This window comes from Mesorhizobium sp. C268A, assembly GCF_040324475.1.
Classification (GTDB): domain Bacteria; phylum Pseudomonadota; class Alphaproteobacteria; order Rhizobiales; family Rhizobiaceae; genus Mesorhizobium.
On record NZ_JAMYVX010000003.1, the window covers coordinates 731,671 to 789,093 of the forward strand.

A 57,423-nucleotide genomic window follows, 5' to 3' on the forward strand; every position below is an offset into this window, starting at 1 on the left:
AGAAGTGTCGTTCTCATTGCGATGCTCATGCACGTTCCTCCCTTTTGTCCTCGGTGAGCCGAGGGGTTTCGTCGTTCGCCTGTCGGCAGTGCTTGTCGGCAGTGCTTGGCAATCTGTCAGGCCGGCTCCTCCCACCGGCCCTCGGTCACGCTGGGTTCGGCAGGTAGGTCGCTCCTCCCCGGCATTGCTTGAGGTATTCCAGCCCGCGCACCTGACCTGTGATTTCGAGGTCGCCGCGATAGACCGGGTCATGCCAGCCCTCGATGTCGATGGCGCCCTTGTAACCGGCCAGCCGCAATTCGCTGATCACCCGCGTCCAGTCGCTGTCGCCAAACCCGGGTGTGCGCATCTGCACGAAGGGCAGCTTGCCGAACACGCCGTGCTCGCGGATCACATCCCAGCGCACCGTCGCGTCCTTGCCGTGGACATGGAAGATGCGCGGCGCCCATTTGCGGATCTGCGGCATCGGGTCGATGAGGTAGACAAGCTGATGGCAGGGCTCCCATTCCAGGCCGAGATTGTCGTCGGGCAATTCGTTGAACATCAGCTCCCAGGCGTCCGGATTGTGGGCGATGTTCCAGTCACCGGCGGCCCAGTTGCCGTCCATGGCGCAATTTTCGAAGGCAATGCGCACGCCCTTGTCGGCGGCGCGTTTGGCCAGTGGTCCCCAGACCTCACGGAAGCGCGGCAGGCTGTCGGTCAGCTTCTTGCCGCGAAGGCGGCCGGTGAAGCCGCTGACCGTCGAGGCGCCGAACAGATGCGCATTGTCGATGACGGTTTCCCATGCCGCGAGCACGCCGCGATCGACCTCGCCATCCTCCAGCGGATTGCCGAACACGCCGATCGACGACACGGCGACATCGGCATCGCCGATCGCCTCGCGGATCTCGCCGGCGAGCCGCGCCAAATCCTTGCCGCCCAGCGTCTGCCAGAAGAAGGGCTGGATGCTCTCGAAGCCGAGCGGCAGAATCTCTTTGATGTAGGCGGCCGGGTCTTCGAGATTGGCCCGCACCATGGTGCCGATCCGGATGTCGAGAAGCGGGTTTGGCATCATGATGCTTCCTGTGTGATTGCGACGCGCCGTCCGGTCTCGGCGCTTTCGATGGCGCCAAAAACCATGGCCAGGCTTTTGATGTTGTCGCTGCCACGGGTTTCCGGCTCGCTGCCGGTCTCGATGGCGTGGATGAAATCCTTGATGATGCCGAGATGACCGCCGATGCGGTCGGCGGGATCGAGCGGCGGCACTGTGATGGGTTGGGTCAGGTCGAACAGGCCGTCGCGGACCGACAACACAACCTCGGCCTTCAGCCCGTCCTCGCCATCCCAGACCAGGCTGCCGTGCTCGGCGACGATGCGCCATGTGCTCTCCCAGCTGGTGCGAAAGCCCGCCGCGCACCAGGAACCGGCATAGGTGAAGCGCTTGCCGGCGCCAAGATCGAAGATAGCGCTGGCCGACGATCCCTGCCGGTACCAGGAATTGGCCGGCTCCCATTCCTGGCAAAAGACACCGGCGGGATCGCCTGCGACCATGTAGCGGGCGGCGTCGAATGTGTGGATCGCCATGTCGAGCAAGAGCACATGGGCCATCTCCTCGCGAAAGCCGCCGAAATGCGGCGCGACGAAGAAATCGGCATGGATGCTGGTTGGCTTGCCGATGGCGCCGGAGTCGAGAAAGCGCCTGATGCGCCGGACATTGGCGACGTAGCGGCGGTTCTGCACGACCGCATGGATACGCCCCGCGTCACGTGCCGCATCGACGATGGCGCGCGCATTTTCTGGAGTATCGGCCAGCGGCTTTTCCGTCAGCAGATGGCAATTATGGGCAAAGGCGGCAAAGGCGACATCACGCCGGGCGGCTGGAACCACGACATCGAACACCGCGTCGGGCCTGGTCTGGTCGAGAACCTGATCGAGGCTGGTGCCGATGACGGCGCGATCGAGCCCGTATTCGCGTGCCCTCGCCCGCGCCCGTTCGGCGTCGAGATCGACAAGTCCGACAATGGCCAACCCGCCGATCTGCCTCGCGGCATCGAGCCAGGCCTTGCTCATCGCACCACAGCCGACGAGGACGGCATTCATCATCCGGCATTCCTCCCGTCCGGTCCCTCCAGACCGAATGTCACGGCATTTCCGGCATCACCGTAAACGCTTTTCCGTAAACGTTTACGAGAACACACCCGATGGCGTAGAATGTCAATCGGCTGCCAGCGAGAATCATCCCGAAGCCTTGGCCTGGGCGGCAGCCGGTGCTAGCCAAGACAGGGGGAGAACTGTCCTTGGCGTCCAGCATCCATGACCTCGCGCGTCACCTGAACATTTCGATCGGCACCGTGTCGCGGGCGTTGAACGGCCGCGCCGACGTCAATGCCGACACCCGCCAGCGCGTGCTCGCCGCCGCCAAGCAATTGAACTATTCGCCCAACCAGTCCGGCCGCAGCCTGCGGCAAGGCACCACCCATTCGATCGCCTTCATGCTGCAGCCGCATCCGGGCGACCAGCAATATGGCGAACCGTTCTTCATCCCGTTCCTGATCGGTCTGCAAGGCCGGCTTGCCGAGTATGGCCTGGATTTGATGGTCGTCATGGGTGAGCCCGGTCAATATCAGCAGGACAGGCTGCGCCGCGTGGTTGAGACGCGCCGGGCCGACGCGGTCGTGTTGGCCAACACACGGCGGGAAGACGATCGGATCGACTATCTCAGCAAGGCCGGCTTTCCCTTCGCCACGCTTGGCCGAAGTCAATCCGGCGACGACACCTATCCTTCGCTCGATATCGATTTCGAGAGGGCGGGTGATGAAGCCGTCGACCGGCTGGTCGCGCGCGGCCACCGCCGCATTGCCGCCATCCGCCCTTCGCTTGATCTCAACTTCGGCTACCTGTTCCTCGACGGCTACCGCAAGGCGCTGAAGCGGCATGGTATCGAAGTCGACCCCGGCCTGATCGCCGACGGCTTCATCAACGAGGCCGGAGGCTACCAGGTGACGCCGCGCGTGATGCTCTCCAAGGACCGGCCCACAGCCATCATCTTCAACAATGACGCAATGGCGCTCGGCGGCTGCAAAGCACTGGCCGAGATGGGCATCAGGCCCGGCCACGACATCGCGGTGATCGTCATCGTCGACACGCCGCTCTGCCGTTATTTCTCGCCGGCGCTGACCGCCTTCCGTCCGTCGCTGGAGCCGATGGGCCGGCGGCTGGCCGAAATGTTGCTGGCCTCGCTTCCCGCCTTTGCCGGCCCGGAAGGTCCGCGCATCATCCGCGAAGTCTGGCCGCTGGAGCTGATCGCGCGCGACAGCGATTGATAGTGCGTCTCTCCCTTTTCCCACAAGGGAGAAGGGAGAGGCCCGCTCTGTCACGCAAGTATCATGTTCGCGTCCTAGACCGCTTTGCGAGAGGGCGACATCGTCGATGCGATGCGGTGGCCCCTTTGCGCCGCTCAAGGCTTGTCACAAAGAGGATCTCCATGAAAATCTCGCACCGAACCGTGTCGCTCGGCGCCGCATTGGCGCTGTTTACCGCCCTGACCCCTGCCCTTGCCGACAGCACAGCCACCGTTGGTGGCTTCGTCAACAAGGGCCTGGTCGGCGTCGGCCGCATCCCGGCCGATCAGAAGGACAAGTTCGGCGAGACCTTCGGCTCCGGCTCCGGCATGTCGATCGACGCCGCAAGCTGGACCCGTGGCGCGGACGGCTACAAGGGCTCGCTCTGGTTGCTGCCGGACCGTGGCTACAATGTCGTCGGCACCACCGATTACCGGCCGCGCCTCAACACTATTCGCATCGAGTTCACGCCGGTAGCACTAGGCGCCACGCCCACCTCCGGCCAGGAACAGACAGGCGTCAAGGCGACGCTTGCCGATTCCCTGCTCCTCACCGACGACAAGGGCGCTGACGCCACCGGCCTCGATCCGCTCAACGGCGTGCGCGCGGCCAATGGCGACCTGCCGATCCTGCCCGAGGCCAATGGCAAGCTGGCGCTCGACAATGAGGCGATCGCGCGGCTGCCCGACGGCACCATGTTCATCTCTGACGAATACGGCCCCAACATCTACCGCTTCTCGGCCGACGGCCATCTGTTGTCGGCAACGCAGCCGCCGGCCGCTTTGGTGCCGATGCGCAAGGGCGCGCCGAACTTCGCCTCCGACAATCCAGGCCCCGGTGCAGCCGAACCCGATCCGAAGGATCCCGAAACCGGCCGCCAGAACAACCAGGGTCTCGAAGGCATGGCGCTGACGCCGGACGGCAAGTCGCTGATCGCCGTGCTGCAATCGGCGCCCCGCCAGGATGGCGGCGATTCGCCCGCGACGCGCCAAAACACCCGCGCGCTGGTCTATGACGCCTCCGACCCGGCCCATCTCAAGCTGGTGCATGAATATGCCGTGCCGCTGCCGGTGTTCAAGGACGCCAAGGACAAGACCAAGGTCGCCGCGCAGAGCGAGATCGCGGCGCTGTCCGACAAGACCTTCCTGATGCTGGCGCGCGACAGCGGAAACGGCCAGGGGGTGAAGGGCGATACTTCGCTGCTGCGCCAGATTTTCGTCGTCGACGTCTCTGGCGCCACCGACATTGCCGGCGGCGCCTTCGATGCCGCCGACAAGCCGCTGGCGCCCAAGGGCGTGCTCGACCCCTCGGTGACCCCGGCCAAGCTGACGCCGTTCATCGACATCAACGACAACAAGGAACTCGGCCGTTTCGGCCTGCATGACGGCAAGCCCAACGACAAGAACAATCTGTCGGAGAAGTGGGAAGCAATGTCGGTGGTCAGCGTGCTCGATCCGGCGCTGCCCGACGACTATTTCCTGTTCGTCGGCAACGATAACGACTTTCTCACCCAGGACGGTTTTCAGGTCGGCGCGCCCTACAAGGCCGAAGACGGCGCCGATGTCGACACCATGTTCCTGGTCTATCAGGTCACGCTTCCGGGCCTCGCCAAGAAGTAGTCGTATACAAAAAAGCGGACGCGCCCGGCGCGTCCACCTCTACCGTTTGTCGGCAATCAGCGATGCCGTGACGGCACCTATTTCAAAATCTCCGCATCCCTTGGCACGCCGGCATCGATCGGCTCGGCGGTCCGGCTCGACACAGCCATGATCTTGCCCGCGGCCGACAGGTTCGGGCGCACATAGACCTGGGCTACGCCGTTGACCCGGCTGTAGAGGTCGATGATGTCCTGGTTCATGAAGCGCACGCAGCCTGACGACGCGTTCTTGCCGATGGAATCCCATTCCGGCGTGCCGTGCAGCCGGTACATCGTGTCCTTGCCGTCGCGGAACAGATAGAGCGCGCGCGCACCGAGCGGGCTCTGCGGTCCGGGCGGCATGCCGTCCTTGTATTTCGCCAGTTCCGGCCGGCGCTGGATCATTTCGGGCGGCGGCGTCCACACCGGCCATTTCTTGCGCGCCTGGATCACGGCGCTGCCGGTCCAGCCAAACCCGGCCTTGCCGAGGCTGACGCCATAGCGCATTGCCTTGCCGCCGTCGCGCACCAGATAGAGAAAATGCTCGGATGTATCGACGACGATCGTGCCGGGTTTTTCGCCGGTCGGATCGTCCACGATCTGGCGCACGAATTTCGGATCGAGCTTGGCGACGGGGATTGCCGGCAATGAAAAGCCCTCATCGACGCGCGCCGAATACATGGTGGCGGCATCGCCCAGAGCCGGTTCGGGCGCCGGAGCGGGCGTTGGCGGCACCACGACGTCGGTCGTGGTGCAGGCTGAAAGCGCCATGGAAGCGGCACCCAAAGCGGATATTCCAAGAAACGCGCGCCGGTTCAGGCGCTCGGAAAAAAGCGGATTGTCGGACATGATCCCCCCAGCCTATTCATCATATCCAACAGGATATGCGACCCCACGCGGCGACGACCCATATCCCATTCCGAATGTTTTGAGAACTGATTAGCTTGAAGCCGCCAGGTGGCATGTTCCAATGCCGCATCGACCTTGTCCGTTAAATCGGCGATCATTGCCGGGCGGACTTTGAGATGAACCTTCGCCGAACAGCCCATGGACGAAAAAATACCACCGCGCCGGCGCACCGGCGACCTGACCAGCGGCCCGATTCCGCGCACGCTGCTTTTGTTCGCTCTGCCGGTGCTCGGCTCCAATGTGCTGCAGTCGCTCAACGGTTCGATCAACGCTGTCTGGGTCGGCCGCTTCCTCGGTGAATCGGCGCTGACCGCCACCTCCAACGCCAATCTGGTTCTGTTCCTGATTCTTGGCACCGTATTCGGCATCGGCATGGCCGCGACCATCCTGGTGGCGCAATCGGTCGGCGCCCGCGACCTGCCCGAGGCGCGGCGCATCGTCGGCACCAGCGCCAGCTTCTTCTTCCTCGTCTCGGCTATCTTCGCCGTCTGCGGCTGGATCTGGGTCGACGCCATCCTCAACACACTGGGCACCCCGCCCGATGCGCTGCCGCTGGCGCGCTCCTATCTGCGTATCATCTTCGTCGCCGTGCCGATGATGAATCTTCTGTCCTTCGTCATGACGGTGCTGCGCGGTGCGGGTGATTCGCGCACGCCATTCTTCTTCATGGCGCTCGCCGTCGTGCTCGACATCATCCTCAATCCGCTGCTCATTCGCGGCATCGGCCCCTTCCCCGAACTCGGCATCGCCGGCTCCGCCACCTCGACGCTGATCGGCCAGACAGTGAGCGTGATCGCCATCCTCGTCGTGCTTTATGCCAGAAAGCATCCGCTGCGGCTCGCCGGCGCCAACCTCGCTCTGCTGCGGCCGGATCCGGCGCTGCTCAGGATCGTCGTCTTCAAGGGCGTGCCGATGGGCCTGCAGATGATCGTCATTTCGGCGGCGGCGCTGACCGTCATGGGCATCGTCAACTCCTACGGCTCGCAGGTCGCCGCCGCCTACGGCATCGCGGCGCAGCTGTGGACCTATATCCAGATGCCTGCACTGGCGATCGGAGCCGCAGTCTCGTCGATGGCGGCCCAGAATGTCGGCGCCGGGCGCTGGGACCGCATCGGTCGCATCGCGGCGTCCGGCGTCGGCTTCAACCTGGTGCTCACCGGCGCCCTGGTGGCGCTGCTGTTCCTCTTCGACAGGCCGGTGCTCGGCCTGTTCCTTAGCCGCGACAGCACCGCAATCGACATTGCAGCCCACATCAACAAGGTGGCGTCCTGGTCGTTCATCCTGTTCGGCGTCACCATCGTGCTGTTCGCCACCGTGCGCGCCACCGGTGCCGTGATGCCGCCGCTGATCATTCTGGTGATTTCCGTGCTGGTCGTGCGTACCGGCTTTGCCTACTTCTTCAGGAGCTACATCGGCGAGGAAGCGCTGTGGTGGAGTTTTCCGGCGGGATCGATCACCTCGCTGGTGCTGGCCGCCGCCTATTATCGCTTCGGCCGCTGGCGCACCATGCACATGATCGAGGACCGGCCGGCCGCCGGCGAGCCGCCCGACACCGGCCTCGGCATCCCGCGCGGACGGGCAAACATGGCGCCCGAGACGCCAAACGGGTGAGGCTCAGCGCGCGTATTTGACGCCGAACCCCAGCGCTACGACAGAGAACAGCGTGATCATGCCGGCGAAGGCCAGGCTTGCCGTCGTCGGAGTGGCCCAACTCGACAGCAGCCCAATGCCGATCACCGGCAGCGCATTGCCGCAGAAGCAGCAGATGAAGAACGCCGACACCAATTCGGCGCGACGCTCGGCAGGTGCGATCTGGTTCACCACCTGCAGGCCGCCGCGATAGCCGAGCGCCGCCGCCACGCCGCACACAGCGGTGGCGGCAACCATCAGGGACATCGACGCGAAAAACTGAGCAGCAACCATCAGCCCTACGGCCGGGATCATCAGCGCCAGCGCGGCCAGCATGCCGGCGCGGCTGGACAGTCGGGTCGTGGCCAGAATGGTCGCGGCCGCAACGATCGACAGTTCAAAGAACAGCGCGCCGGCCTCGGCATGGTTGGCCACATGCAGTTGCTGCGCCAGGATGCTCGGCGCCAGGGCTGCATAGAAGCCGACCAGCGCCATGGCGCCGAAACCGGTGACCGCCGGCGCCACGAAGGCAGCGCGGATATCGCTCGGCACCGATAGCCGTGGCCGCAACGAAACGTCGGTCAGCCTGCCCGGCCGGGACACGGTTTCGCGGGTACGCCAGATCAGCAGCGTCACCACCACCAGCAAGGCAAGATAGACCGCAAACGTTAGTCTCAACGGCCAGGGTGCATATTCGGCGAGCAGGCCCGATGCCAGCGCGCCGAGGCCAAGGCCAACGAAGTTGGTGCTGGTGGCGATGATTGCCGCGCGCGATTTGTCCTTGCCTTCGATCAATTCGGCAAGCCAGGCCGTGCCGGTTCCCGCGCCGACGCCGATGCCAAGGCCGCTCAATATGCGGGCGACATCGAGCCATGCGACATTCTCGGCCAGCAGGAACACCACCGCGCTGACCACCGCTATGGCCATCGACGCCAGCGCCGCAGGACGGCGGCCAATGCCGTCGGACAAGCGCCCGAACATCAGCAATGCGCCGAGATTGCCGACGACATAGACGGCGTAGACCAGCGTCAGCGTGATCTGCGAGAAACCGAAGGCCTGCTTGTAGATGACGTAAAGCGGCGTCAGCACCGTGCTGCCGGCGAACAGCGCGGCGATCATGGCGGCAACCGCGGCCATCGCGGGCCGGCCATCGAGTCCGTTGTCGCGCGTCGTGGTCTCGGCATAGCTGGTCATGGCAACCTCCAACCAATCGCCCAACGCCCAATTGCGCCCCAACGTCCATGTAAGGATGGCCGTTCCACGCGCCGAACTTCATCCTGACAACCTTGTCAGGATGGTCTTGCCCGAAGTCCTCGCTTAACGTCTTTCCATCGAGAGGGAGAATTTATGGGAAAAGGTAGAGTCGAGGCATTCACCGATGGGGTGGTCGCCATCATCATCACCATCATGGTGCTGGAGCTGAAAGTGCCGCATGGCGAGGATTTTTCAGCGCTTCTGCCGCTGTGGCCGATCTTTTTCAGCTATGTCTTGTCGTTCATCAATGTCGGCATCTACTGGAACAATCTGCACAACATGTTCCACACCGTCCAAAGGGTCGACGGCCGCGTGCTGTGGGCCAACCTCAACCTTCTGTTCTGGTTGTCGCTGATGCCGGCAACGACGGCCTTCATGGGCGAGAACCATTTCGCGCCGGTCCCCGTCGCCGTCTATGGCATCGACCTGGTGCTGTGCGCGGTCGCCTACACCTTTCTCGCCACCAAGCTGCACCATTTGCACGGCAACGACACCGCCTTCGCCAAGGCGCTGGGCAATGACCGCAAGGGCAAGATCTCGGTGGCCCTCTACGCCGCCGCCGTCCCGCTTGCCTTCGTCAACCAATGGATCGGCGTTGCGATCTTCGTGCTGGTGGCCGCCGTCTGGTTCGTGCCGGACACGCGTTTTTCGCGGGTGCTGGAAAAGTAGCGTAGGACGCCTCTACTTGCGCATCGCCTTCAGCTTTTCGGCAACCGACGCCGCAAGGTCGGCATAGCGCTCCTCCAGCCGCTCGGCCGCCTTGATGATCGAAAAATCATGGCCGAATTTTTCCAGCGCCATGCGCAATTTCTCAACGAACTCGGCCTGTTTTTCGAGTGCCGAAAACAAGGTCTTCACCTGCGCTTCGCTTATGTCCGGATTGGCAAGCATCTGTGGCACCTCGCGGCCCATCTGGTCGCCGGTGGCGGTCTGCTCCTTCAGGATCGCAACCCAGTCGGTCAATCGGCAGTCTCCTGTTCGGCCGCAGCATGCACGGCCGCCGTTGATGCGGTCAACCCGAACACGCGGGACGGCCTTGCACGATGCGCGTCCCGCGCTAAGTTCGGCGCCACCCGAACCCTAGGAAAAAGATCATGAACTCCGACGCCGAAATCCAATCCGCTTTGCCCGCCCTCAGCCGAGGCAACGTCGCCGTCATCACCGGGGGCGCCAGCGGCATCGGGCTTGCCGCTGCCAAAAGGCTGGCGGCTATGGGCATGAGACTGGTGCTGGCCGACATTGGCGGCGCGCGCCTCGATGCGGCCCGCCAGGCAGTCGCCGCGATCACCGGCGAGAATGCCGTGCTTGCCGTCGCCACCGACGTTTCGAAGGCCGACGAACTCGGCCGGCTGGCGGAAAAGACGCATACCGCTTTCGGCGCCGTATCGCTGCTGATGAACAATGCCGGCGTCGGCAACAATCCGGGAAAACCGTGGGAGAACGGCGACGCCTGGAAGCGGCTGATCGACATCAATTTCTGGGGCGTCGTACATGGCGTCGAGGCCTTTGCGCCGGCCATGCTGGCCTCCGGAGAGCCGGGCCTGATCATCAACACCGGCTCCAAGCAAGGCATCACCACGCCACCCGGCAATCTCGCCTACAACGTATCCAAATCGGCATTGAAGACGTTCACCGAAGGCCTGGCGCACGCATTGCGCAACGAGCCGGGCGCGAAGGTCGCGGCGCATCTTCTCATTCCCGGCTTCACCTTCACCGGCCTCACCGAAGGAGCGGTCGAAAAACCCGCTGGCGCCTGGACCGGCGAGCAGGTGGTCGACTTCATGCTGGCTTCGCTGGCGCGCGGGGACTTCTACATCCTGTGCCCCGACAATGAGGTGATGCGGCCGACCGATGAAAAGCGCATGGCCTGGGCGATCGGCGACATCATCGAGAACCGGCCTGCTCTCTCGCGCTGGCACCCCGACCATAAGGACGCTTTCGCGGCCTTTATGGGAAACTGATCGTCGAACTCAGCCAAAGCCGAGACTCAGGCGGGCGCGCGTTTTTTCGCGGTGCGCTTTTGCGCGACGGCCTTCTTGCCCGCCAGTTCGGCGAGCTCGTGGTCATGGCGTTTTGCCGCCCGCTCGCATTTGTCTCTGATCTCCTCGACCTCGGATTCGGTCAGGTGCTCGATGCCGATGAAATGATTGTGGCCCTCGCTGACGCGGATCAGTTCGTCGAGCTTGGCCTGAACCGCGGCGCCGTCGCGGTTCTGGGTGTTCTGAATCAGGAACACCATCAAAAAGGTGATGATCGTCGTTCCCGTGTTGATGACGAGCTGCCACGTATCGGAGAAGCCGAAGAATGGCCCGCTTACCGCCCAGACGATAACGATGGCGCAACAGGCGATGAAAGTCGGCGGCAGGCCCGCCAAGTGCGAAACGGTGTTGGCGATTCTGGTAAACAGCTTTTCGATCATTCACATCCTCAACCGTTCAAAGCGCGACGAGCTGACCAAGGCCGCATTCATCGCTCCAACAATAAACAACCGGCAGCCGCTTCCGGTTCCCTGTCGCAGAGGGCATCGCTGGTGCAATTGTATGCACGCCAAAGGCGCAGCGCCGTGAAAAGCCGCCTTATCGGTTTGTTGCCATTAGTCACCATGCAGGCCAAAACCTGTTCGTTCCGCTTCACGGCGGATTTGTCTCCAAGCCCCTTCCGCTGCGCCACCCCCGCATGGCGGAAGGGGTCCGTTGCGTTGCCGCAGACCGGCGGAACTCTTCCCGACACGTGCCGTTCAGAATTTTGGCGCCAGGATTTCGGCCAGCCAGTCGATGAAACCGCGCACGCGCGGCGAGCTCTCAGGAATGCTCTTGCTCCCAACGATCGAGGAAATCCTCAATCGGCAAGGCCTGCATGTCGGGAACCGCTTTGGCGAGTTTCTCCGGCGGCCAGTCCCACCAGGCAAGGCTTTCGATCCGCGCCGCGATCTCGGAGGGAAAGCGCATGCGCAACGGCTTCGCCGGTACGCCGGCGACGATTGTGTAGGCCGGCACATCCCGCGTCACCACCGAATTGGCGCCGATGATGGCGCCATTGCCGATGCTGATCTCGGGCATGATGACGGCGCCATGGCCGATCCAGACATCATTGCCGATGCCGACCGCCTTGGCCTGCCGCCGCGCGCGGAACGCCACGTCGACGCCAAGCCAGCGGAAATACTCGTTCGGCCGGTAGCTGAGTTTGTGCTGCGTGATCCGCTCAATCGGATGCTCCAAGGCATTGATGCGGCTGTTGGCAGCGATCGAGCAGAATTTTCCGATCGTCGTGTAGATCGCCTCGGCGTGGCGCTCGAAATAGGAGAAATCGCCGACATTGACCTCGCGCAGCACCACCCGTTCGGCGATCGAGGCATAGCGGCCAAGCTTGCACGCTTTCAGCTCCGCGGTCGGATGGATGCGCGGCTCCGGATCTTTCAGGACGAGGTTTTCAGTACGGTCCATGCGGCGGATTTACCCCCGCGCAATTGCAGAAGCAATTGTCGCGTCGCGATCGGACCCGCAGGCGGGTGGATCGTGCGTCGGCTCCGACCGGCTATTTCGGCTTGCCGCCGGTCCACACCACGTTCTGGCCGAACAGCGGCACGGTCGTCACCGACATTTTCGCCGAGCCGTCCTGTACCTGGCGCGAATGCGAGAGATAGATCAGCGTCTCGTTCTTCTTGTCATAGATGCGGTTCACCACCTGCTTCTTCCAGATCAGGCTGATGCCTTGCTTGAATACCTCTTCGCCGCCCTCGCTCATGTCGATGTCGCCGATGGTTATCGGTCCGGTCTGGCGGCAGGAGATCGAGGAATCAGACGGATCCTCGAACCAGTTGCCCTTGTGCAGCCGGTCGATGACGCTGCGTTCGAAATAAGAGACATGGCAGGTCACGCCGTCGATCTTGGGATCCTTGATCGCCTCGACGATGATGTCGTTGCCGACCCAATCGACGCCGACCTTGCCGACCTCCTCTGCCGCGGCGGCACCGGCGCCAAGGGCAATGCATGCGGCCAGCGCGCCGGCGATCAGTTTCTGCCCAATCCGTCTCTGCCCAGTCCGTCTTTGCAAGGGAGCCTCCTCAGGTTCGGTTTGCCGGTCTCAGGTGGGATAAGGGCCATCTGTTTGCAAGGTAGCGCCCAGCCCGGTTGCGGCAACGCGGCATCTTTGCCTTGCCCCCTGCGACCGGCTAAGACTGCCGGCAGAGAGACGCCGATCCGGCGCTCGATGATTTCTGCGGCGGACAATTCCTGATGATGCGTTCAATTCTGGTCGGCATTCTCGTTCTGATGGCGGCGGGCATCGGCTGGCTCACCTTTGACTTCTATCGCGGCCACTATGGTGGCGAACCGTATGGCGCGCCATTCACGCTGGTCGACCAGAAAGGCGCGCCAATCACCGAAGCCGCCTTCCGGGGAAAACCCAGCATCGTCTTCTTCGGCTTCACCCATTGCCCGGAAGTCTGCCCGACCACTTTGTTCGAAATGGCCGGCTGGCTGAAGACGCTGGGCAAGGACGGCAAGAACCTCAACGCCTACTTCGTTACAGTCGATCCAGAGCGCGACACGCCGCCGGTGATGAACACTTACGTCAGCAATTTCTCCGACCGCATCGTCGGCATATCGGGCGATCCCGACAAGGTGCACGCCATGGCGAAGTCCTTCAACATCTATTGGAAGAAGGTCGACACCGGCGACGGCGATTACACGATGGACCACACCGCCTCCGCGCTGCTGCTCAACGCCAAGGGCGAGTTTTCGGGCACCATAGCCTATGGCGAAAGCGCCGATACCGCGATCGCCAAGCTGAAGCGGCTGGCGGCAGGCTAGGCATGATCCCGAAACGTGGATTCCGGTTTTCTCGGACAGAAAAGTGTTGTCCAGAGATCATGCTCAAACAAGAGACCAACTGATGGGTCAGACCAGGCTCCACTTCATCGCTGGGAAGATCGAGGCCGACTGCATCTTTGCCGCGCTCGAACCGGCTTTCGAGGATGAAGGCCTGCCGATCGCCGTGCTCGAAGTCGATGAAGACCGCGACATCTATGAGGTTTCGCTCTACACCGACGGCAATGTCGACGCGGTTGAGGCGCGGCTAAGGGACAGCCTTGCCGGACTGTCCCTGTCGAAGCCGATCGAGCGCGAGGTTCTGCCCGACATCGATTGGGTGGCGCGCTCGCTGGAGGGACTGAAGCCGGTGCGCGCCGGACGTTTCTTCGTCCATGGCGGGCATGACCGCCGGAAGCGCCACAGCGGCGAACTCGCCATCGAGATCGAGGCCGGCCTTGCCTTCGGCACCGGCCATCACGGCACCACTGCCGGCTGCCTCGAAATGCTGGAGCGGGTCGTGCGCCGCGAACGTCCCAGGAATGCCCTCGACCTCGGCACCGGCAGCGCGGTGCTCGCGATCGCGGTCGCCAAGCTGGCGCATATTCCGGTGCTGGCGACCGACATCGATCCGATCGCCGTCAGGGTCGCCGCCGCCAACGCCCGCCTCAACCACGTCAAGGCGCTGGTTGAAACGGTGACGGCGCCCGGCTTCCACCACCCGATCTTCGGCAAGCGGGCGCCTTTCGACCTCATCGTCGCCAACATATTGGCGCGGCCGCTGATGCGGCTGGCGCCTGAGATGGCCAGGCACATCAGCCTCGGCGGCTCGATCGTGCTGTCCGGCATCCTCGAGCGCCAGTGCAACGCGGTGATCTCGGCCTATGTCGGCCAGAATTTTCGCCATGTCAGGACCTTGCATCGCGAAGGCTGGGTAACGATCCACCTGAAGCACTGAGACGCAACGCGCTTTGGACCAATCCGAGCCTGTTGCGATTGGCGAAAATCGATTCCGGTTTTCCGGGTCATGCGCTACGGTCGCGCCCGATACAGGAGGCATACCATGTTCCAGACCTTCGATTCCGCAGGCGACCCGAGCGTCGGCAAGCCGCGCGTGACGTTGCTGCGGCGATGGCTGGCGGATAATGGCCTCGACGGTTTCCTGGTGCCGCGCGCGGACGAGCACCAGGGCGAATATGTCGCCGATCGCTCGGCGAGGCTGAAATGGTTGACCGGCTTCAGCGGCTCGGCCGGCGTAGCACTTGTGCAGCGTGACCGCGCCTTCATGTTCGTCGATGGCCGCTATACCTTGCAAGTGCGCCACGAGGTCGATCTCGACATTTTTGCGATCGAGAGTCTCGTCGACAACCCGCCGGCCTCCTGGATCAAGGACAATCTCGGCAAGGGCGCCACGCTTGGCTTCGACCCCTGGCTGCACACGATTGGCGACATCAAGGCGCTGAAGGCTTCGGCCGAGCAATCCGGCGCGACGCTGGTGCCGCTGGACAATAACCCGATCGACATCATCTGGAAGGATCAGCCCGAGCCGGCGGTGGCGCCGGTCGAGATCCACCCGATCGGCTTTGCCGGCGAACTGGCCAAGGACAAGCTGGCGCGGCTGGCGGCGGCAATCGGCAAGGACGGCGCGACGCACGCCGTGCTCACCGACCCCTCCTCGATCGCCTGGGCCTTCAACATCCGTGGCGGTGACGTGCCGCACACGCCGCTGGCGCTCGGCTTTGCGATCCTCGCCGCCGACGGCAAGCATCAGCTGTTCATGGACAGCCGCAAGTTTTCGCGCACGGTCGCCGCCTATCTCACCCAACTCGCCGATCTGCACGAGCCCGGCGAATTCGAGGCGGCGGTCGCAGCCCTTGCCAAGGGCGGCGCCAAGATCGGGCTCGATCCGGTGCTGGCGGCGGAAAAGCTGAGAATGCTGGTCGAGGACAATGGCGGCGCATTTGTTTCAGCGGCCGATCCCGCCCGCATTCCGCGCGCCACCAAAAACCCAGCGGAAATCGCCGGCAGCCGCGCCGCGCACCGCCGGGACGGCGCAGCGGTGGCGAAACTGCTGTGCTGGCTGGAACGGCAGGAGCCGGGCACGCTCGACGAAATAACCGTTGTCACCAAGCTGGAGGAAACGCGCCGGCAGACCGGCGAGGAAACGCAGATGCCGCTGCGCGATGTCTCCTTCGACACCATTTCCGGCGCCGGGCCGAACGGCGCCATCATGCACTACCGCGTCTCGCGCGCCACCAATCGCAAGCTGGCAAAGGGCGAGCTGTTCCTGCTCGATTCCGGTGCCCAGTATCAGGATGGCACCACCGACATCACCCGCACGGTGCCGATCGGCCAGCCGACCGAGGAGATGCGCGAGCGCTTCACGCTGGTGTTGAAGGGCATGATCGGCATTTCCACGCTGCGCTTTCCCGTCGGCACGCGCGGCTCGGAAATCGACGCGGTGGCGCGCATGGCGCTGTGGAAGCATGGCTGCGACTTTGCCCACGGCACCGGCCATGGTGTCGGCTCCTATCTGGCGGTGCACGAAGGGCCGCAGCGCATCGCCCGCACCGGCACCGGCACCGAAAAGCTGCTGGCCGGCATGATGCTGTCCAACGAGCCCGGCTATTACAAGGAAGGCTCCTACGGCATCCGCATCGAGAACCTGATCCTGGTGACGCCGGCTGAACAGGTGGAGGGCGGCGACATCGCCATGCACGGTTTCGAGACGCTGACGCTGGCGCCGATCGATATCAGGCTGATCCGCACCGACCTGCTGACGCGCGAGGAGTTGCACTGGCTGGATACTTACCATGCCTGGGTGCTGGCCGAGATCGGCCCGATGCTCGACGGCGAGACGCTGGCCTGGCTGGAGAAGGCAACAGCGCCGCTGCCGCACGACGCCAAGATCTGAAATGAGCTTCTTTCTCCCGTCACTATACGGGGAGGTGAGGAGCGGTCCGCGAAGCGGACGAAAAGCCAATTGCTTGGCTTTTCGAGTGACGAACGCCCGGCAGGGCAATGAGGGGCGGCGCCGACCGTTCGAAACTGTTCTGCCCGGCAGGCGCCCTATGCCACAAACTGCCGCGCTAGGATCAGCACCACCGCCCCGGCCAGAAACATCGCCATCAGGCCGCCGCGCAGCGAGACCACAGCGGCGACGACCAGTGCCGCCCATTCCGCCGGTCCGGCGCTGAGTGCGGCGGGCGCCACCAGCGTCGTCAACACCGCCGCCGGCACGGCGTTCAAGCCAGCCTCGACGCGTGGATGGATGTGGTCGAAGCGCGAGATCACCAGATGGCCGCCGACGCGGGTGAGATAGGTGGCGATCGCGCCGGCAATGATGATCCACAAAGTCGCGCTCATCGTTTTGCCTCCACACCGCTATGGTGCGGCGGCAGGATGACGGCCAGCAGCACGCCGGCAGCGGCGCCGATGGAGACGTGCCACGGCGATCCCACCGTCTTGTAGGCAATGATCGAGGCAGCGGCACTGGCAATCACCACCGGCAGCCACAGCGGCCGCTTGCGAAAGCCCATGACCAGGCCAAGGAAATAGATCGGCAGCAGGAAATCGATGCCCAGCGCATGCGTGTCCGGGATCAGCTTGCCGAACACCGCGCCCAGCGCGCTTTCAATCCCCCAGAACACATAGACCGGCAGGCCAAGGCCCATGTACCACGCAAATCCAACGGACTCGCCGGCTTCGGCCCTGCGCTCGGCCACCGCGAACTGCGGATCGGTGAGCACGAAATAGCCCAGCCCCTGCTGGATGACCGGCCAATGCGCGATGCGCCGACCGATGCTGGCGGAGTAAAGCACGTGACGGAAGTTTACCGCGAAGATTGACAGCACGATCAGCCATGGCGCGACATGCTGACCGAACAATTCGATGCCGACCATCTGGCTGGCGCCGCCGAAGATCAGCGCGCTCATCAAAAAAGCTTCGAGAACGGAAAAGCCGTTGTCGACGGCGATGGCGCCGAACAGCAACCCAAACGGCGCCGCCGCAACGACCACTGGCATCGACAGCCGCACGCCGTCCCAGAACTCGCTCTTCGCACTTTTTTCGGAAATTGCTTCCACCGCCATAGACCGCTCCTTCACGAAGCGCGGTATGTAGGTGAGAGCCGGCGGGCTGTCACACCAATTCGCTTGAGCCAAATGATCAGCGGAAATGATCGCCGCCAACCGTACATTAGCTAATGGAGATATTCCGAATATCTTGGGAAAATGTAATTCGCAAAAAGCGCGACAACGATAGCTATAATTACGTCACGCATGAAATAAAGGGGGGTCTTGTTTTGACTAACTCGAAAAGTTTCTTTGCGAGGGATGTGGATCGCGAGATCGCCGGACAATTCGGCATCCGAATCGCTAACACCAGAAAGGGTAATTTCGTTTCCCTTTTTCAAATCAGTAGCCCCCGCCTTTGGCCGCCCAAGCCTACAGTCTTTTTTTACGACACCTTTCCCTACTCTGTATCATCATCTATCGGCTCTGTAACGCTCACTAACTGTGATCGCTTGGCTTATTTAGGCCAAAGATGGCATTGGCTTTACTCACCTCAGCTGACGAAATAACGCCGCCATTCGAAGTCGGTGATGTGCGAGACGTGCGCTTTCCTTGCCTGGCGTCTGGAAGCGAGTCATGAAGGTGGCGAGCAGAAAGAAGCACAGAGGGGTTCGGATGATCGCTTATGATTTCACCGGCAGGCACGCAGTCATCACCGGCGCCGGTGGCGGCATGGGCGAGGCGATCTCGCTGGCGCTGCTCGAGGCCGGCGCCTCGGTCACCGCCATCGACGTCAAGCCGCGTCCGGCGTCGCTTGCCGTCTATGACGACCGGCTCACCTTTGCCCAGGGCGACCTCACCGACGCCGCCTTCGTCGAGCAGACCATCAATGCCGCGGGCCGCGAGCGCGGCGGCATCGATTATCTCGCCAATGTCGCAGGCGTGCTCTGGTTCGGTCGCGACAAATCGGCCCTCGAGATGGACCTCGATGTCTGGGACCAGGTCTTCAACATCAATCTGAAATCCTTCGTCCACACCGCGCGGGCGGTGGTTCCCCATATGCGGGCCGGCGGACGCGGCGGCGCCATGGTGCACTTCTCCACCATCCAGTGGTATCGCGGCGATCCGACCCCGCAGGATGCCTACCAGGCATCGAAGGCCGGCGTCTGTGCGCTGTCGAAGTCGCTCGCCATGCAGTTGGCGGGCGATGGCATCCGCTCCAATTCGATCTGCCCGGGTATGGCGTTGACGCCGCTGCAGGCGCGCTGGGACACCGAGGAGAAACGCGCGGCCGTTGCCAATTATGCGCCGCTCGGCCGCATCGGCACGCCGCAGGACATGGCCAATGCCGCGCTATTCCTGCTTTCCGATGCGGCAAGCTACATCACCGGCATCGAACTGGCAGTCGACGGTGGTCTTTTGATGCGGATGTAGCCGTGCAGTGCGCCGGGCTGATTTAGCTCCGCGGTGCCGTGCCCTGGATCGCCCTGCCCCAGTCGAGCAGCGGCTTGGCGCGCAAGGCGAAATCGACAAGCTCGTCGACCAGCGTCGGCGCGTGAATTCCAGCCGGATCGATCATGTGCTGGACATAGAAGTGCCGGTTGCGGATGGCGTCGACAAGATCGGGTTCGTTGACCTGCTCGAAGCCACGCGGCGTGCGCTTCATGCCGCCCTCGGTTTCAAGTTCGAAGCCGTTTTTCTTCAGCGTTGAGAGCAGTTTTCGGAACTCGGCCGGCCGGGCGACGATCGCCTTGCGCATCGCCAGCAGCAGGGACGGCTCCGGATTCCACCAGGCGACATCGGCAAAGCAGCGGTCGATCCCGACATAGACGAAGAACACGCCCTGCTCCATCTTGGTGCCATCCGGCGACAGCATGGCCGACAAATGCTGGTTGTAGGGCCGCTTGTCCTTGGCGAAGCGCACGTCGCGGTTGATGCGAAACAGTGACTTCTTGCGGTCTCCGCGCAAGCCCAGACCCGCCGCCGCGAAGCGCTCGGTCAGCGTCTCGACCAGATCGCAGAACGGCTCATGCAACTCGCTGTCGTAAAGCGCGCGGTTTTCCTGGAACCATTCGCGGCTCTGGTGGAAGTCGAGCGCCTTGAGGAACGGTATGGCCTTTTGCCCGAACCCTTTGAACGAACCGGCCATCACGCCTTGCCGACCCGTTGCAGCCAGGTGTCCTCGTCGATGACTTCGACGCCGAGTTCGCTGGCCTGCTTCAGTTTGGAGCCGGCGCCCGGCCCGGCCACCAGCAGATCGGTCTTCGTCGACACCGAACCCGCCACCTTGGCGCCGAGCCGTTCGGCCATCGCCTTGGCTTCGGAGCGTGTCATCTTTTCCAGCGTGCCGGTGAAGACGATGGTCTTGCCGGCAACCTCGCTGTTGGTCGACACGGTGACGACATACGGCTTCGGCTTGACCTGTTCGAGCAGTCTGTCGAGCACGTCGTCATTGCGTTCATTGCCGAAGAAATCGCGCAACGCATCGATCACTGTATCGCCAATGCCGTTGATGGAGGGGAAGACGCTGTGCGGATCCTCAGCCGCCGCCGTTTCCTTGCCGACGCGGATCAGCTCCTCGATGGTCGAAAACGTCCGGGCAAGCACGGCCGCCGTCGTTTCGCCGATATGGCGGATGCCGAGTGCGAAGATGAAGCGGTCGAGCTCCGGCTGGCGGCGCGAATCGATGGCCGCGAACAGCTTGTCGAGACCTTCATAATTGCGGTCCTCGACACCGCGCACATTCTTGCGCGCCTTGCCCGATGCCGCCTCGCGCAGCCGCGCCTGCTCCTCGCGCCGCTCGGCCAGCGCCCTGGTGACGGCCGGGCGGCGATCCCTGAGGGTGAAGATATCGGCGGCGGTCTTGACCAGTCCCGAATTGAAGAACAGGTCGATATTCTCGGCGCCCAGCCCCTCGATGTCGAGCGCGCCGCGCGACACGAAATGACGCAGCCGCTCCACGGCCTGCGCGGCGCAGATCAGCTCGCCGGTGCAGCGCCGGCGCGAATCCTCCTTGCCGGTCTTTTCGTTGATTTCGCGCGTCGCCGGCGAGCCGCAGACCGGACAAATGTGCGGGAATTCGTAAGGCACCGCATCAGGCGGCCGCTTGTCGACGACGACGCTGACGATCTGCGGAATGACATCGCCCGCCCGTTGTATGACAACCGTGTCACCGATGCGGACATCGATGCCGTCGCGAATCGGCAGGCCGTTGCTGTCGAAGCCCTTGATGTAGTCCTCATTGTGCAGCGTGACGTTTTCGACCACCACGCCGCCGACCGTGACGGGCGCCAGCCGCGCCACCGGCGCCAGCGTACCGGTACGACCGACCTGGATGTCGATCTTCTGCACCGTCGTCATCGCCTGTTCGGCCGGGAATTTGTGCGCAACGGCCCAGCGCGGCTCGCCGGTGACAAAGCCCCAGCGACGCTGCAATTCCAGCTGGTCGACCTTGTAGACGACACCGTCGATGTCGTAGCCGAGCGACGAACGCAGCTCCTCGATCTTGTGGTAGTGCGCGATCAGCTCCTCGACCGACTTCGCCCGCACCATCAACGGGCTGACCTTGAACCCCCATTCGGCGAATTTCTGCACCGAATCATATTGGGTCGGCGCCGGATCCGCTGTCGTGTAGCCCCAGGCATAGGCAAAAAACTTAAGATTGCGGCTGGCGGTGACGGACGCATCCTTCTGTCGCAAGGAGCCCGCTGCCGTGTTGCGCGGATTGACATAGTCCTGGCCCCCCACCGCCGCCGAGCGGGCCTTCAGTGCCTCGAATTCCGCATAGGTCATGTAGACTTCGCCGCGGATCTCGATGGTCTCGGGCCAGCCCGATCCTTTCAGTTTGGCGGGGATGTCGGCGATGGTCCTGAGATTGGCGGTGATGTCCTCGCCGACAGCGCCGTCGCCGCGCGTAGCACCCTGCACGAACACACCGCGTTCATAGCGCAGCGACGCCGACAGGCCGTCGATCTTCGGCTCGGCCGTAAACGCGATGTCGAGATCCTTGTCGCGGTCGAAGAAGCGCCGGCCACGCTCGATGAAATCGGTGACGTCCTCGTCTGTGTAGGCCTTGGCGAGGCTGAGCATCGGCACCGCATGGCGCACCTTGGCAAAGCCTTCCGCCGGCGCGGCGCCGACCCGCAGCGAGGGCGAATCCTCGCGTACCAGACCGGGAAACCGCTCCTCGATGGCAAGGTTGCGCCGCCGCAACGCGTCATATTCCGCGTCCGTAATCGTCGGGGCGTCCTCGGCATGATAGCGCCGGTCATGACCGGCGATCTCCTCGGCCAGCCGCTGGAGCTCATCCGCGGCTTCGCTTTCGCTCAACGATTCGACTGGTTTTTCAGACATGCAGCGGTCCCTGGACAGTGGCGCGACACCATAAATCAGGATTTCGGAAAAAGCATTCCTGAACAGCGGGATGGAGCCATATCCTGACTCAGTCCGAAAGCCTTGCGACGACTACGCTGCAGCAATATTCTCGCGTAGCAGCCGTTCGGCGGCTGCGCGCGCCTCTTCGGTGATGGTGGCGCCGGCCAGCATGCGCGCAATCTCTTCCTGGCGCGCCGCCCGGTCCATCTCGGCAATGCCGGTGGCAACCTTGTCCGAGCCGCCGGATTTGGAGATCAGGAAATGCGTCGCAGCACGTGCCGCCACTTGCGGAGCATGCGTGACCGACAGCACCTGCACGCGCTTCGACAGCCTGGCCAGCCTTTGGCCGATCGCATCGGCCACGGCGCCGCCGACGCCGGTGTCGATCTCGTCGAAGACCAATGTCGGCGCCGAGCCACGGTCGGCCAGCGCCACCTTGAGCGCCAGCAGGAAGCGCGACAGCTCGCCGCCGGAGGCGACCTTCATCATCGGCCCAGGCCTGGTGCCGGGATTGGTGCGCACCCAGAACTCGACCTGGTCGATGCCTTCTTCCATGCGGTTCTCGCCATCGCTGGCCAGTTCGACGATGAACTCAGCCCGTTCCAGCTTCAGCGCCGGCAATTCGGCCATCACAGCCTTGGTCAGGCCGACCGCGGCCGCATGGCGAAGGGCGGAGAGCTGGGCTGCGGAAATATCGTAGGCTTCGCGCGCCGCTGAGGCCTGCTTTTCCAAGAGATGCAGGCGCCCCTCGCCGGCATCGAGATCGGCGAGATCGGCCAACATGGTGTCGCGCAGTTGCGCCAGATCGTCGACAGCGACACTGTGCTTGCGTGACGCCGCACGCAGCGAAAACAGCCGCTCTTCCGCCTTCTCCAGCCGCTGCGGGTCGTATTCGGTGGCGCGCAATGCCGCCTCGACGCCCGATTGCGCGGCATCCAGCGACAGCATCGCCTCATCCAGCGACTTCACCACATCCTCGAGCAGGCCCGGCGCTTCGCTGGCCTTGCGCTGCAGGCGCCTGAGCAAACTGGCCAGTTGCGGCAGTGGCGAGGACGGGCCTGACAGCACATCCTGCGCATCGTGTATTTCCGAGGCGATCTTTTCGGCCCGCATCATCGTGGCGCGCAATTCGGCCAGTTGCGTCTCTTCGCCGGGCTGCGGATCGAGCTTTGCCAGTTCCGCCACCGAGGCCCTGAGATAATCGGCCTCGCGCGCCGCTGCCTCGACCTTGGCGCGGTGCCTGGCAAACTCCTGCTCGGCGCCGCGCCAGTAGCGCCACGCCTCGCCGGTCGCGCGGGCGGCGCCGAGATGGCCGCCAAAACTGTCCAGCAATTCGCGATGCGCGCCTGGATCGACCAGGGCGCGCTCGTCATGCTGGCCGTGGATCTCGACCAGCGCGTGGCCGATGTCGCGCATCAGCGTGACGCTGGACGGCTGGTCGTTGACGAAGACACGGGTACGGCCATCCGCCGTCTGCAGCCGGCGCAGGATGATGTCGCCGTCATCCTCGATGGCGTTCTCGGCCAGCAGCGCGCGCACCGGGTGGTTGCGCGGCACATCGAAGACGGCAATGACCTGGCCCTGGGCAGCACCGTGCCGCACCAGCGAGGCGTCGCCGCGGGCGCCAAGCGCCAGCGACAGCGCGTCGAGAAGGATGGATTTGCCGGCGCCGGTTTCACCGGTCAGCACGGAAAGGCCGGGCTGGAAGTCGATATCCAGCTTCTCGATCAGGACGATATCGCGGATCGACAGTCTGGAAAGCATCAGAACCCGGACCTCAAGCAATTCCAGGAAAAGTGCGTAGCGGTTTTCCGTCCGGAATTGCGTAGAACAAAAAGTTAGGACGGTTCAGCGCCTCAATCAAACCACTGAACCGCTGTGAAGCGGCATGCGACCGATGGAGTCGCAGCGCCGCACTATCTTTTTGTTTGAGCGTCGGATCAATCCGAAAAGCGCGTTCCGCCTCAGTCGATGCTCGGGCGTCAGGCGCCGGTGATCAGCTTGCCGGCCTTGGATATCCACGATCCGGCATTCTCGCGCGGCTCAAGCCCGTTGCTCTGCAACAGCTTGTAGGTATCCTTGTACCATTGGCTGTCGGGATAATTGGTGCCGAGCACAGCAGCGGCGGTTTGCGCTTCCGAGGTCAAGCCCATCGCGTAGTAGCTTTCGGCCAGACGCGCCAGCGCCTCTTCGACATGGCGGGTGTTGGAATAGTTCTCGACAACGTTGCGGAAGCGCTTGACGGCAGCAATGTATTCGCGCCGCTCGAGATAATAGCGGCCGATCTGCATCTCTTTGCCGGCCAGCTGGTCGTTGGCGAAACGGATCTTTTCCTTGGCGTCGTCGACATATTCCGACGTCGGCCAGCGCGTCACCAGATCCTGCATCGTCTGCACGGTCTGGCGTGCTTCCTTCTGATCCTGGGTGACGTCCTTGATCTGCTTGTAGTAGCTCAGCCCGATAATATACTGGGCGTAAGCCGCGTCGTCGGTCGACGGATAAAGCGTCAGATAGCGCTTTGCCGAGCCGATCGCTTCGTCATAACGGCCGGCGCGGTAGTCGGCGAAGGCGCCCATCACCATCGACTTGCGGGCGAATTCCGAATAGGGGTGCTGGCGGTCGACGGCGTCGAACTTCTTGCTCGCCTCATCCAGGCGGCCGGCATTGAGATTGGCAAGGCCTTGATTGTAAAGGACGTCGGCCGGTTCGGTCTGGTCGACATAGGTCGACAGGTCGACGTCTTTCTCGGACGACATGCAGGCCGAGAGGAACAGCGATGGCACAACCACCGAAAGCGCCAGGAAAACAGCCCGATACGGCGCTTTCGATTGACCAACTCGCTTGAAGAACATGATTAGATTGCGCCCTTTCGGCGTTAGTTCAATGCCTTTCGCATGGCGTTCCCTCAAAACTGATCCCCACTTTTGAGCGACATGCGCCTAACACACGGCAGCAGCCATAAACCATAACTGCCTTGCCCAGCAACGCTATGTCTAGCCAATCGCACATTTTTGTGGCGACTTGGTGTTGGCTCGAACGCTATGCGCTTTCACCCGCCGGTGATGCATTCATGCAACACCAGCCCGCGCTCAGAAAGCCAGAAAATCGTTAAGAATCAGATCACCCAAGGTGCAAAGACAGGGCCGGTGACGGCGCTCATCTCGGCGGTGCGGCCGCGCTCGCGGCGCGTGGTCTCGACGACCTCAAAGGCCGAACGGTCGGACAGAAGCCGCCGCAAAGCGGCCGCATTCATCCGGTGACCGCCGCGATAGGAGCGGAAACAACCAATGAAACGGGCGCCGGCCAGCGCCAGATCGCCCATCGCGTCCATCGTCTTGTGGCGAGCGAACTCATTGGGGTAGCGCAGGCCGCCCATGTTGATCACCCGGTTGTCGTCGCCGATCACCAGCGAGTTCTCCAGCGAGGAGCCCAGCGCATAGCCGGCCGCCCACAGCCGCTCGACATCCTTCATGAAGCCGAAGGTGCGGGCGCGCGCGATATCCTGGCGAAAGATGTCGGGGTTGATGTCGGAGGCGAATAGCTGGCGGCCGATCGCCGGGCTTTCGAAATCGATCTCGACCTCGAAGCGCGTGCCGCTATAGGGCCTGAACTCGGCCCAGGACGCGCCATTCTCGATGCGGACGGGCTTGACCACCCTGATGTAGCGGCGCTTGACCGCCAGCGTCTCGATGCCGGCTTGGTCGATGGCTTCCACGAACGCCACCGCACTGCCATCGAGGATCGGAACCTCATGACCGTCGATCTCGATGACGATGTTGTCGATGCCGAGCCCGAAAAGCGTCGCCATCAGATGTTCGACGGTGGCGATATGCTCGCCTGCCGGATCGCCGAGCATGGTGCAGAGATCGGTCGCGCCGACTTCAGCAACCAGCGCGCGGAACTCGCGGCTCTCGCTTCCGTTCGAAAGGTGGAAGAGCACGCCGGTGTCGGCGTCCGCAGGGAGGAAATTGACGGTGACCGGTTTGCCGCTGTGAACGCCGGTACCGGTCAGCGTTGCACGCGATTTCAGTGTCGTCTGATAGTCTTGCAAGACAAACCCCATAGCCCAAACGCCTAAGTCCGCTTTAACCCAAAAGGCGCGGCTCTTTTTTATCGGCAGGCAGGGCCACTTCCCCGAATCCCAGCACACCGAAAGTGCTGCGGCAAAGATAATGGTCTGTCAGGGAGACTCCAAATCACGGTTTCTTACTCTGTGTAACCGCGACAGACCTTGAGCGTCACATCGTAACGCCTTGTTATTAAACCACTTTAAACGTTAACAGGCAGACAATCTCTCGTCTGCCTGTTAACAAGTGTTACATACCGTTAACGGCTCAGTTGGCCTGGCGGCGCAGGAAAGCCGGTATCTCCAGCTGGTCGTCTTCCTGGGTCGACCTGGTCTGCGGCGTCAACCGGCCCTGATCGTCGAGCTGACCGCGGCGCGGCGCGTAAAGCTGCGGATCCTGGCTGGCAAGGCGGCGCATTTCCGGCGCCGCCTGGCGCAGTTTCGGTTCGCGCGGCTGTGCCGGCTGCAACCGGGCCGGCTCTTCTTCGCGGCGCGTCAGCCCGTTGGTCAGCCGCTTGAGCAGCCCCATCGGCCCGCTGTTTTCATGGTCGGCCGGACGGCCCTTGGCTTCCACCTCGGCCCGCACCACAGGCGGAAAATCCTCCACCCGCGGCATGCGCTGCGGTGCGGCAGCCACCGGCTGCGGCATTTCCCGCATCGGCGCCGGTTGCATCACCTGCTGCACGACAGGCTGCGGCTGGGCAGGCGGGGCCTGGAAGATCTTGCTCTGCGGGCGGAAATCTTCCGCCTGGGCCATCGGCGTCGGACGAGCCATTGCCGCCGCATTGGCCTCGGCAAGTTGGATCGCCTCGGCCACCGGATCGGCCGCGCGCTGCTCATAGGTCTGCTGCTGGACCGGTGCCGGACGGCCTTCCGCCCCCGGAGCCGCTGGGCGGCTGACCGGCTTCTGCTGCGGCGCCACGGCCCGGATCGAGATCGGCGCCGCGGCAATTTCAGCTGCCGATTTGTCGATGCCGGTGGCGACCACCGAGACGCGGATGACGCCTTCGAGTTCCTCGTCGAAGGTGGCGCCGAGGATGATGTTGGCGTCCTGATCGACTTCCTCGCGGATGCGGGTCGCGGCCTCGTCGACTTCGAACAGGGTTAGGTCGCGGCCGCCGGTGATCGAGATCAGCAGGCCCTTGGCGCCCCTCATCGAGGTCTCGTCGAGCAACGGATTGGCGATCGCCGCCTCGGCGGCGGCCATCGCGCGGCCCTCGCCCGAAGCTTCGCCGGTGCCCATCATCGCCTTGCCCATTTCGCGCATCACCGAACGCACGTCGGCGAAGTCGAGATTGATCAGACCTTCCTTGACCATCAGGTCGGTGATGCAGGCAACACCGGAGTAGAGCACCTGGTCGGCCATGGCGAAGGCGTCGGCAAAGGTGGTCTTGTCATTGGCCAGCCGGAACAGGTTCTGGTTGGGGATGACGATCAGGGTATCGACACATTTCTGCAGCTCCTCGATGCCGAGATCCGCCGTCTTCATGCGGCGCTGGCCTTCGAAATGGAACGGCTTGGTGACGACGCCGACGGTGAGGATACCCCGTTCGCGCGCCGCGCGGGCAACCACGGGAGCCGCACCGGTTCCGGTGCCGCCACCCATACCGGCGGTGACGAAGCACATATGGGTGTTGGAGAGATGATCGATGATCTCATCGATGCACTCTTCCGCCGCCGCACGGCCCACTTCAGGCTGCGAGCCGGCGCCGAGCCCCTCGGTTACATGCGCGCCGAGCTGGATCAGCCGCTCGGCCTTCGACATGGTCAGCGCCTGTGCATCGGTGTTGGCCACGACGAACTCGACACCGCGCAAGCCCGCGGTGATCATGTTGTTGACGGCATTGCCGCCGCCGCCGCCGACACCGAATACGGTGATCCGCGGCTTGAGCTCGGTGATGTCCGGCTTTTGCAGATTGATCGTCATTGTCTCCGTCCTTTGCCTTTCCCGCCGCTTCGCCGCCGCGGCCGCCTATGGGGCTGTCCCCGTCAATTAGAAACTGTCTCTCAACCACTGACTCATGCGATGCAGTTTTCCGCCCGTCCCGGTCATCCTGAGACCGGAAATTCCTTTCGCCGGATGGCTCTCGAAGCTCGCCATCTGCGGATAGATCAGCAGCCCGACCGCCGTCGAGAAAGCCGGCCCCTTGGCAGCTTCCGGCAGGCCCGCCACGCCGAGCGGGCGTCCGATGCGCACATTGCGTCCCAGAATGCGGCGCGCCGCCTCGGGGAGACCCGCAAGCTGGCTGGCGCCGCCGGTCAGCACGACGCGTTTTCCCACGGCATTGCCGTAGCCCGACTTGTTCAGCCGGTCGCGCAACAGTTCCAGCGTCTCGTCGATGCGGGCGCGGATGACGCGCGTCATCACCGAGCGCGGGATCTGCAGCGGCATCTCGCCGTCTTCGCCGATCGGCTGGATCGAGACCAGGTCGCGATCGTCGGCACTGCCGGGCAGCGCCGAACCATGCATCACCTTCAGCCGCTCCGCGGCGTCGAGCGAGGTCGACAGGCCCTTGGCCATATCGAGCGTCACATGATTGCCGCCGATGGCAATGGCATCGGCGTGGACGAATTTGCCTTCCGAAAACACCGAGATGGTCGTCGTGCCGCCGCCCATGTCGATGCAGGCCGCACCCATTTCCAGTTCGTCGTCGACCAGGGCCGCAAGCCCGCTGGCATAGGGCGTCGCCACCATGCGCTCGACCGAAAGATGCGAGCGGTTGATGCAGAGCTCCAGATTGCGCAGCGGCGCGGCATCGCCCGTCAGCACATGCATATCGACGCCGAGTTGGTCGCCGACCATGCCGCGCGGATCGCGCACGCCGCGCTCGGCGTCCAGCGAAAAGCCGACGGGCAGCGAATGGATCACGTCGCGTTCGGCCTTGAGCGCCTGCTTGGCGCCGGCGGCAAGCACGCGCTTGATGTCGGCTTCGTCGGCCTGATGGCCACCGAGATTGATGGTGGCCGAATAGGTTTCGCTCTTCAGCCGGCCGGCCGTCATGTTGACGATCAGCGAATCCACGGTCAGTCCCGCCATGCGTTCGGCTGCGTCGACGGACAGGCGAATGGCGTGCTCCGCGCGGTCGAGATCGACGACCACGCCCGACTTCACGCCTTGCGATTTCTGGTGGCCGATGCCGATCACCTGGATGCGGTGCGAGCGGCCGCGCAACAGCTTGCCGTCCTCGCGCGGCTTCAGTTTCGCCACCACGCAGCAAACCTTGCTGGAGCCGACATCCAGCACGGTGAGCGTGCCGGAACGCCGCGAAGAGGCATCGCTGTTGCCGCCAAGCCAGCTCATATCTTCGTCCCCGACTTGCGCTTCAGATTTTGCGGCTTTTCATTGAGCGCGGCCTGGCGCTGCGTCGCCGCTTCCGGCGTCAGCTGCACCACCAGGCGATCGGAGATGCGCATGTCGACGGCGGCGATGTCCCGCGTCAGAAGCCCGTTGTCGTGGTCCATCCGAACCAGATCGGCAATCGCCTGATCCTCGCCATCCTCGGGCAGCTTGATCGTGATGCCGTTTTCCAGCTTAAGGTCCCAGCGCCGTTCGCCGATGCGGATATAGCCTTTGACCCGAGCCGCGAGCTCGGGAAATTTGTTGATCTTGGCCACGAAGTCGGGGGCCTTGGCCGGCGCGCCGGTGCCGATGATCAGCGGCAGCAGCGCCTGCTTGCCGCCGGAGAACGGCGCGATCACCGCGCCGGAGCGTTCGATGACCGAAAGCTCCGCGCCCTGCTGCCAGAGCGCGAAGGGCTCGCGCTCCTCGACACGCACTTCCAGCGTATGTGGATAGACCTTGCGCACCGCCGCCACTTCGACCCAGGGCAAGGTATCAATACGTTCACGCGCGGCCTCGGCATCGAAGCCGATCAGTGACGTCCAGCCGTCGAGCTCGAGCCGGTCCAGTATGTCGATCTCCGAAGTCTGGCGGTTGCCGACCACCTTGATCTGGTCGACGGCAAAGCCGGTCCGGGCGGTGATGCTCTGGACGATGTCGTCGGCATGACCGCCGAGAATGGCGCCATAGAGGCTGCTTGATGCAATGAGCGAAGCCGACAGGATGGCCGCGGAAAAGCGCGGCGCGACGAAGTCGCCGCCGCCCAGGCGCGCCAGCACGCGCACCGGCCGGCGCAGCACGCGCGGCAGCACGAAATGGTCGAACGACAACGGCATGCCGAACAGCGCCGGCCCGGCGCCGCCCCTGCCCTTGTCCTGTCCCCATTTCAACGCAGACACGAAGCGTCCTCCACCATCCAACTCAACAATTCGCCAAACGAGTGCCCGGCCTGGGCGGCGATTTCAGGCACCAAAGACGTCGGCGTCATGCCCGGCTGAGTGTTGATCTCGAGCCAGACAATCTCGCCGTTTTCGGAGTGACGGTCGTCATAGCGGAAGTCCGATCGGGAAACGCCCCGGCAGCCGATAGCCAGATGTGCCTTGAGCGCCAGTGTCTGTATTTTTTGGTAAATATTTGATGAAATTTTAGCAGGGATTTCGTGTTTTGATCCGCCGGCGACGTATTTTGAATCATAGTCGTAGAAGGAATGGCCGGTCGGAATGATCTCGCAGACGCCGAGCGCCACGTCGCCCATGACGGCGCAGGTCAGCTCGCGCCCATGGATGTAGCGCTCGACCATGACGGTCTCGCCATATTTCCATTCGGACGAGCCGATGACCTGCGGCGGATGCGACTGCCCTTCATGCACGATGACGACGCCGAAGCTTGAGCCTTCATTGACCGGCTTGACCACGTAGGGCGGCTTCATCGGATGCTTGTTCTGGATGGCAAAGCGGCTGGCAACCTTCGATTCCGCCACCGCGATGCCGGCAGCCTTGGCGACCTTCTTGGCTTGCTCCTTGTTCATGGCGAGCGCCGAGGCGAGCACGCCCGAATGGGTGTAGGGAATGGCCAGATATTCGAGGATGCCCTGGATGGTGCCGTCTTCACCGAACGGGCCGTGCAGTGCGTTGAAGACGACATCCGGCTTGAGTTCGGTGAGCACGGCGCCGACATCGCGCGCAACATCGACGCGGGTAACCTGGTAGCCTTCATTCTCAAGCGCATCCGCACACGCCTTTCCCGAAGACAGAGACACGGGCCGCTCGGACGAGAATCCGCCCAGGAGGACAGCCACATGCTTGTTCTTCATATCCCGTCATCCCTCTCACGGCGGGCCCGCAACCACGCATTCAGCGACCAGATTGAGTCCGAGTCTCCCGGCAGGTTGCCCCCCAGACGGAAAACGCGGTCGACGCGTCGAACGACTCAAATCAGGAAACGCTTTAAGGCAGAGAATCAGAGAGTTGATTCGCTGGCAAGTGCTTATGATTCCGACAGATTCACTTTCCGCGAAAACGGCCGGAAAAAGCGTGTTGTGAGTCTTTGGAGCAACGGTGGCGCTGTTGTTTCAGACCGTTTGAAGTTCAAGCATCACATGAACTTCAGCTTGCGCTAAAGAAGCTGTCCGAGGAATTCCTGCACGGCATGGCCGGGGCGGAAATTGCCGAGCCGCTTGATTTCCCACTGCAGGCGGATGCCTGAATTTTCAAGCACGCGGGCGCGCACCGTCTCGCCGAGATATTCGAGATCGTATCCGGTCGCTGTTCCGGTGTTGATCATGAAGTTGCAGTGCATCGGCGACATCTGCGCGCCGCCGATCATCAGCCCGCGGCAGCCGGCCTTGTCGATTTCCTTCCAGGCCGAGGTGCCTTCCGGATTCTTGAAGGTCGAGCCGCCGGTCTTCTCGCGGATGGGCTGCACCGTCTCGCGATGCGTCTGGACGGCGTCCATGGCCGCCTTGATCGCCGCCTGGTCTTCCAAAACGCCCTCGAAAATGGCGGAGGTGAAGATCAGCCCGGCAGGTGCGGCCGAGTGACGATAGGCATAGCCCATTTCTTCATTGCTGAGCGTGTGGAGATTGCCCTTGCGATCGAGTGCGCGCACTTCCACGACGCGCTCGCGCGTCTCGACGCCATTGGCGCCTGCATTCATCCGCAGCGCCCCGCCGATGGCGCCGGGAATGCCGTGATAGAAATGAAAGCCGCCAATGCCGGCCTCATAAGCGACGGCCGCGACGCGCTTGTCGGGCGTCGCAGCACCGGCCTTGATGACGGTCGGCGAAACCACCTCGGCCTCGCCAAAGCCCTTTGCCGAAAGCCGGATGACGAAACCCGGAATGCCGCCGTCGCGCACCAGGAGGTTGGAGCCGATACCGACGATGGTGAGCGGGATGTCCTCCGGCACGGCGCGCAGGAAGGCAGCCAGATCCTCCTCGTCGGCCGGCTGGAACAGGGCGTCCGCCAGACCGCCGGCGCGGAACCAGGTGATCTTGTCCATCTCGGCATTGGGCGTGATGCGGCCGCGCAGGCCGGCAAGCCGGTCGCCAAGTTTGTCGAGCAGGTCCTGGCCGCGCATCATGAGACGGTACCGCCGAGTTCCCCAGGCAGCGCATAGGCCCATTGGGTGATGTTGCCGGCGCCCAGGAAGATGACGAAGTCGCCCGGTTTCGCCAACGCGCGAATGACGGGCGAAATCGCGGCAGGGGTTTCGACGTAGCGCGCATCGCGATGGCCGCCGGAGCGGATGCGCGACACCAGCGCCTCCGAGGTCACGCCGTCGATCGGCTCCTCGCCCGCCGCATAGACCGGCGCCACCATCACCGTGTCGGCATCGTTGAAACAGACCGAAAACTCGTCGAACAGATCGTGCAGCCGGGTGAAGCGGTGCGGCTGCGCAATGGCGATGACGCGGCCCTTGGTGGCGCTGCGCGCCGCTTTCAACACCGCCGTGATCTCGACCGGGTGGTGGCCGTAATCGTCGAAGATGTCGACGCCGTTCCACGAGCCGGTGTGGGTGAAGCGCCGCTTGACGCCGGCAAAGGACGACAGCCCCTTCTTGATCGCTTCGGCCGACAGGCCGAGTTCATGCGCGACCGCAATTGCGGCGGTGGCGTTGGAGACGTTGTGGCGGCCGGGCATCGGCAGCCGCAGATCCGATATCGTCGTCTGGCCGCCGGTCTTGCGGTCGCGGATCACCACGTCGAATGCCGAGACGGCACCGGCCATGCGGTGGTTGGTGAAACGCACATCGGCCTGCGCGTTCTCGCCATAGGTGATGACGCGGCGGTCCTCGATGCGGCTGACCAGCGCCTGTACTTCCGGATGGTCGGTGCACATCACGCCAAAACCGTAGAACGGCACGTTCTCGACGAATTGCCGGAAGGCCTCGCGCACCTTGTCGAAACTGCCATAATGGTCCAGATGCTCGGGATCGATGTTGGTGACGACGGCGATCTCGGCCGGCAGCTTGAGGAAGGTGCCGTCGCTTTCGTCGGCTTCGACCACCATCCACTCGCCATCGCCCATACGGGCATTGGTGCCATAGGCATTGATGATGCCGCCATTGATCACCGTCGGGTCGAGCCCGCCGGCATCGAGCAGCGTCGCCACCATCGACGTGGTTGTGGTCTTGCCATGCGTGCCACCGATCGCGACCGCCTGGCGGAAGCGCATCAGTTCGGCCAGCATCTCGGCCCGGCGGACAATTGGGAGCAACTTCTCCCGCGCGGCCTTCAGCTCGGGATTGGATTTCTTGATCGCGGTGGAGACGACCACCACTTCGGCCGCGCCGATATTCTCGGCCTTGTGGCCGACAAAGCATTCGATGCCCTTGTCGCGCAGCCGCTGGACATTGGCGCTGTCGGCCTGGTCCGAACCCTGCACCTTGTAGCCGAGATTGTGCAGAACCTCGGCGATGCCGCTCATGCCGATCCCGCCAATGCCGATGAAATGCACAAGGCCGATGGTCTGCGGCATCTTCATCAATGCGTCCCTTTCCTGAAATCCGAAACGGTTTTTCTGGACGCAATAGCCTCTGTGAGATCAGCGAGCAACCGTGCCGCGTTCGGCCGGCCAGCCGACTTCGCTCCGGCAGCCATGGCCGTCAGCCGCTCGGGAGTGTCCATCAGCCCGCCAATGAGAGCCGCGATGCGCTCCGGCGACAGTGACGATTGCGGATGCACCTCGCCGCCGCCCGCCGCGGCAAGGGCGGCTGCGTTCGCCGCCTGATCGTGATCCAGCGCATAGGGATAAGGCACCAGCAGCGCCGGCCGGCCGATGACGGCGATCTCCGAAACCGTCGAGGCGCCGGAGCGCGAGATCACCAGATGCGCCGCGCCCATGCGCTGTGCCATATCGGTGAAGAAGGGCGAGACCTCGACATGGACGCCGAGTGCCGCATAGCCAGCCTTCACCCGCGCCACGTCGTCGGCGCGGGCCTGCTGGGTGATCACCAGCCGCTTGCGCTGCGCCTCCGGCAGAAGTGCGATCGCCGCCGGCATGGCATCGGAAAAGAACTGCGCGCCCTGGCTGCCGCCGAACACCAGGAGCCTGAACGGATCCGCCCCTTGGGATGCCTTATAGGGCGTCTTTGCCGCCTCCAGGATTGGCGGCCTGACCGGATTGCCGGTCGTCACCGTCTTGGCGCCTGTGGCGCTTTCATCTTGCGGCAGGAAGCCGCCGGCAATGGCATCGACGCGCCCGGACAGCGCCCGGTTGGCGCGGCCCATCACCGCGTTCTGCTCATGGATCAGCGTCGGCAGCTTGCGCCGCGTCGCGGCATAGAGCGGTGGCAAGGTCGGATAACCGCCAAAGCCGACCACCGCATCAGGCTTGATCCTGGCGATGACGGCGGAGGCCTGGCGCACGCCGCGCCAGATCTTCCAGAACGCGCCAAGCAGCGCGACAGGGTTTTTCGAGCCCATCGTCGCCGACTGGATCGGATGGATGGCGGCGGCCGGGAAATGGCCGGCAAAGCGCTCGGCGCGGTCGTCCGTCGCCAGATGCACGCTCCAGCCGCGCTCGATCAGCTCATGCGCCAGCGCCTCGGCCGGAAACAAATGTCCGCCTGTTCCGCCCGCCGCGAGAAGGATGACACCCCGCGCCATATCACTCCGCCGGCAGGGCGCGCTGCGACAGGGCAAAGCCCATCTGCTTGCGCTTTTCCGGTCGCTTGCGGGTCAGCGCCAGCACCATGCCCATCGAGATGGCAATGGCGATCTGCGAGGAGCCGCCATAGGAGATGAAAGGCAGCGTCATGCCCTTGGCCGGCATCAGTTGCAGGTTGACGCACATGTTGATGACCGACTGCAGGCCGAACACGGTGACGAGACCGCCGACGGCGTAGCGGGTGAAATCATCATGTTCCTTCAGCGCCGTGCTGAGGCCGCGCAGCACGATGAAGGCGAAGATCGACATGATGAAGAAGCACATGATCAGCCCGAACTCTTCGCCGGCGACCGAAAAGACGAAGTCGGCATGCGCGTCGGGAATGACCCGCTTGACCGTGCCCTCGCCCGGCCCGACGCCGAACCAGTGGCCGTTGATCAGCGCCTCGCGGCCCATGTCGACCTGGAACGTGTCGCCTTCGCCGGTCAGGAATTTGTCGATGCGGGCGGCGACGTGCGGGAACACCGTATAAGCGGCAAACAGGCCGCCGGCGCCGGTGGCGCCAAGCGCGATGATCCATAGCCAGGGCAGGCCGGCCATGAAGAACATGACGCCCCAGGTGCCGGTCACCAGCATGGTCTGGCCGAGATCGGGCTGCGCCACCAGAAGCGAGATGACCAGGATTAGCAGCAGCATGGCAAACAAATTGCCCGGAATGTCGGGCTGGCGCTTGTGTTCTGCGAACAGCCAGGCGCAGACGATGACGAAGGCGGGTTTCAGGAATTCCGACGGCTGGATCGACATGCCGACAAACGACACCCAGCGCCGCGCGCCTTTCACCTCGACGCCGATATAGAGCACGGCCACCATCAGCACCAGCATGATGCCCAGGATGATCAGCGCCATGCGCCGGATCTGCCGCGATTCCAGGAAGGACACTGCCAGCATCACGCCGAGCGCCGGCACGGTAAAGATGATCTGCCTGGTGGCAAAGTGGAAACTGTCGAGGCCGATGCGTTCGGCCACCGCCGGGCTTGCCGCAAAGGACAAGACGATGCCAAGCCCCATCAGCGACAGGAACGCCGCCAGGAACCAGCGATCGATCGTCCACCACCAGGTTGCAACCGGGCTTTTGTCGAGACGGCTTTGCATTATCGTGCCCCTCCGATGGGTTTCACGCCCTCGATAGCATTCGCAGCTTGCCTGAAGGCTTCGCCGCGAACTTCGAAATTCTTGAACTGGTCGAAACTGGCGCAGGCCGGCGACAGCAGCACCACCGCCTCGCCGCTGTCATCCTTGGCCGCGTCTTTCGCGGCATGGTCGACCGCGGCGGCCAGCGTGCCCGAGATTTCATAGGGCACGGCTTCGCCGAGCGTCGCCGAGAATGCGGGCGCCGCCTCGCCGATCAGATAGGCCTTGGCGATGCGCGGGAAGAAACCGCGCAGCGGCTCGATCCCGCCTTCCTTGGGCAGTCCGCCGGCGATCCAGTAAATGCGCGAAAAACTCGACAGCGCCGGTGCCGCCGCATCGGCATTGGTCGCCTTGGAATCGTTGACGAACAGCACATGATCCTTGCGGCCGACCTGCTCCATGCGATGCGCCAACCCGGGAAAGCTTTCCAGTCCCGCCTGGATCTCGCCGAGGCTCAAGCCGACCCTGAGGCAGGCGGCGACGGCGGCAAGCGCGTTCTGCGCATTGTGCTGGCCGCGCAACGAACCGATGCCTTCGAGGAAGGCGACGCGGCTGTAACGGCCATGCACGGCTTCCATCAGATCGGAGCCATCGGCGAAATAACCGTCGGTCAGCGGCAGCCGCTTGGAGATGCGGATCACCTGTCGGCCCGCCCTCTCCAGCCGGTCGGCGATCTGCGCGCACCAGCTATCGTCGACGCCGACAATGGCTGTCTCGCTGCCGGCGACCAGCCGCTCCTTGATCGAAGCGTAGTGCTGCATGGTGCCGTGGCGGTCGAGATGGTCGGGCGTCAGGTTGAGCAGGATGCCGGCCGTCGGGTTGATCGAGGGCGCGAGATCGATCTGGTAGGACGAACACTCGACGACATAGTCCCGGTCAGCCTGCGGTGGATCGAGCGTCATGATGGCCCGGCCGATATTGCCGCCCATCTGCGTGTCGCGCCCTGCCGATTTGAGGATATGCGCGGTCAGCGCCGTGGTCGTCGACTTGCCGTTGGTGCCGGTGATAGCGATGAACGGCGCATCAGGCGCGCGCGCAATCCGCTCGCGGCAGAACAATTCGATATCGCCGATCACCTCGACGCCGGAGCCACGCGCCAACTCCACCGTCCAGTGCGGCTTGGGATGCGTCAGCGGCACGCCGGGCGAGAGCACGAAGGCCGAGAATTTCGACCAGTCGGCGCCGCGCAGATCGGCGGTCGCAATGCTTTGGCCAGCGGCCTTGGCGACGCTATCGGGATTGTCGTCCCAGGCGAGCACGTCGGCGCCGCCCTCGATCAGCGCGCGCGCCGTGGCGATCCCCGAGCCACCGAGCCCGAAGAGCGAAACGCGTTTGCCCGAAAAGGATGCGGCGGGGATCAAGCGGGTTCCTATCTCAGCTTGAGGGTCGACAGGCCGACCAGCGCCAGGATGACGGCGATGATCCAGAAGCGGATCACCACCTGGCTTTCGGTCCAGCCGAGCTTTTCGAAATGATGATGGATCGGCGCCATCAGGAACACGCGCTTGCCGGTCATCTTGAAGTAGCCGACCTGGATGATGACCGACAGGATTTCCACGACAAACAATCCGCCGACGATGACCAGCACGATCTCGTGCTTGGTGGCGACCGCGACCGTACCGATCAGGCCGCCCATGGCCAGCGAACCGGTGTCGCCCATGAAGATCGCCGCCGGTGGCGCGTTGAACCAGAGGAAGCCGAGGCCGGCGCCGATGACGGCGCCGAGCACGACGGCCAGCTCGCCGGTGCCGGGCACGAAATGGATCTGCAGGTATTCGGCGAACACCGCGTTGCCGGAGAGGTAGGCGATGACGCCAAAGGATGCCGCCGCAATCATGATCGGCACGATCGCCAGCCCGTCGAGGCCATCGGTCAAATTCACCGCATTGCCGGCGCCGACAATGACGAAGCAGGAGAACGGCACGAAGAACCAGCCGAGATTGATGATGAATTCCTTGGCGAAGGGGAAGGTCAGCGACGACGAGAACGGCGCCTGGCCATTATGCATGATCGCCCAGGCGGCGATGCCGGCGATGACGAATTCCAACGCCAGCCGCGCCTTGCCGGAAAAGCCGAGATGCGACTGCTTGGTTACCTTGAGATAGTCGTCGTAAAAGCCGATCGAACCGAAGCCCAGCGTCACCAAGAGCACCACCCAGACATAGATCGAGGAGAGGTTCGCCCATAGAAGCGACGAGCCGACGATGCCGCACAGGATCATCAGCCCGCCCATCGTCGGCGTGCCGGCCTTCTTGAAATGCGTCTGCGGGCCATCGGCGCGGATCGGCTGGCCCTTGCCTTGCCGCAGCCTAAGCGAATTGATGATGGTCGGCCCGAAGATGAAGACGATCAGCGCCGAGGTGATCAGCGCACCGCCGGTGCGGAAAGTTATGTAGCGGAAGACATTGAAGACCGAGACCTTGTCCGCAAAATCGACGAGCAATGTAAACATACGATTCCGTTCCCCGGACTAGTTCTGTTTCGTGCCTGCGGCTTCCGCCGGATATTTGCCGAGCAAGGCCTCGACCAGCTTTGAAAAGCCGATGCCTTTCGACGATTTGATCATCACCACGTCGCCGGCCTTCAGCGTCGACAACAGCAGCGGCTTCAATTCCTCGGCGCCGGCGCGGTATTCCGTTTTGATCTCGTCGGGCAGGATGTCTGCCAGCGCCCGCATTTCCGGACCGCCGAGAAAGACCGTGTTTGTGCCGGTGCCGACGATCAACTCGGCAAGGGCTGCATGGAGCTTGGCCGAATGGTCGCCGAGCTCGAGCATGTCGCCGAGCACGGCGATGCGCCGGCCCTCGCCCGTGACAGGCGTCGCGTTGAGCAGCGCCATGGCAGCAGCCATCGAGGCCGGATTGGCGTTGTAGCTCTCGTCGATCAGTGTGATCGGTCCCTTGGGGTGGCGAAGCATATGGCGCTTCCCACGGCCACGCTCGGCCGACAGATCGGCCAGTGCCAAGGCCACCTTGCCGATGTCGGCTTCAACGAGATGCGCCGCGCCAAGAACGGCGAGCACATTCTGCACCATGTGGCGGCCAGGCGCGCCGAGCCGGGCAACGACATCCTGACCGCCGATCCTGGCGGTGATATCGGAATGATCGGCATGCAGCTCGCATTTGGTCAGCTTGTAGGTCGACCGTGCATTCTCGCCGAAGCCAAAGACATGTTCGACGCCGGCGGCCCGCGCCATCTTGTCGAGCAGCTTCCAGCGCGCATCGTCGCGGTTGAGCAAGGCCGCACCGCCGGGCTCGATGCCTTCGAAAATCTCGGCCTTGGCCTTGGCGATCTCGTCGAGATTTCTGAAGAAGCCGAGATGCGCCGCGGCAATCATCGTGACGATGGCGACATGCGGCCGGACCATCTTGACCAACGGCCGGATCTCGCCGGGATGGTTCATGCCGATCTCGAACACAGCATAGTTGCAATTATCCGGCATGCGCGCCAGCGTCAGCGGCACGCCCCAATGATTGTTGAAGGACTGCGCCGAAACATGCACCGTGCCGACGGCCGACAGCACATGACGCAGCGCCTCCTTGGTGGTGGTCTTGCCGGCCGATCCGGTCACCGCGATGATTTTTGCGCTGGAACGCGCGCGGGCGGCGACACCGAGTTTTTCCAGCGCCGCCAGCACGTCCTGCACCACGATCATCGGCGCCGTCAGCCGCCCGAGCGACGGCAACTTGCCCTCAGCAACGACCAGCACGCCGGCGCCGGCCTTGATCGCCGCGGTCGCGAAGTCATGGCCGTCCATCGCCTCGCCCTTGATGGCGAAGAAGGCGTCGCCCGGCTGCAGGCTGCGGCTGTCGATCGAGATCCCCGAAATTCCCTCCGGCATCGGCCCGAGCGGCCGACCGCCCATGGCGTCGACCAGCGCCTCGGAAGTCCAGAGCACGCTCATGCGGCCCGCTCCCGCAGCGCCGAGCGGACTTCTTCGTGGTCGGAGAACGGAAAAGTCTCGGCGCCGGTGGTCTGGCCCTCTTCATGGCCCTTGCCGGCAACGATCAGCGTATCGCCCGCTTTCAGCATGGCGACCGCTTCGTGGATCGCCTTGCGGCGGTCGCCGATTTCAATGGCGCCGGGCGCGGCCGCCAGGATCGCGGCACGGATCGTTTCCGGCACTTCCGAGCGCGGATTGTCGTCGGTGACGATGACGACATCGGCGAGCCGCGTGGCGATCTCGCCCATGATCGGCCGCTTGCCCCGGTCGCGGTCGCCGCCGCAGCCGAACACGACGATGACGCGCCCGGTGGTGAATGGGCGCACGGCGGCCAGTACATTTTCCAGCGCATCCGGCTTGTGGGCATAGTCGACATAGACGGGCGCGCCATTGGCGGTGGCGCCGACAAGGTCGAGCCGTCCCGGTGCCCCCTGAAGTTTCTCCAACGCCATCAAAGCTTTGGCGACCGGCGTTCCGGTGGAAATGGCCAGCCCGGCCGAAACCAGGGCATTGGCGATCTGGAAGTCGCCGGCGAGCGGCAGGTCGATCTCGTAGAGCACGCCGTCAGCTTCGACCTCGGCGCGCTGGCGGTGGCGCTCGTGCTCGACCCGCTTCAGGCGCAGGAAATCGCCATGGCGGCCGACAGTCAGCACATTGAGCCCCGCGGCCTGCGCAGCCTGGATGGTCGGCGCCGACCACGGATCGTCGGCAAAGATGACCGCCGGCGCGCCTTTCGGCAGCAGCGTGTCGAACAGGCGCAATTTGGCGCGATGGTAGTCCTCGACCGTCGGATGATAGTCCATATGGTCGCGGCCGAGATTGGTGAAACCGCCCGCGGCGAGCTTGACGCCATCGAGACGGCGCTGGTCGAGACCATGGCTGGAAGCCTCCATCGAGGCGTGTGTGACGCCGGCCTCCGCCAATTCCTTGAGCAACTGGTGCAAAGCCACCGGATCGGGCGTGGTCAGCGAACCGTAGTCGTTGCGGCCCGGCGCCACCACGCCGGTGGTGCCAATGGACGCGGCGGCAAAGCCGGCCTGCTCCCAGATCTGCCTGGTGAAGGCGGCGACCGAGGTCTTGCCTGCGGTGCCGGTAACCGCGACCATGGTCTCCGGCTGGCTGCCGAAGAAACGTGCCGCGCTCAGCGCCAGCGCCAGGCGTGGGTCGTCGACGCTGAGCACCGGGACGGACAGGCCGGAAACGGCGCTGGCGTTGCCAACGACAACCGCCGCTGCGCCGCGCTTTGCCGCATCGGCGGCATAGGCCGAACCATCCGCCTTGCTGCCGGCGAGCGCGAAAAAGACCACGCCGGTCTTGACCGTGCGGGAATCCGACGAAATCCCGGTTACCTCCACATCGCGGGAAGATGTTCCCTCGACAGGCAGGATACCGGCTAAATCTCTCAGGTGCATCGAACCCCGTTTATCTCAACAAAATGGCGCGCAGTTGCCGGCGCGCCCTAAGAATCACTGATAGGAAACCAGCGTTGCGCCATTTTCATGGCTGAAATCTGGCTTCACGCCAAGCATGGCGGCTGCCCGCCTGATGATGTTTCCGGCCATGACACCCGCATTGTTGGCGGCAACGTCGGTCATTCCTGGCTTTTCCGGGTGCGGAGCGTCAGCGATCGTAAACACCAGATATTGCGGATCGTCCATCGGGAAGGCGGCGACGAAGGTGTTGAAATTCAGTTCCTTCGAGTAGCGGCCATTGATGACCTTCTCGGCGGTTCCGGTCTTGCCGCCAACGCGGTAGCCGGGGGCCCTGGCGTTTCTGGCCGAGCCCTTCTCGGCATTGAGCGTATAGAGGTAGCGCATGCCCTCCACAGTCTTTTCGCTGACCACTCTCTTGGCCGCCGCCATGGCATCCTGCTCGCTGCGGACCAGGAAAGTCGGCGGGATCAAATAGCCCTGCATCAGCGCCGCGCAGCCGACGGCCGCCTGCAGCGGCGTCGTCGACACGCCATGGCCGAAGGCGATGGTGAAGGAGTTGACCTGCTTCCAGACCTTCGGTTCGGTCGGGCGCGCGACCTCAGGCAGTTCGGTCTGCATCCTGTCCAGAAGGCCAAGGCGATGCAGGAATTCGCGGTGCCCCTCGATGCCGACCATTTCGGCCTCACGCGCCGATCCGATGTTGGAGGAGTAAAGGAACACCTCCGGCAATGACAGCACGCGGTTCTTGCCGTGGAAATCGTGAATGGCCTGATGGCCGACCCGGATCGGATGCGAGGCGTCGAAACGGCTGTTCATGTTCGCCTTGCCGGAATCGAGCGCCATGGCCGAGGTAAAGCTCTTGAAGGTCGAGCCCATCTCGTAGAGGCCGGCCGACATGCGGTTCAGGCGGTCCTTGTCCTGCGCATTGAAGGGATTGTTCGGATCGAAATCCGGCACCGAGGCCATCGCCACCACTTCGCCGGTCTTGATGTTGAGCACGACGGCGCCGGCGCCCATGGCGCGATAGCGCTCGAGGCCGGCGGCAATCTCGTCGCGCACCACATGCTGGACGCGCAGGTCGATCGACAGCTGAACCGGCTTCAGATCCTTGGCGATCGCCAAGCCTGAGGCCTGCAGGTCGCTCAGGCCCTGCTCGTCAATGTACTTCTCCATGCCGGAGATGCCCTGATTGTCGATGTTGGTGAGGCCGACAATGTAGGACGAGGTCACGCCGGCAGGATAGAAGCGGCGCTTTTCGGTGCGAAAGCCGATGCCGGGAATGCCGAGCTGCATGATGTCGGCCTGCTGCTTGGGCGTCAGCTGCCGCTGCAGCCAGACGAAGCCGGCGCCGCTCTTCAGCTTGTGATAGGTCTGCTCGGGATCAATATCTGGCAGAATGGTCGACAGCTTTTCGATCGCCTCGTCAGCATCGACGATGCGGCGCGGCTCGGCAAACAGCGATGCCGTCTTGATGTCGGTCGCCAGCACCTCGCCGTTGCGGTCGACGATGTCGGGACGCGACGCCGTCACCCGGCTTTGCGGCCCATTCGACATGTCGGGGGACTGGAAACCGAGATAGACCAGCCGCCCGGCGATGGTCGAATAGATGCCGAAGAACACCGCCATCGTCATCACGATGCGGGTCTTGGCCTTGCCGCCGGTCGCCTTGCGCGCGCCTTCGACCACGATGGAGCCGTCCTCGCCGGTCCGTGCGCGGCGCTTCAGCAATTTGCCGACCGACGGAAGTTTGGCGCGCATTGGAAATCCAGCGATCATTGGACGATGGCTCCGGTGACCACGGGATCCTTGTCGGCTGGTCCTTTGCCGGAATTGTCGGCCATGCCGCCAAGCCGTTGCGACGACAGGTCCTCGATGTTGAGCGGTTTTGCCGGCAGGTCGTCGAGCCCGACGATCTGCCGCGCATTGACCGGCTCGAGTGCGAGCTGCGATTTGTAGATTTCAGCCAGCTTCTGCAGGCGCGACGGCTGGGTCAGCAGGCTCCAGTCGGCCTTGAGCAGGTCGATCGTGTCCTCCTCATAGCGGATCTGCGCCTCGATCTTCTGCACCGAAGCCAGCTGTTCCTCGGCCTCGCGCTTGGCCTTGTAGGTCAGGGCCGCGGCCGAGACCATGACGGCGATCAGGACTATGTCGCTGGTTCGAAACACGTATTCACCTCTCTCGCGGCGCCTGGATGCCGGGAAGCTTTGGAAGGCCGAAAATGGTGAGATCACCGGCGCGCGCCGGCGCCTCGGTGCGGATGGCGGTACGCAGCCTGGCCGAGCGCGCCCGCGGATTGGCAGCGACCTCGGCATCGCCTGCCGTCACGCCGCCACCAGCCTTGCGGAAGGTCGCAGTGCGCGCGTGCGCCTCGGGCAAATGACGTGAGCCGGTGGCGACGTCGGCGCGGTCGGCGATGAAGCGCTTGACGATGCGGTCTTCCAGCGAATGGAACGTCACCACCGCAAGCCGCCCGCCGGGCTTCAATACCCGCTCGGACGCCACCAGAGCCTTGGCCAATTCGCCCAACTCGTCATTGACGAATATGCGCAGCGCCTGGAAGACGCGGGTGGCCGGATGGATCTTGTCTTTCGGCGCGCGGCCGATATGCGTCTCGATGGCGTCGGCGAGATCGAGCGTACGCTCAAACAACCGTTTTTCGCGGCGGCTCTCGATCATACGGGCAATGCGGCCGGCGTTACGCTCTTCGCCAAGGAAGCCGAAGATACGGGCAAGGTCGCCTATCTTGAACGAATTGACGACGTCGGCAGCACTCAAGCCCGCCTGCGCCATGCGCATGTCGAGCGGCCCGTCGGTGCGGAACGAAAAGCCGCGCTCGGGCTGGTCGACCTGCATGGAGGAAATGCCGATGTCGAGGACAACGCCGTCGGCGCTTTCGACCTGCTCGTCCAGCGTCGAAAATGGCGCCTGCACCAGCCTTAGCCTGCCGCCGGATTGCTGTTCCAGGCCGCGCCCGGCGGCAATCGCATCGGGATCGCGATCGATCGCCACCACCGAGGCGCCGCTCGCCAGGATCGCCTTGGTGTAGCCGCCGGCGCCGAACGTGCCGTCGACGATCACATCGCCTTCTTTGGGCGAGAGCGCTTCCAGCACTTCGGCAAGGAGGACCGGAATGTGGCGGACCGGTCCGCCAACGGCGCTGAGATCATCGCCGTGATCCGCCATCATTCCGGCCGCTCCCCAGCCTTGCCCTCGTGAGCCTTCGTCCCCTGCCGAAGCTGCAAAAGCCGGGCCCGCGCCTGCGCCCCATAGGCGGCCAGCCGTCCAGGCTCCCAAACTTGAAAGAAATTGCCACGGCCGACAAAGGCCACTTCGCTTGTGATGCCCGTATGCTCGCGGATGAAATCGCTCATCGTGATGCGGCCATCCTGATCGAGCTTCAGGAACGTCCCGTCGCCATGGCAGAAGAACGACATATCGTCCGCCGTCTGCAAAAAAGGGTCTTCCAGCGCGATGCGCTGTTCGTAGCGGTCGAGCAGATCGAGGCCGCCGACGTCCATCGCAGGCACGTCCAGTCCGCGCAGCGCGTAGAGCTCCGAATAGCCGCGTTTCTGCACGACAGCGCGGAAATGCGCCGGAACGGAGACCCGCCCCTTCGCATCGATCCTGTTCACCGCGCTTGACAGAAACCGGTCCATGACACGCTGCAGCCGCTTCCGCCGCCGCACCCCTCTCCATGTTTTCGTCCGCGCCGAAGCGCGTCCCCTGCCGAAAATCCGCTTCGATCCCAGCGGCAAAACCCCGCAAACGCACAGCCGCCGCGGCTGCCCGATTGGCGTACGCTTTACCCTGACGCGGAACGAAGGCTTTGGTTTCGAAATGGGATATCATGGGGTACTATGGGCGTCAACGGGAACAGGCTTCACAAACGCGCGCGCCACAACCGGTGAGAGCAGCTCTGACAACACTCCCGTCTTTATCTCCCATTAAGCCTAACGAACCGTTTAGAGCGGGCTGGCCCAAGCGGAAGCGGCTTGCCGCGCATCACTGCCGCGAATAGCGTCGTCAGTCTTTTCGCTGAGCAACAAGGTCAGAAATCCATGTCTGAAACAGCCAGGTCCCGCGCGGCCTCCCTTGCCCATCTGCGTCGCGACGGACTTGCCAAAGGCGACCCCATCCCATTGCCGCTGACCATGGCCGCTATTTTCCACAACCCGGGCGACGGCGCCGGCTACAGTCAGTACGGCCGTTACAGCAACGCCACCTGGGATGCAGTCGAGCACATGCTGGCGCATCTCGAAGACGCGCCATGCGTCGGCTTCCCCTCAGGAATGGCGGCAATCTCGGCGGTGTTTTTCGGCCTGTTGAAATCCGGCGACCGCGTGCTTTTGCCTTCGGACGGCTACCATGCCACACGCGCGCTGGCCGAACGTTTCCTCAAGCCCTTCGGCGTCGCCTATGATCTGCGGCCGACAGCTACATTCCTCGACGGCGGCTTCGACGGCTACCGCCTTGTCTACGTTGAAACCCCGTCAAATCCGCGATTGGACATTTGCGACATCACAGCGGTCGCCGAGGCCGCGCACCAAGCGGGCGCGATCGTCGTCGTCGACAACACCACGATGACGCCGTTCGGCCAGCGCCCGCTCGATCTCGGCGCCGACATCGTCGTTGCTGCCGACACCAAGGCGGCCAACGGGCATTCCGACGTGCTGTTCGGCCATGTCGCCAGCCGCAATCCAGACATCATCGCGGACGTCACCGGCTGGCGCGAGACCGCGGGCGGCATTCCCGGCCCGTTCGAGGCTTGGCTGGTGCATCGCGGCCTGGAGACGCTGGAGGTACGCTTCGACCGCATGTGTTCTTCTGCCGAGGTGATCGCGAAGCGCCTGAAAAACCATCGCGCCGTTAGCGGCTTGCGCTACCCCGGGCTGGAGGGCGACCCGTCGCACAACCTCGCCCGGGCGCAGATGGAGCGCTTCGGCTTCCTCATGTCCTTCGAACTCCTCTCCCAGGAAAAGGCCGAGGATTTCATCAACAACTGCACGCTGATGCAGGCGGCAACGTCGTTCGGGGGTGTCCACACCTCCGCCGAGCGGCGGGCCAAGCGAGGAGATTCGGTTCCGCCCGGCTTCGTGCGCCTGTCGGTGGGCTGCGAGCCGGTGGAAGAACTCTGGCAGGCGATCGAGGCATCGCTGGACAAGATCGGCATCTGAGCTGGCGGTTAGGTCACCAAGTCGTCGGCGCCAATATCGCGCCTGCCGTGCAAAACGCGGACGATCTCGATCGCGTCTTCGCCCATGCGATACAGAGTGACATATTCGCCGACGATCAGATGACGAATGCCGGGCGCGATATCATCGCGCGGCGCACCTGAGAACGGGTGCAAGGTGAGCAGTGTCCAGCGCCTCTCCAAAGCGTCCACAAGGCGCATGGCTCCCTTTGGGCTATGTTCCGCAATGTAGTCACCGACGCCTTCGACATCTGATATCGCCTGAGGAAGCAGCCGTTTCACTCTTCCGAGCCTGCAGCTACCGACATCCTGTGATATTTGGCTCGCAGCCGGTCCATGAAGGGCTGGCCGTCCACCGCCGGTCCGCTGTCGATCCCCTCCTGAACCAGCCTGCGCAATTCCTCGACCGTGTAGCCGAGAAGATCGCGGCGGTCTTTCCATTGCCGCAGCGCATCACGGATGACTTCGCTGGCCGAGGCATATTCGCCGGCGGCCACGACATCGTCGACCGCCGCCGCCAGTTCCGGCGAAAGCGTGATGCTGCGTTTGTCGACGTGACCCATGATGCGCTCCTGATCAAACCATGACAATCATGGTACGATTAAATCGTACCAGCTTCAAGGATGCGTTTGTCTCGACCCCAGCATGCGTACTTGATTCAATCGCTCAAGCACCTGAATCGCCAGCTGCGCCCGAAGGCGCAGACTGCTGATCCAAAGGATTAATCGCGATATGAGGGAGAAATTGCCAGCTGGCCTGTAAGCCGGGTTTTGTATGGCCCTCGCCCCTTTCGGGGCGAGAACGTGGCGGCCATTCATCTTGGGCGCATGTTGCCATGCGCCTCACGCAACCTACCCGGACGGTGAGCCGGAAACAGCCCTCGAAGGTTTCCCCTCGCACCGTCCCTATTCGGTCTTGCTCCCGGTGGGGTTTACCGTGCCGCTCCTGTTGCCAGTCGCGCGGTGGGCTCTTACCCCACCCTTTCACCCTTGCCCCGATAAATCGTGGCGGTTTGCTTTCTGTGGCACTTTCCCTGGGGTCGCCCCCGCCGGCCATTAACCGGCACCGTGTCTCCATGGAGCCCGGACTTTCCTCACCCGCAGCCTTTCGGCTTTGCGGGTGCGGCCGCCCGGCCAGCTGGCAGAGCGTATAAAGGGGTTCACGTTCCAAAACGCAAATGAAAAAGCAGACTTTATGCCGGCGATCCCAATGCCGCCAACTGCACCTTGACCTTGCCGCAATACGCCGCCGACACCGGGTTCATCCGCGTCGCGGCATGGCCGGCATTGTATTTCAGGATCGTGCCGCAGGTGGTGCCGCCGCCGAGATTGCGCGCCATGGCAAGGTACTTCATGCCGTATTTGATGTTGGTGTCGGGATCGAACAGACCCTTGGCCGAGCCGCTATACCCCATCATCCGCGCCGTTGCCGGCTTGATCTGCATCAGGCCGATTTCACCCGCGCTGCCGACGATGTTCGGCCGGTAGTTGCTCTCGATCTTGATGACCGCCTGGGCCAGCGACACCGGCACGCCTTCGGCCGCAGCATAGCGGGCAATGATTGCCGAATACTGGCCGCCAAGCGCGGCTGCCGCAGTCGACTCCGCAGCGGTGCTTGGGCGGATCGATGCGGTCGTCGTCAGGTCGACGCTCTTCCTGTTGCGCTTAAAATGCCTCTTGGCCGTGGCTTTTCTGGCCTTCACCACGGCTGCTTTGCGCACTTTCGCGGTGATTGCTCTTTTTGCTTTCGGGTTTGCCTTCGTCATGGTGGCTTTGGCGGGTGCGGCGATGAAGCCCTGGTCTGCCCTCTGGCTCAGTGGTGCGGCATCGGCCGTGCTGAAGGCAAAAGTCATTACGCCGACAGCAATGGCTGCCGTTACAACGGTCAATTTCTGCATGTGGTCCTGTTCTGTTTGGCCGCGCGAAGATCTTCACGCAGCAAGCCTAATCAATATCGGAGCATCCGGGGGGCTGGAGGTCCGATAACTTGCACGAACCGCCTTTGAGGGCGGAATTTGTGTCGAACAAGGCGAGGCAATTCACTTTCAGTGACAGGCTGTAACTTGAATTTCAGAAAAAGATTATTTAGAGGCAACTGACCTAAGGGAAGTCAGCAGGCTTTGCAGCGTGCTAGACGTAGAGCCGTCGGCGACACCATCCACCCGGCGCGGTCGGAAATGCCGCTGAAAAGCTTCGACGACGATTTCGGTCTGGCGGTCGAAGACACCTGATATCTCGACGCCATAGCCATAGAGCGCCAGCATCGACTGCAGTGCCTCGACCTCGGCGCCGGTATCGCCGGCTTTCAGCACCGCGCCGCGCCGGACCGGCGCCGCAGGCACGAGATGGCCGACCCCGGCCGCAAACAGCGCATTCCAGGGGAATTTCTCGCCCGGGTCGATCTTGCGCCCCGGCGCGATGTCGGAATGGGCAAGCACCCTTTGCGCCGTAATGGAATGGCGTTCGATGATACCAAGGCAAAGCCCGATCACCGCTTCCACCTGCCGCTTGGGAAAGGCCGAATAGCCGAGCGAATGGCCGGGATTGACGATTTCGATGCCGACCGAACAGGAGTTGATGTCGCGACGACCGAACCAGGAACTTGCACCGGCGTGCCAGGCGCGGTCGCTTTCGCGCACCATCTGGATAATGCGACCGTCCTCATGGACGAGGTAGTGCGACGAGACTTCGCTTGCGGGGTCGCACAACCAGGCTTCCGCGGCAGCACCCGTCGCCATGCCGGTATAGTGCAGCACGATCATGTCGGGCCTGAGCGTTTCGCGTCGCGGGCCGAAATTCGGCGATACCCTGACCTCCGCGCTTGGCTCGTCGGGCGGGAAGCCGCTCATGCGTGCCTGAGGCCCCGCTCGATCATTTCATAGGCCGCGTTGATCGCCGCGACCCTGGTCGTTGCAATCTTGATGAATTCCTGCGGCAGGCCGCGCGCTATCAGCCGGTCCGGATGATTGTCGGAGACCAGCTTGCGGTATCGTTTCCTGACCTCCTCGAACGGTTTGCCGCGCTCAATGCCGAGCACGATATAGGGATCGCCGGCGCCGAGATTGACGTGCCTGGCCATGATGGCTTCGTAGTGCACCTCGTCGATGCGAAAAATCTCGGCAATACGGTGCAGGAAAATCCCTTCGCGCTCATGCACCAGCCCATCCGCCTTGGCGATATGGAACAGACCGTCGAGTATGTCTTCCAGCATGACGCAGTTCGAATGGCCCGAGCCGCACATCTGCGCCATACTCTCGGCATAGGTCTCGAACCCGGCGACGTCGCGCTTGGCCAGATCGTAAAGCCGCGCCACATTGCGGGTCTGTTCTCGCGGCACCTCGAATATTTCCTGGAACGCGCGAACCTCGTCCTGGGTGACGATGCCATCGGCCTTGGCCATCTTGGCTGACAGCGCAATCATCGCCACAGAGAAGGCGACGCGCCGGCGCAGATCGGCGTCACCGGAGAAAACCGTGCGCACGGCCTCGACCACATCGGCGACGCCGGACGTGGCTGAAGATGAAACGCGGGTGATGAAGTCGCCGAGGCGATCCCAAATCGACATGAGCGCTTATTAGGGCCGCCGGCTATTGCTATCAAGCCAAGACAGCGCCGCAGGATCGATTTACGCAAGCAACCGACGCGTCAGATCCCAAACCGTAGGAAAGAGCCGGTTCAAGGCCCTTGAGCCCCGAATCGACCTAAACGCAGGAAGGCCGGCGCGAAGCCGGCCTCCTCTCTCGTCACGTCAAAGTGACCGAGACTGCTGCTACTGCGCGGGGGCAGGAGCAGGTGTTGCCGGAGCCGGTTCTGCAGGCTTCGGTGCATCCGGCGTCGCCGGCTTCATGGGCTCGGCGGCTGGCGGATTGGTGCTCTGGGTGGTGGTGTTATCCGTAGCGCTGTCGCTGCAGGCGGCAACGCCGAACAGGGCCAGGGCGGAAACGGAAGCAAGAATGAGCTTTTTCATGACATCTCTCCTTCAACACACGCTCACGTTGCGGTGAACGGTCGAAGGCAAAATGCATCAAACGGCCATGAGTTTCGTAACGTTGCGTTTCCTGATGTAACATCCGCGCACTATCGATTGCGGGCCGGGCGATGCCGAACTAACAGTCTGGACCCAAATGCAATGCCGGAGTTCTGCGTGGACAAGAAATGGGATTTTTGGATCGACCGCGGCGGCACCTTCACCGACGTGATCGGACGTGATCCGCAAGGGGGGTTGCATCCCAGGAAATTCCTGTCGGAAAATCCCGAAGCCTATCCCGATGCGGCCCTACACGGCATCCGCGAGCTTCTGGGGCTGAAATCCGGCACCGCTATTCCTCCGGGCCTGGTCGGTGACGTCAAGATGGGTACCACCGTTGCCACGAATGCGCTGCTGGAGCGCAAGGGCGACCGTGTGCTTTTGCTCATCACCAAGGGCTTTCGCGATGCGCTGAAGATCGCCTATCAGGCGCGGCCAGACATCTTCGCCAAGGAGATCGTCCTTCCGGAACAGCTCTACGAGCGGGTCATCGAGATCGACGAGCGTGTGCGCGCCAATGGCGAGGTCGAGCGCCTGCTCGACATCGCTGCCTGCCGCCCCGCCATCGAACAGGCGAAGGCTGACGGCATCGATGCGGTGGCCATCGTCTTCATGCATGCCTGGAAATATCCCGACCACGAGAAGGCGGTGGCGAAAGTCTGCCGCAAGATCGGGTTCAGCCAAGTCTCGGTCAGCCATGAAGTCTCGCCACTGATCAAACTGGTCGGCCGCGGCGACACCACCGTGGTCGATGCCTATCTGTCGCCGATCCTGTCGCGCTATGTGCAAAGGGTGGCGGGAGAACTGGGCGCGACGCCAATCTCCCCACTTGTGGGGGGTGAGGAGCGGTCGGCCAAAGGCCGAGAAAAAGCCAACGATTTGGCTTTTTCAGCGACGAATGCCCGGAGCCATAGCGAAGGGCAGTCCGCAAAGCGGCCAGAGGGGGTTCTCTCAGGAGGCACCACCAAAGCGTCGAGCACTGCCGCGGCGACCCCACCCGGCGGCTTCGCCGCCACCCTCCCCTCGAGGGGGAGGGAGAACCCTCGCCTGATGTTCATGATGTCGTCGGGCGGGCTTACCGCCGCCGACATGTTTCAGGGCAAGGACGCGCTGCTGTCCGGCCCGGCCGGCGGTGTCGTCGGCATGGTCGAGACGGCGAAACTCGCCGGATTCGAGAAAGTCATCGGTTTCGACATGGGCGGCACCTCGACCGACGTCGCCCATTATGACGGCGAGTATGAGCGCGCCTTCGACACCGAGGTCGCCGGCGTGCGCATCCGTGCGCCGATGATGCGCATCCATACCGTCGCTGCCGGCGGCGGCTCGATCCTGCACTACGAAGCCGGCCGTTTCCGCGCCGGCCCGGATTCCGCCGGCGCCAATCCTGGCCCCGCCGCCTACCGGCGCGGCGGCCCGCTGGCCGTCACCGACGCCAATGTCATGCTGGGCAAGCTGCAGCCCGATTTCTTCCCGGCAATTTTCGGCCCAGGCCAGGACCAGCCGCTCGATGTGGCCGCCGTGCGCAAAAAATTCGCTGCGCTGGCCGTCGAAATCGGCGATGGCCGCACGCCGGAAGCCGTCGCCGAAGGCTTCGTCACCATCGCGGTGGAAAACATGGCCAATGCCATCAAGAAGATCTCCGTGCAGCGCGGCTATGACGTCACTGAATATCTCTTGAACTGTTTTGGCGGCGCCGGCGGCCAGCATGCCTGCCTGGTTGCCGACGCGCTCGGCATGGAGGCGGTACTGATCCACCCCTTCTCCGGTCTGCTCTCAGCCTATGGTATCGGCCTGTCGTCGGTTTTCGCGTCGCGCCAGCAGGCGCTCCTGAAGCCGCTTGCCGAAGAATCCAGGACCCAGATGGGCAGCCTCATCGGCACGTTGAAAAAAGCCGTCATCGCCGAATTGGTAGCGCAAGGCATCGCCGAGGACAAGATTGCGGCAAAGCCGGTGCTGCACATCCGCTATGACGGCACCGACACCACGCTGCCGGTGAATTTCGAAGGCGACTCGATCTTCCAGGCCAGGCGCGATTTCGAGATCGCCCACAAGGCGCAGTTCGGTTTCGTCTATGACGACAAGCCGATGATCGTCGAGACGCTCAGTGTCGAAGGCAGCGAAATCGCCGAGACCAGGGCCGAGGCCATTGCGCCGGCCGGACCGGCACGGGTTGAAGCCGGCGCTTCCGGAACGCGGCGCATCTACACCGAGGGCCGGTGGCACGAAGCCGGCATCCATCGTCGCGAAAATCTGCGCCCATCCAACCTGGTCGCAGGCCCCGCTTTGATCATCGAGCCGAACCAGACCATCGTCGTCGAGCCGGGCTGGCGGGCCGAAATCACCAACCTCAATCACGTCGTCATCCGCCGCACCGAACGGAAAGTGCGCACGGCTGCCCTCGGTACCGAAGCCGATCCGGTGATGCTGGAGGTCTTCAACAACCTCTTCATGTCGATCGCCGAGCAGATGGGCGTCACGCTGCAGAACACCGCCTATTCCGTCAACATCAAGGAACGGCTGGACTTTTCCTGCGCCGTCTTCGACCGTCATGGAGCGCTGGTCGCCAACGCGCCGCACATGCCGGTGCATCTCGGCTCCATGGACCGCTCGGTCGAAACCATCATCCGGCTGAACTCCGGCGACATCCATCCCGGCGACGTCTTTGCGCTGAACGCCCCCTACAATGGCGGCACGCATTTGCCTGATATCACCGTGGTGACGCCGGTGTTTTCCCTCCCCCTTGAGGGGAGGATGGCCGCGCAGCGGCCGGGTGGGGTCCTCTCAGAAGGCACCACAAGAGCGTCGAGCACTGCCGCAACGACCCCCTCCGGCGGCTCCGCCGCCACCTCCCCCTCAAGGGGGGAGGAAGTAATCTTCTACGTAGCCTCACGCGGCCATCATGCCGATATTGGCGGCACTGCCCCCGGTTCGATGACGCCGCTGGCCACCACGGTCGACGAGGAAGGCGTGCTGTTCGACAATTTCCGCGTTGTCGATCGTGGAAAATTCCGCGAGGCGGAGTTGCAAACGCTGCTCACCGACCATCCTTATCCTGCCCGCAACCCACACCAGAACATCGCCGACCTCAAGGCGCAGATCGCCGCGAACGAAAAGGGCGTGGCGGAATTGCGCAAGATGGTCACCCATTTCGGCCTCGATGTCGTTGAAGCCTATATGGGCCATGTCCAGGACAACGCCGCCGAAAGCGTGCGCCGCGTGCTGGAGCGACTGCCAGATAGTTCCGAGTACGAATACCCGACCGACACCGGCCAGGTGATCAAGGTGAAGATTACTGTCGATCGGCAAAAGCGCGAGGCGACCGTGGACTTCACCGGAACGTCGAAGGTCGAGAAGAACAATTTCAATGCGCCCGAGCCCGTCGCCCGCGCCGCCGTGCTCTATGCCTTCCGTGTCATGGTCGAGGACATGATCCCGATGAATGCCGGGTGCCTGCGGCCGATCAACATCATCATCCCCGAAGGCTCGATGCTGAAGCCCGCCTACCCCGCCGCCGTCGTCGCCGGCAATGTCGAGACCTCGCAGCACGTCACCAACGCGCTGTTCGGCGCCATGGGTGCCATGGCCAATGCGCAAGGCACGATGAACAACCTGACCTTCGGCAACAAGCAGTACCAGTATTACGAGACCATCTGCTCCGGTTCGCCGGCAGGCCGGATGAACTCCGGCCGCGGCTTTGCCGGGACATCCGGCGTCCACACCCACATGACCAATTCGCGCCTGACCGACCCGGAGGTGCTGGAATTGCGCTTTCCCGTGCTGCTCGAGGATTTCCACATTCGCGAGGGCTCCGGCGGCAAAGGCAAATGGGATGCCGGTGACGGCACCAGGCGGACGATCCGTTTCCTCGAAAAGATGGAATGCGCCATCCTGTCCTCGCACCGCAACCGCCCGCCGCAAGGCCTTGATGGCGGCGGTGACGGCGAGGTCGGCTCGACCAAGGTCCGCCGCCAGGACGGCAGCGTCGAGACGCTGAAGGCCTGCGACCAGACCGTGCTCGACGGCGGCGACGCCGTCATCCTGACGACGCCGACACCGGGGGGATTTGGCAAGGCCTGAACTCGCGTCAACAGCCTGTCACCCGCCTGTCATGCCCCTGAGTTACCCGCTTGCGGCAAAGCAAATGGGGAATCACTTTGCCATGACGGACGTCTCCTCGGATCTCGTTTTTCGCCGCGGCAAGGAAGTTGGAAAAGCCGTCTACCAGAACCGCCCGATGTCGCAGGCCGGCCTTTCCGAACGGCTGTTTGCGCTTCTGTTTTCCGGTCTCGTCTATCCGCAGATCTGGGAAGACCCTGAAGTCGACATGGAGGCCATGCAGCTTGGCCAGGGCCACCGCGTCGTCACCATAGCGTCGGGCGGCTGCAACATCCTCGCCTACCTCACCCGCTCGCCTGAACGCGTCGATGCGGTCGACCTCAACGCCGCCCACATCGCCTTGAACCGGATGAAGCTGGAGGCGGTGCGGCATCTGCCCTCGCAGGGCGATCTGTTCCGTTTCTTCGGCGCCGCCGACACCAACCACAATTCGCAAGCCTATGACCGCTTCATCGCGCCGCATCTCGACCCGGTCAGCCGCCACTATTGGGAGCGTCGCAGCTGGCGCGGCCGCCGGCGCATCACCGTCTTCGACCGCAATTTCTACCAGACCGGCCTGCTCGGCCTGTTCATCGCCATGGGCCACCGCATCGCCAAATTCTTCGGCGTCGATCCCGCCGGTATCATGGCGTCGAAGAGCCTCGCCGACCAGCGCCGCTTCTTCAACGAAGAGCTGGCGCGGGTCTTCGACAAGAAGCTGTTGCGCTGGGCTACCTCGCGCAAGGCTTCGCTGTTCGGCCTCGGCATTCCGCCGGCGCAGTACGATTCGCTGATCACCTCGGGCGATGGTTCGATGGCCAGCGTGCTGAAGGCCCGGCTGGAAAAGCTCGCTTGCGATTTTCCGCTGAAGAACAACTACTTCGCTTGGCAAGCCTTCGCCCGTCGCTATCCCAATCCGGGTGAGGCCGCCCTGCCCGCCTATCTAGAAGAGGCCAACTACAAGGCGATCCGCAACAATGTCGATCGCGTCGGCATCCACCACGCCAATCTGATCGAATTTCTGGCCGGCAAGGACGCAAGCACCGTCGATCGTTTCGTCCTGCTCGACGCGCAGGACTGGATGACGAACGACCAGCTCAATGCCCTTTGGTCGGAGATCACCCGCACCGCCTCGGTCGGCGCCCGAGTCATCTTCCGTACCGCCGCCGAGCCCAGCCTGCTGCCGGGCCGCGTCTCGATCTCGCTGCTCGACCAGTGGACCTACGAGGACGAGGCCTCGCGCGACTGTTCGGCCCGCGACCGCTCGGCCATCTATGGCGGCTTCCACCTCTATGTGAAGCGCGCGGCATGAGCGCGAGCGAGCTGCCGGCCGACCATGCCGAACTGATGGACGGCGTCTATCGCTGGCAACGCCATATCTACGACCTGACCCGCAAATACTATCTGCTTGGCCGCGACCAGATGATAGCCGGGCTGGATGTGCCGGCGAATGGCAGAGTGCTCGAACTTGGCTGCGGCACCGGCCGCAACATCGCGCTTGCCGCCCGCCGCTATCCCGACGCCCGCCTCTACGGCCTCGACATCTCGGCCGAGATGCTGGAGACGGCGAGCAAGGCGATCGGCCGCGACGGCCTGTCCGGCCGCGCCGTGCTGGCGCGCGGCGACGCCACCGATTTCGACGCCAAGACGCTGTTCGGCGTCGAGCGCTTCGACCGCATCTTCGTGTCCTATTCGCTGTCGATGATCCCCGGTTGGGAAAAGACGGTTTCGGCAGCCCTTGCGGCACTCGCGCCCGGCGGCTCGCTGCATGTCGTCGATTTCGGCCAGCAGGAAGGCTTGCCCAACTGGTTCCGGACATTGCTGCGCGGCTGGCTCAAGAAATTCCATGTCACCCCACGTGAATCATTGCGCGAAGTCCTGGAATCGGAATCTCGGCGAACCGGCGCAAGCTTCTGTTTCCGCGCGCTTTATCGCGGCTATGCCTGGCTGGCGGTCGTCAAGATCGCGCACTCTTACCTCCCCCTCGATGGGGGAGGTCGCGCTGAAGGCGCGGGTAGGGGTGAAGTGCCAGGCACCCCGCCCGGCGCTACGCCCCCGCCCTCCCCATCAAGGGGAGGGTAAAGGGAGCTAGCGCAGTGCCTTCATCAGCGCGCCGACCATCACCTGCGGCCGGTAGCCGAGCTTGGCCGGCGTCAACCCCAGCCGCACCACCACCAGTTGCTCCGACGGGATGATGGCGACCGTCTGGCCGTCATGGCCCTCCATCCAGTAGGTATCGTTGGGCAGGCCGGCGGCGACGCCGGCGCCGGGATTTCCTTCGTCCCCCGGGGCTTCGATCCAAAGTTGCCCCTTGCCGTAGACTTTCGAGGCCGGTGCCGGTTCGCGCATCCAGTCGACGAAACCGGCCGGCAGGATCTGGTTGCCGTTCCAGACGCCGCCCTGCAGCAGGAATTGGCCGAACCGCGCCCAGTCATGCCCCGTGGCATAGAGGTAGGATGAGCCGACAAAGGTACCCTCCTCGTCGGTTTCGAGCACCGCGCTTTGCATGCCGAGCGGCCCGAACAGCGCTGCCCTTGGCCACATCAGCGCCTTGTCCTTGTCGCCGATAGCATCCTGCCACAGCCG

The 57,423-nt window shown here is 63.5% G+C and carries 51 protein-coding genes, 1 other RNA gene and 1 pseudogene (2 of these 53 cut by a window edge); 13 read left to right on the forward strand and 40 right to left on the reverse strand.

Going from position 1 to position 57,423, the window contains the following annotated elements; translation table 11 throughout:
- The 3 genes from NKL06_RS30425 to NKL06_RS30435 form a co-directional block, all read right to left on the reverse strand.
- Positions 1-29: the 5' end (the start) of a substrate-binding domain-containing protein gene (locus tag NKL06_RS30425; protein ID WP_023682113.1), read on the reverse strand. It extends 985 nt beyond the left edge of the window; only the first 29 of its 1,014 coding nucleotides appear in the window; its start codon is at positions 27-29; its stop codon lies off the left edge, out of view.
- A gap of 116 nt (positions 30-145) precedes the next feature.
- Positions 146-1,051, reverse strand: coding sequence for a sugar phosphate isomerase/epimerase family protein (locus tag NKL06_RS30430; protein ID WP_023690893.1), 906 nt, complete (start codon positions 1,049-1,051; stop codon positions 146-148).
- A complete protein-coding gene (locus tag NKL06_RS30435) occupies positions 1,051-2,082 on the reverse strand; it encodes a Gfo/Idh/MocA family protein (RefSeq protein ID WP_023690892.1) in 1,032 nt (343 codons plus the stop codon). Before NKL06_RS30435 ends, NKL06_RS30430 begins: the two co-directional genes overlap by 1 nt.
- Positions 2,083-2,276: 194 nt before the next feature.
- Between NKL06_RS30435 and NKL06_RS30440 the strand changes: the two genes are divergently transcribed.
- Both NKL06_RS30440 and NKL06_RS30445 read left to right on the forward strand, forming a co-directional pair.
- A complete protein-coding gene (locus tag NKL06_RS30440; RefSeq protein ID WP_023690891.1) occupies positions 2,277-3,302 on the forward strand; it encodes a LacI family DNA-binding transcriptional regulator in 1,026 nt (341 codons plus the stop codon).
- A 161-nt stretch (positions 3,303-3,463) separates the two neighbouring features.
- Positions 3,464-4,939, forward strand: a complete 1,476-nt coding sequence (locus NKL06_RS30445; protein ID WP_023690890.1) for an esterase-like activity of phytase family protein — start codon at positions 3,464-3,466, stop codon at positions 4,937-4,939.
- A gap of 77 nt (positions 4,940-5,016) precedes the next feature.
- On the opposite strand, the gene NKL06_RS30450 is transcribed toward NKL06_RS30445, so the two are convergent.
- On the reverse strand, positions 5,017-5,805 hold the full coding sequence (locus NKL06_RS30450; protein WP_023668302.1) for a L,D-transpeptidase: 789 nt from the start codon (positions 5,803-5,805) through the stop codon (positions 5,017-5,019).
- A 198-nt stretch (positions 5,806-6,003) separates the two neighbouring features.
- Here NKL06_RS30450 and NKL06_RS30455 point away from each other — a divergent pair, with 198 nt between their 5' ends.
- Positions 6,004-7,476: an MATE family efflux transporter gene (locus NKL06_RS30455; RefSeq protein ID WP_023688049.1), complete on the forward strand. Its 1,473-nt coding sequence runs from the start codon at positions 6,004-6,006 to the stop codon at positions 7,474-7,476.
- A gap of 3 nt (positions 7,477-7,479) precedes the next feature.
- Here NKL06_RS30455 and NKL06_RS30460 read toward each other — a convergent pair whose 3' ends face one another.
- Positions 7,480-8,688, reverse strand: coding sequence for an MFS transporter (locus tag NKL06_RS30460; RefSeq protein WP_023690889.1), 1,209 nt, complete (start codon positions 8,686-8,688; stop codon positions 7,480-7,482).
- Between the two features lie 153 nt (positions 8,689-8,841).
- Between NKL06_RS30460 and NKL06_RS30465 the strand changes: the two genes are divergently transcribed.
- Entirely contained in the window at positions 8,842-9,417 is a 576-nt protein-coding gene (locus tag NKL06_RS30465) for a TMEM175 family protein (RefSeq protein ID WP_023682120.1), read from the forward strand.
- A gap of 12 nt (positions 9,418-9,429) precedes the next feature.
- Here NKL06_RS30465 and NKL06_RS30470 read toward each other — a convergent pair whose 3' ends face one another.
- Positions 9,430-9,711, reverse strand: a complete 282-nt coding sequence (locus tag NKL06_RS30470; protein ID WP_023668298.1) for a hypothetical protein — start codon at positions 9,709-9,711, stop codon at positions 9,430-9,432.
- A 131-nt stretch (positions 9,712-9,842) separates the two neighbouring features.
- On the opposite strand from NKL06_RS30470, the gene NKL06_RS30475 reads away from it, so the two are divergent.
- Positions 9,843-10,709: an SDR family NAD(P)-dependent oxidoreductase gene (locus tag NKL06_RS30475; RefSeq protein ID WP_023690888.1), complete on the forward strand. Its 867-nt coding sequence runs from the start codon at positions 9,843-9,845 to the stop codon at positions 10,707-10,709.
- Positions 10,710-10,735: 26 nt separating this feature from the next.
- Here NKL06_RS30475 and NKL06_RS30480 read toward each other — a convergent pair whose 3' ends face one another.
- The 3 genes from NKL06_RS30480 to NKL06_RS30490 form a co-directional block, all read right to left on the reverse strand.
- Positions 10,736-11,167: a low affinity iron permease family protein gene (locus NKL06_RS30480; RefSeq protein ID WP_023750938.1), complete on the reverse strand. Its 432-nt coding sequence runs from the start codon at positions 11,165-11,167 to the stop codon at positions 10,736-10,738.
- A 382-nt stretch (positions 11,168-11,549) separates the two neighbouring features.
- The gene (locus NKL06_RS30485; RefSeq protein ID WP_023690887.1) at positions 11,550-12,191 is read right to left on the reverse strand and encodes an LbetaH domain-containing protein; all 642 of its coding nucleotides are present in this window, start codon (positions 12,189-12,191) and stop codon (positions 11,550-11,552) included.
- Between the two features lie 91 nt (positions 12,192-12,282).
- On the reverse strand, positions 12,283-12,801 hold the full coding sequence (locus NKL06_RS30490; protein WP_031198377.1) for a CreA family protein: 519 nt from the start codon (positions 12,799-12,801) through the stop codon (positions 12,283-12,285).
- 182 nt (positions 12,802-12,983) lie between these two features.
- On the opposite strand from NKL06_RS30490, the gene NKL06_RS30495 reads away from it, so the two are divergent.
- From NKL06_RS30495 to NKL06_RS30505, 3 genes are all read left to right on the forward strand, one after another.
- Positions 12,984-13,559, forward strand: a complete 576-nt coding sequence (locus NKL06_RS30495; protein ID WP_023690885.1) for an SCO family protein — start codon at positions 12,984-12,986, stop codon at positions 13,557-13,559.
- Between the two features lie 82 nt (positions 13,560-13,641).
- Positions 13,642-14,514 (forward strand): 50S ribosomal protein L11 methyltransferase, encoded by an 873-nt coding sequence (locus tag NKL06_RS30500; protein ID WP_023690884.1) that lies wholly within the window; start codon positions 13,642-13,644, stop codon positions 14,512-14,514.
- A 105-nt stretch (positions 14,515-14,619) separates the two neighbouring features.
- Positions 14,620-16,470: an aminopeptidase P family protein gene (locus tag NKL06_RS30505; RefSeq protein ID WP_023690883.1), complete on the forward strand. Its 1,851-nt coding sequence runs from the start codon at positions 14,620-14,622 to the stop codon at positions 16,468-16,470.
- 155 nt (positions 16,471-16,625) lie between these two features.
- On the opposite strand, the gene NKL06_RS30510 is transcribed toward NKL06_RS30505, so the two are convergent.
- Both NKL06_RS30510 and NKL06_RS30515 read right to left on the reverse strand, forming a co-directional pair.
- On the reverse strand, positions 16,626-16,922 hold the full coding sequence (locus NKL06_RS30510; protein WP_023690882.1) for an AzlD family protein: 297 nt from the start codon (positions 16,920-16,922) through the stop codon (positions 16,626-16,628).
- A complete protein-coding gene (locus NKL06_RS30515; protein WP_023690881.1) occupies positions 16,919-17,647 on the reverse strand; it encodes an AzlC family ABC transporter permease in 729 nt (242 codons plus the stop codon). Before NKL06_RS30515 ends, NKL06_RS30510 begins: the two co-directional genes overlap by 4 nt.
- A 597-nt stretch (positions 17,648-18,244) precedes the next feature.
- On the opposite strand from NKL06_RS30515, the gene NKL06_RS30520 reads away from it, so the two are divergent.
- Entirely contained in the window at positions 18,245-19,003 is a 759-nt protein-coding gene (locus NKL06_RS30520; protein WP_023807325.1) for an SDR family NAD(P)-dependent oxidoreductase, read from the forward strand.
- A gap of 22 nt (positions 19,004-19,025) precedes the next feature.
- On the opposite strand, the gene NKL06_RS30525 is transcribed toward NKL06_RS30520, so the two are convergent.
- The 21 genes from NKL06_RS30525 to mraZ all read right to left on the reverse strand — a co-directional run bounded on the left by NKL06_RS30525 (position 19,026) and on the right by mraZ (position 45,181).
- The gene (locus NKL06_RS30525) at positions 19,026-19,718 is read right to left on the reverse strand and encodes a DUF2461 domain-containing protein (RefSeq protein WP_023690879.1); all 693 of its coding nucleotides are present in this window, start codon (positions 19,716-19,718) and stop codon (positions 19,026-19,028) included.
- Entirely contained in the window at positions 19,718-21,922 is a 2,205-nt protein-coding gene (ligA, locus tag NKL06_RS30530; protein WP_023807324.1) for an NAD-dependent DNA ligase LigA, read from the reverse strand. The genes NKL06_RS30525 and ligA overlap by 1 nt, the downstream gene beginning before the upstream one ends.
- 111 nt (positions 21,923-22,033) lie before the next feature.
- Positions 22,034-23,707, reverse strand: coding sequence for a DNA repair protein RecN (recN, locus tag NKL06_RS30535; RefSeq protein ID WP_023690878.1), 1,674 nt, complete (start codon positions 23,705-23,707; stop codon positions 22,034-22,036).
- Between the two features lie 218 nt (positions 23,708-23,925).
- Positions 23,926-24,795 carry an outer membrane protein assembly factor BamD gene (locus tag NKL06_RS30540; protein WP_023668284.1) on the reverse strand — a complete coding sequence of 290 codons (870 nt, stop codon included), beginning with the start codon at positions 24,793-24,795 and terminating at the stop codon, positions 23,926-23,928.
- A 263-nt stretch (positions 24,796-25,058) separates the two neighbouring features.
- Positions 25,059-26,006: a UDP-3-O-acyl-N-acetylglucosamine deacetylase gene (gene lpxC / locus NKL06_RS30545; protein ID WP_023668283.1), complete on the reverse strand. Its 948-nt coding sequence runs from the start codon at positions 26,004-26,006 to the stop codon at positions 25,059-25,061.
- A gap of 271 nt (positions 26,007-26,277) precedes the next feature.
- Positions 26,278-27,936 (reverse strand): cell division protein FtsZ, encoded by a 1,659-nt coding sequence (ftsZ, locus tag NKL06_RS30550; RefSeq protein ID WP_023690877.1) that lies wholly within the window; start codon positions 27,934-27,936, stop codon positions 26,278-26,280.
- Between the two features lie 66 nt (positions 27,937-28,002).
- Entirely contained in the window at positions 28,003-29,310 is a 1,308-nt protein-coding gene (gene ftsA / locus NKL06_RS30555) for a cell division protein FtsA (RefSeq protein ID WP_023688034.1), read from the reverse strand.
- Positions 29,307-30,248 (reverse strand): cell division protein FtsQ/DivIB, encoded by a 942-nt coding sequence (locus NKL06_RS30560; protein ID WP_023688033.1) that lies wholly within the window; start codon positions 30,246-30,248, stop codon positions 29,307-29,309. Before NKL06_RS30560 ends, ftsA begins: the two co-directional genes overlap by 4 nt.
- Positions 30,236-31,162 carry a D-alanine--D-alanine ligase gene (locus tag NKL06_RS30565; RefSeq protein ID WP_023668279.1) on the reverse strand — a complete coding sequence of 309 codons (927 nt, stop codon included), beginning with the start codon at positions 31,160-31,162 and terminating at the stop codon, positions 30,236-30,238. Before NKL06_RS30565 ends, NKL06_RS30560 begins: the two co-directional genes overlap by 13 nt.
- 302 nt (positions 31,163-31,464) lie before the next feature.
- A complete protein-coding gene (murB, locus tag NKL06_RS30570; RefSeq protein WP_031198380.1) occupies positions 31,465-32,430 on the reverse strand; it encodes a UDP-N-acetylmuramate dehydrogenase in 966 nt (321 codons plus the stop codon).
- Positions 32,427-33,833 (reverse strand): UDP-N-acetylmuramate--L-alanine ligase, encoded by a 1,407-nt coding sequence (murC, locus tag NKL06_RS30575; protein WP_023668277.1) that lies wholly within the window; start codon positions 33,831-33,833, stop codon positions 32,427-32,429. Before murC ends, murB begins: the two co-directional genes overlap by 4 nt.
- Positions 33,833-34,957: an undecaprenyldiphospho-muramoylpentapeptide beta-N-acetylglucosaminyltransferase gene (murG, locus tag NKL06_RS30580; RefSeq protein ID WP_023688031.1), complete on the reverse strand. Its 1,125-nt coding sequence runs from the start codon at positions 34,955-34,957 to the stop codon at positions 33,833-33,835. Before murG ends, murC begins: the two co-directional genes overlap by 1 nt.
- A 1-nt stretch (position 34,958) precedes the next feature.
- Entirely contained in the window at positions 34,959-36,110 is a 1,152-nt protein-coding gene (gene ftsW / locus NKL06_RS30585) for a putative lipid II flippase FtsW (RefSeq protein ID WP_023668275.1), read from the reverse strand.
- Positions 36,110-37,510 (reverse strand): UDP-N-acetylmuramoyl-L-alanine--D-glutamate ligase, encoded by a 1,401-nt coding sequence (gene murD / locus NKL06_RS30590; protein WP_023690875.1) that lies wholly within the window; start codon positions 37,508-37,510, stop codon positions 36,110-36,112. The genes ftsW and murD overlap by 1 nt, the downstream gene beginning before the upstream one ends.
- Before the next feature lie 8 nt (positions 37,511-37,518).
- Positions 37,519-38,601 (reverse strand): phospho-N-acetylmuramoyl-pentapeptide-transferase, encoded by a 1,083-nt coding sequence (mraY, locus tag NKL06_RS30595; protein WP_023668273.1) that lies wholly within the window; start codon positions 38,599-38,601, stop codon positions 37,519-37,521.
- Between the two features lie 18 nt (positions 38,602-38,619).
- Positions 38,620-40,053: a UDP-N-acetylmuramoylalanyl-D-glutamyl-2,6-diaminopimelate--D-alanyl-D-alanine ligase gene (locus NKL06_RS30600; protein WP_023690874.1), complete on the reverse strand. Its 1,434-nt coding sequence runs from the start codon at positions 40,051-40,053 to the stop codon at positions 38,620-38,622.
- Entirely contained in the window at positions 40,050-41,504 is a 1,455-nt protein-coding gene (locus tag NKL06_RS30605) for a UDP-N-acetylmuramoyl-L-alanyl-D-glutamate--2,6-diaminopimelate ligase (protein ID WP_023690873.1), read from the reverse strand. The genes NKL06_RS30600 and NKL06_RS30605 overlap by 4 nt, the downstream gene beginning before the upstream one ends.
- Positions 41,505-41,558: 54 nt before the next feature.
- On the reverse strand, positions 41,559-43,283 hold the full coding sequence (locus NKL06_RS30610; protein WP_023690872.1) for a peptidoglycan D,D-transpeptidase FtsI family protein: 1,725 nt from the start codon (positions 43,281-43,283) through the stop codon (positions 41,559-41,561).
- Between the two features lie 14 nt (positions 43,284-43,297).
- Entirely contained in the window at positions 43,298-43,690 is a 393-nt protein-coding gene (ftsL, locus tag NKL06_RS30615) for a cell division protein FtsL (protein ID WP_023682142.1), read from the reverse strand.
- 4 nt (positions 43,691-43,694) lie between these two features.
- Positions 43,695-44,711, reverse strand: a complete 1,017-nt coding sequence (gene rsmH / locus NKL06_RS30620; RefSeq protein WP_023690871.1) for a 16S rRNA (cytosine(1402)-N(4))-methyltransferase RsmH — start codon at positions 44,709-44,711, stop codon at positions 43,695-43,697.
- Positions 44,708-45,181: a division/cell wall cluster transcriptional repressor MraZ gene (gene mraZ / locus NKL06_RS30625; RefSeq protein WP_023690870.1), complete on the reverse strand. Its 474-nt coding sequence runs from the start codon at positions 45,179-45,181 to the stop codon at positions 44,708-44,710. The genes rsmH and mraZ overlap by 4 nt, the downstream gene beginning before the upstream one ends.
- Positions 45,182-45,583: 402 nt before the next feature.
- On the opposite strand from mraZ, the gene NKL06_RS30630 reads away from it, so the two are divergent.
- Positions 45,584-46,699, forward strand: a complete 1,116-nt coding sequence (locus tag NKL06_RS30630) for a cystathionine gamma-lyase (protein WP_023690869.1) — start codon at positions 45,584-45,586, stop codon at positions 46,697-46,699.
- A gap of 8 nt (positions 46,700-46,707) precedes the next feature.
- Here NKL06_RS30630 and NKL06_RS30635 read toward each other — a convergent pair whose 3' ends face one another.
- From NKL06_RS30635 to NKL06_RS30665, 7 genes are all read right to left on the reverse strand, one after another.
- A complete protein-coding gene (locus NKL06_RS30635) occupies positions 46,708-46,998 on the reverse strand; it encodes a type II toxin-antitoxin system RelE/ParE family toxin (RefSeq protein ID WP_023690868.1) in 291 nt (96 codons plus the stop codon).
- Positions 46,995-47,279 carry a type II toxin-antitoxin system ParD family antitoxin gene (locus NKL06_RS30640; RefSeq protein ID WP_023690867.1) on the reverse strand — a complete coding sequence of 95 codons (285 nt, stop codon included), beginning with the start codon at positions 47,277-47,279 and terminating at the stop codon, positions 46,995-46,997. The genes NKL06_RS30635 and NKL06_RS30640 overlap by 4 nt, the downstream gene beginning before the upstream one ends.
- A 180-nt stretch (positions 47,280-47,459) precedes the next feature.
- Positions 47,460-47,857, reverse strand: an RNA gene (gene rnpB / locus NKL06_RS30645) — RNase P RNA component class A.
- A 51-nt stretch (positions 47,858-47,908) separates the two neighbouring features.
- A complete protein-coding gene (locus tag NKL06_RS30650; RefSeq protein WP_023690866.1) occupies positions 47,909-48,613 on the reverse strand; it encodes a lytic transglycosylase domain-containing protein in 705 nt (234 codons plus the stop codon).
- A gap of 183 nt (positions 48,614-48,796) precedes the next feature.
- Positions 48,797-49,564, reverse strand: coding sequence for an N-acetylmuramoyl-L-alanine amidase (locus tag NKL06_RS30655; protein ID WP_023690865.1), 768 nt, complete (start codon positions 49,562-49,564; stop codon positions 48,797-48,799).
- Positions 49,561-50,280, reverse strand: coding sequence for a J domain-containing protein (locus NKL06_RS30660; protein WP_023668261.1), 720 nt, complete (start codon positions 50,278-50,280; stop codon positions 49,561-49,563). Before NKL06_RS30660 ends, NKL06_RS30655 begins: the two co-directional genes overlap by 4 nt.
- A 204-nt stretch (positions 50,281-50,484) precedes the next feature.
- The gene (locus NKL06_RS30665) at positions 50,485-50,682 is read right to left on the reverse strand and encodes a hypothetical protein (protein WP_023729355.1); all 198 of its coding nucleotides are present in this window, start codon (positions 50,680-50,682) and stop codon (positions 50,485-50,487) included.
- Between the two features lie 177 nt (positions 50,683-50,859).
- Between NKL06_RS30665 and NKL06_RS30670 the strand changes: the two genes are divergently transcribed.
- The 3 genes and pseudogenes from NKL06_RS30670 to NKL06_RS30680 form a co-directional block, all read left to right on the forward strand.
- The gene (locus NKL06_RS30670; protein WP_023807322.1) at positions 50,860-54,819 is read left to right on the forward strand and encodes a hydantoinase B/oxoprolinase family protein; all 3,960 of its coding nucleotides are present in this window, start codon (positions 50,860-50,862) and stop codon (positions 54,817-54,819) included.
- 31 nt (positions 54,820-54,850) lie between these two features.
- On the forward strand, positions 54,851-56,149 hold the full coding sequence (locus NKL06_RS30675; RefSeq protein WP_031207996.1) for a BtaA family protein: 1,299 nt from the start codon (positions 54,851-54,853) through the stop codon (positions 56,147-56,149).
- Positions 56,146-56,802, forward strand: a pseudogene (locus tag NKL06_RS30680) (class I SAM-dependent methyltransferase); the annotation flags it as partial. The gene NKL06_RS30675 and the pseudogene NKL06_RS30680, both read left to right, overlap by 4 nt.
- Before the next feature lie 123 nt (positions 56,803-56,925).
- Here the strand turns inward: NKL06_RS30680 and NKL06_RS30685 are convergent.
- Positions 56,926-57,423: the 3' portion of a serine hydrolase domain-containing protein gene (locus NKL06_RS30685; protein WP_023690860.1), read on the reverse strand. It continues 882 nt past the right edge of the window; the window shows 498 of its 1,380 coding nt (coding positions 883-1,380); its start codon lies beyond the right edge, outside the window; the stop codon is at positions 56,926-56,928.

Excerpts from the sequence above, each read along its gene's own strand:
- NKL06_RS30430 (WP_023690893.1), bottom strand. The coding sequence starts at position 1,051 with ATGCCAAACCCGCTTCTCGACATCCGGATCGGCACCATGGTGCGGGCC.
- NKL06_RS30435 (WP_023690892.1), bottom strand. The coding sequence starts at position 2,082 with ATGATGAATGCCGTCCTCGTCGGCTGTGGTGCGATGAGCAAGGCCTGG.
- NKL06_RS30445 (WP_023690890.1), top strand. The coding sequence starts at position 3,464 with ATGAAAATCTCGCACCGAACCGTGTCGCTCGGCGCCGCATTGGCGCTG.
- NKL06_RS30450 (WP_023668302.1), bottom strand. The coding sequence starts at position 5,805 with ATGTCCGACAATCCGCTTTTTTCCGAGCGCCTGAACCGGCGCGCGTTT.
- NKL06_RS30455 (WP_023688049.1), top strand. The coding sequence starts at position 6,004 with ATGGACGAAAAAATACCACCGCGCCGGCGCACCGGCGACCTGACCAGC.
- NKL06_RS30460 (WP_023690889.1), bottom strand. The coding sequence starts at position 8,688 with ATGACCAGCTATGCCGAGACCACGACGCGCGACAACGGACTCGATGGC.
- NKL06_RS30465 (WP_023682120.1), top strand. The coding sequence starts at position 8,842 with ATGGGAAAAGGTAGAGTCGAGGCATTCACCGATGGGGTGGTCGCCATC.
- NKL06_RS30475 (WP_023690888.1), top strand. The coding sequence starts at position 9,843 with ATGAACTCCGACGCCGAAATCCAATCCGCTTTGCCCGCCCTCAGCCGA.
- NKL06_RS30480 (WP_023750938.1), bottom strand. The coding sequence starts at position 11,167 with ATGATCGAAAAGCTGTTTACCAGAATCGCCAACACCGTTTCGCACTTG.
- NKL06_RS30485 (WP_023690887.1), bottom strand. The coding sequence starts at position 12,191 with ATGGACCGTACTGAAAACCTCGTCCTGAAAGATCCGGAGCCGCGCATC.
- NKL06_RS30495 (WP_023690885.1), top strand. The coding sequence starts at position 12,984 with ATGATGCGTTCAATTCTGGTCGGCATTCTCGTTCTGATGGCGGCGGGC.
- NKL06_RS30500 (WP_023690884.1), top strand. The coding sequence starts at position 13,642 with ATGGGTCAGACCAGGCTCCACTTCATCGCTGGGAAGATCGAGGCCGAC.
- NKL06_RS30505 (WP_023690883.1), top strand. The coding sequence starts at position 14,620 with ATGTTCCAGACCTTCGATTCCGCAGGCGACCCGAGCGTCGGCAAGCCG.
- NKL06_RS30510 (WP_023690882.1), bottom strand. The coding sequence starts at position 16,922 with ATGAGCGCGACTTTGTGGATCATCATTGCCGGCGCGATCGCCACCTAT.
- NKL06_RS30515 (WP_023690881.1), bottom strand. The coding sequence starts at position 17,647 with ATGGCGGTGGAAGCAATTTCCGAAAAAAGTGCGAAGAGCGAGTTCTGG.
- NKL06_RS30520 (WP_023807325.1), top strand. The coding sequence starts at position 18,245 with ATGATCGCTTATGATTTCACCGGCAGGCACGCAGTCATCACCGGCGCC.
- NKL06_RS30525 (WP_023690879.1), bottom strand. The coding sequence starts at position 19,718 with ATGGCCGGTTCGTTCAAAGGGTTCGGGCAAAAGGCCATACCGTTCCTC.
- ligA (WP_023807324.1), bottom strand. The coding sequence starts at position 21,922 with ATGTCTGAAAAACCAGTCGAATCGTTGAGCGAAAGCGAAGCCGCGGAT.
- recN (WP_023690878.1), bottom strand. The coding sequence starts at position 23,707 with ATGCTTTCCAGACTGTCGATCCGCGATATCGTCCTGATCGAGAAGCTG.
- NKL06_RS30540 (WP_023668284.1), bottom strand. The coding sequence starts at position 24,795 with ATGTTCTTCAAGCGAGTTGGTCAATCGAAAGCGCCGTATCGGGCTGTT.
- lpxC (WP_023668283.1), bottom strand. The coding sequence starts at position 26,006 with ATGGGGTTTGTCTTGCAAGACTATCAGACGACACTGAAATCGCGTGCA.
- ftsZ (WP_023690877.1), bottom strand. The coding sequence starts at position 27,936 with ATGACGATCAATCTGCAAAAGCCGGACATCACCGAGCTCAAGCCGCGG.
- ftsA (WP_023688034.1), bottom strand. The coding sequence starts at position 29,310 with ATGAGCTGGCTTGGCGGCAACAGCGATGCCTCTTCGCGGCGTTCCGGC.
- NKL06_RS30565 (WP_023668279.1), bottom strand. The coding sequence starts at position 31,162 with ATGAAGAACAAGCATGTGGCTGTCCTCCTGGGCGGATTCTCGTCCGAG.
- murB (WP_031198380.1), bottom strand. The coding sequence starts at position 32,430 with ATGATGCGCGGCCAGGACCTGCTCGACAAACTTGGCGACCGGCTTGCC.
- murC (WP_023668277.1), bottom strand. The coding sequence starts at position 33,833 with ATGAAGATGCCGCAGACCATCGGCCTTGTGCATTTCATCGGCATTGGC.
- murG (WP_023688031.1), bottom strand. The coding sequence starts at position 34,957 with ATGGCGCGGGGTGTCATCCTTCTCGCGGCGGGCGGAACAGGCGGACAT.
- ftsW (WP_023668275.1), bottom strand. The coding sequence starts at position 36,110 with ATGCAAAGCCGTCTCGACAAAAGCCCGGTTGCAACCTGGTGGTGGACG.
- mraY (WP_023668273.1), bottom strand. The coding sequence starts at position 38,601 with ATGTTTACATTGCTCGTCGATTTTGCGGACAAGGTCTCGGTCTTCAAT.
- NKL06_RS30600 (WP_023690874.1), bottom strand. The coding sequence starts at position 40,053 with ATGAGCGTGCTCTGGACTTCCGAGGCGCTGGTCGACGCCATGGGCGGT.
- NKL06_RS30605 (WP_023690873.1), bottom strand. The coding sequence starts at position 41,504 with ATGCACCTGAGAGATTTAGCCGGTATCCTGCCTGTCGAGGGAACATCT.
- NKL06_RS30610 (WP_023690872.1), bottom strand. The coding sequence starts at position 43,283 with ATGCGCGCCAAACTTCCGTCGGTCGGCAAATTGCTGAAGCGCCGCGCA.
- rsmH (WP_023690871.1), bottom strand. The coding sequence starts at position 44,711 with ATGATGGCGGATCACGGCGATGATCTCAGCGCCGTTGGCGGACCGGTC.
- mraZ (WP_023690870.1), bottom strand. The coding sequence starts at position 45,181 with ATGGACCGGTTTCTGTCAAGCGCGGTGAACAGGATCGATGCGAAGGGG.
- NKL06_RS30630 (WP_023690869.1), top strand. The coding sequence starts at position 45,584 with ATGTCTGAAACAGCCAGGTCCCGCGCGGCCTCCCTTGCCCATCTGCGT.
- NKL06_RS30640 (WP_023690867.1), bottom strand. The coding sequence starts at position 47,279 with ATGGGTCACGTCGACAAACGCAGCATCACGCTTTCGCCGGAACTGGCG.
- NKL06_RS30650 (WP_023690866.1), bottom strand. The coding sequence starts at position 48,613 with ATGCAGAAATTGACCGTTGTAACGGCAGCCATTGCTGTCGGCGTAATG.
- NKL06_RS30655 (WP_023690865.1), bottom strand. The coding sequence starts at position 49,564 with ATGAGCGGCTTCCCGCCCGACGAGCCAAGCGCGGAGGTCAGGGTATCG.
- NKL06_RS30660 (WP_023668261.1), bottom strand. The coding sequence starts at position 50,280 with ATGTCGATTTGGGATCGCCTCGGCGACTTCATCACCCGCGTTTCATCT.
- NKL06_RS30665 (WP_023729355.1), bottom strand. The coding sequence starts at position 50,682 with ATGAAAAAGCTCATTCTTGCTTCCGTTTCCGCCCTGGCCCTGTTCGGC.
- NKL06_RS30675 (WP_031207996.1), top strand. The coding sequence starts at position 54,851 with ATGCCCCTGAGTTACCCGCTTGCGGCAAAGCAAATGGGGAATCACTTT.